This window comes from Candidatus Delongbacteria bacterium (assembly GCA_041675285.1).
Lineage (GTDB): Bacteria > CAIWAD01 > CAIWAD01 > CAIWAD01 > CAIWAD01 > CAIWAD01.
The window spans coordinates 115,343-172,691 of record JBAYTZ010000007.1; the positions used below are offsets into that span (position 1 = coordinate 115,343).

Consider the following 57,349-nt stretch of genomic DNA (forward strand, 5'->3'; position numbering starts at 1 on the left):
TGGTCATCGTGCATCACGGGGATGTCCAGCAGGGCGTCCAGCCGGGCCTCGATCTCGAAGCACTCCGGGGCCTTGATGTCTTCCAGCTTGATGGCGCCGAAGGTGGGGGCGATGGCCTTCACCGCCGCGATGATCTCCTCGGGGTCGCGCGCATCCAGCAGGATGGGGATGCCGCTGATCCCGGCCAGCAAGTGGAAGAGCAGGGCCTTGCCCTCCATCACGGGCATGCCGGCCACCGGCCCGATGTCCCCCAGCCCCAGCACGGCGGTGCCGTTGGTCACGATGGCCACTGTGTTCTGGATCCCCGTGTAGGTCAGGGCCAGCTCGGGGTTCTGGTGGATCTCCAGGCAGATGGAGGCCACGCCGGGCGTGTAGACGATGCCCAGGTCGTCCACCGTCTCCACCTTGACGCGCGGGGTCATCTCCACCTTGCCGCCCAGGTGGCGCTCGCGCACCACGTCCGTGATGCCCAAGAGCTCCACGCCCGCCATGGCGCGGATGGCCTCCAGGGCCTGTTCCAGGGCCGCCGCGCTGGGCAGCAGCACGTCCAGGTCGCGGATGCGGTCGCGTTTGCCGATGTGGACGGTGTGGATCTCGCCGAAGCGCACGCCCAGGTCGCCCAGGCGGGTGGTGAACTGGCCCAGCCAGCCCGGCGCGTCGGGCAGCTTCACGCGCAGTCGCTTGATGAATCGTCGTCCGGTCTCGTGGCGCATGGGGTCTCCTGGCTCTGTGCGGAGGGCAAACTGGCAATTCACGGGCGCACTCGGACCCGTCGCAGGGCGGCCGCGCCCGCCGACCAGACAGCTTCACGCTCACTATTTAGATGCAAGCCTCCAAAGGTGAACCGTTCACGTTGTTAACTTCTTGACTGTTGTCGGGGTCAGCGCTACCTTGGGCGGGCGTGTCGCTCCCTGGGGGCCTCACGTGGCAGAAGGGAATTGTCGCCGTACTCGGGAAGGACCAGCCGTGATGCAAGCGCAGGCCATCCGCGTGCCCGCTGTCTGTTCCCCCCTGGAAGGCGTCTATTTGCTGGCGGTCCTGCTGCATCGGCAGGAGGAGCGGCTGGAGGACCTGCGCTCCGGACCCACCGCCCGATTCCTGAGCGAGCTGGATTCCCTGGCGGCCGACCTGCGCGAGCTGCACTGGCGCGCCCGGGTCATTCTGGGCGCCGCGGAAGGCGGACCGGGGGTGGACGCCGTGCTGCAGGCCCTGCTGCTGAAGACGGGCCTGGAGCTGGAGCCGGCCGCCGGCCCGGGTCGTCCGGCGGAGCGCCGGCCGCGCGCGGAGCAGAACGCGGCCCTGCTGGGGGAGATCGCCCGGCAGTGTCGCCTGCAGTTCGCCGCGAGCCCTTACACGGATGAATTCCGCCTGTGCCAGGAGCTGTCCGAGCAACTGGGCCGACAGCTGGCCCGCCTGCGGAACTAGGAGGAGCGCATGCAATTCGCGTTTGGCGTGGTGCTGGTCTTTCTGCTGATGGGCCTGCTCATCGGCATCGTGGCGATCACCTTCTCCTCGCTGCTGCGGCCGAGCAAGCCCACCGAGCAGAAACTGCAGATCTACGAGTGCGGCGAACTGCCCACGGGCACGCCCTGGATGCAGTTCAACAACCGCTTCTACACGGTGGCCCTGGTCTTCCTGCTCTTCGACGTGGAAGTGGTCTTCCTCTTTCCCTGGGCCGTGGTGTTCAAGAGCCTGGGCCTGTTCGCCTTCGTGGAGATGTTCGTCTTCGTGGGCATCCTGGCGCTGGGACTGGCCTACGCCTGGGCGAAGGGGGATCTGGATTGGGTGCGCAGCCGCCGCTTCCTGAAGCCGGCCGCCGCCGTGGAGAAAGGACAGCCCGCGTGAACCTACCCATCGAGCGTCACGAAGGCGGCAACATCATCCTGACCAGCGCCGAGTGGCTGGTGAACGAGGCCATCGCGCGCAGCCTCTGGCCCATGACCTTCGGCCTGGCCTGCTGCGCCATCGAGATGATGGCCGCCGGCGCCGGGCGCTTCGACATCGCGCGCTTCGGCAGCGAGGTCTTCCGCCCCTCCCCGCGCCAGGCGGACTGCATGATCGTGGCGGGAACGGTGACCATGAAGATGGCCAGCCGCGTCAAGCTGCTCTACGAGCAGATGCCGGAGCCCAAGTTCGTCATCAGCATGGGCAGCTGCTCCAATTGCGGCGGACCCTACTGGCAGCACGGCTACCACGTGCTGAAGGGCGTGGACCGGATCATCCCCGTGGACGTCTACATCCCCGGTTGTCCGCCGCGTCCGGAGGCCCTGCTGGAAGGCATGGAACTGTTGCGCGACATCATTCGGGGCAAGAAGCCGCGCCCGGGCGCGGCCGCCCGGACTGCTTGAGGTACCGATGGAATTCGCCGAACTGCTCGGGCACATCCGTGCCGCCCTGCCGGAGGCCGTGCTGGAGGAACACCCGGAGGCCTTCAGCCCCTGGATCCTCGTGGCGCGCGCCCAATTGCCGGCTCTGGCCCTGCTGCTGCGCGACGACCCCGCCTTGGACTTCGCCCAGCTGATGTGCCTGTCGGGCACCCACCTACCCGCCGGCGCCGGCGAGGGCGACCGGCTGGCCAGCATCTTCCACCTGTTCAGCCCGCGCCACCGGCACAAGCTGGGCGTCAAGGTCGTGCTGGACTCCGTGGACCCCGCCTGCCCCAGCGTGGCCGGCGTCTGGCCCACCGCGGACTGGCACGAGCGCGAGGCCTACGACCTGCTGGGCATCGTCTACGAGGGCCATCCCGACCTGCGGCGCATCCTCTGCCCGGACGACTGGGAAGGGCATCCGCTGCGCAAGGACTACGTCACCCCGGCCACCTACAACGGCATGCCGCTGGACTAGGACATCCATGGAAAACCAAGAGCTCTTCATCCAAGGCAGCCGGGTCCCCGAGCGGGGTCCCGACGGCGACCTGATGACCCTCAACATGGGTCCCCAGCATCCCTCCACCCACGGCGTGCTGCGGCTGGAGCTGCAGACCGACGGCGAGGAGGTGGCCTCCATCCGGCCGCACATCGGCTACCTGCACCGCTGCTTCGAGAAGCACTGCGAGAAGCTCACGCCGCCGCAGATCGTGCCCTACACCGACCGGATGGACTACCTGGCGTCCATGAACAACAACCTGGGCTTCGCCGTGGCCTGCGAGCGCATGCTGGGCCTGCAGGTGCCGGAAAAGGTGGAGTACCTGCGCGTGGTGGTGGCGGAGCTGAACCGCATCGCCAGCCACCTGGTGGCCATCGGGACCTGCGGCCTGGACCTGGGCGCGCTGACGCCCTACTTCTTCTGCTTCCGCGACCGGGAGATGATCCTGGACTTCTTCGAGGAGATCTGCGGCGCGCGCCTGCTCTACAACTACATCTGGGTGGGGGGCTTAAGCCACGACTTCCCGGAGGGCATGGACGACAAGATCCTGCGCTTCTGCGACTACTTCGAGGCGCGCATCGACAACGAACTCAACCCGCTGCTCTCCTTCAACAAGATCTTCATCGGCCGCAACGCCGGGATCGGCGTGGTGACTCCGGAGCAGGCCTGGGCCTTCGGCCTGTCCGGCCCCAGCCTGCGCGGCAGCGGCGTTTCCTTCGACCTGCGCCGGGACGATCCCTATTCGATCTACGACCGCTTCCAGTGGAAGGTCTGCGTGGGCGAGGGCCTGGTGGGCCAGCTGGGGGACAGCTGGGACCGCTACTGGGTGAAGGTGCTGGAGATGAAGGAGTCGCTCTCCATCATCCGCCAGGCCCTGGCGGCGCGCCCCAAGGAGGGCGACGTGCGCGAGGCCGTGCCCAGCCGCGTCAAGCTGCCCGTGGGCGAGATCTACTGCCGCACGGAGACGCCGCGCGGCGAGCTGGGCTACTACATCGTCTCCAATGGGGGCAACCTGCCGGAGCGGGTAAAGGTGCGGGCCCCGGCTTTCAGCAACCTGTGCATCATCGACGAGATCTCCCACGGCGCGTTGATCAGCGACGTGGTGGCGATCCTGGGCTCCCTGGACATCGTGCTGGGCGAGATCGACCGCTAGCCCGCTCGTTGGCGGACAAGGAGAAGAGGGATTCCCGTGACGGAACTCATGCAGACCTTTTGGTTCTGGGCGCCCTTCAGCGCTGTCGTGATCGCCATCGTGATCACCGTGAATGCCCTGTTCTCCGTCTACATGGAGCGCAAGGTCTCGGCCTGGATGCAGGATCGGCTCGGCCCGATGGAGAACGGCCCCCACGGCATCCTGCAGACGCTGATCGACGCCGTCAAGCTCCTGCTCAAAGAGGACATCATCGCCCGGGGCATCGACCGCCCGCTCTTCAAGCTGGCCCCCTACATCGTGTTCGGCGCCAGTTTCGCGGTCTTCGCCGTCACGCCCTTCGCCGACGGCCACGCCGCCGCGGACTTGAACGTGGGCATTTTCTTCGCACTGGCGATCTCGGCCTTTGTGGTGGCGGGGATCATGATGGCCGGCTGGTCCAGCAACAACAAGTGGTCGCTCTACGGCGCCATGCGCAGCGTGGCCCAGGCCGTGAGCTACGAGGTGCCCATCTCGCTGGTCGTGCTCTCCGTGGTGATGGTCTCGGGCTCCATGTCGATGCAGGAGATCTGCGTCTCCCAGGCGGGCGGCTTCTGGAACTGGCACGGCCTCAGCCTGCACCACAATCCCTTCCTGGTGCTGGGCTTCCTGATCTACTTCATCGCCAGTCTGGCGGAAGTCAACCGCACGCCCTTCGACCTGCCCGAGGCCGAGAGCGAGCTGGTGGGCGGCTACCACACCGAGTACTCGGGCATGCGCTTCGCCCTCTTCTTCCTCTCGGAGTACGCCAACATGCTGGCCGTGGGCATGCTGGCCACTGTGCTCTTCCTGGGCGGCTGGCAGCCCCTGCACCCGGCGCTGGGCTTCATTCCGGGACCCCTCTGGCTGTTCGGCAAGGCCTACGGCTTCGTGCTGCTGCAGATGTGGATCCGCATGACCCTGCCGCGGCTGCGCGTGGACCAGTTGATGCATGTGTGCTGGAAGGTGCTGGTGCCGGCGGCCATGGGCGTGCTGGTGCTGGGCGGCCTGTGGGAATTGTTGATCGGCTAAGTGGCGCCGCGCCTGGCGCGGCCGGAAAGGACACGATGGGCTACTTCGGGGACATCGCGGACAGCCTGCTGACGACGGTCAAGGGCATGGCCGTGACCTTCTCCCACCTGGGCGAGAAGGCCAACACCGTGCAGTGGCCGCACGAGCCGGCCACCACCAAGCCCCGCACCCGCGGCGAGCTGTTCAACAACATCGACGACTGCATCGGCTGCGGCAACTGCGCCAAGGCCTGCCCGGTGGACTGCATCGGGATCGACACGATCAAGAGCACCAAGAGCGTGGACCTGGGCCGGACGAGCAACGGCAAAAAGAAGACCCTGCTGCTGGCGCGCTTCGACATCGACATGGCCAAGTGCTGCTACTGCGGGCTGTGCGTGGACGTCTGCCCCACCGAGTGCCTGATCATGACGGAGAAGTTCGACTACAGCACGGCCGCGGTGCAGGACCTCTACTTCCGCTTCGCGCAGATGGACGGCGGGCAGATCGCCGCCGCCCAGGAGGCCCTGGAGGAGGAGAAGCGCCAGGCTGCGGCCGCCGCGCTGGCCAAGGCTGCGGCCGACAAGCTGGCGGCGGAGCAGGCCAAGGCGGAGGCGGAACGGGCCAAGGCGGAGGCCGAGGCGGCGGAGGCGGCCCCCGCTGCCGGAGCGGCTCCGGCCGCGCCCGAGGGCGAGGCCCCGACCCCGGAGACGAACACGGACGCGGGCAGCCAGGCCTGATTCAGGGAGGCGGGATGGACGTGAAAACCCTATTGGAGCTGCTCTTCGGCTTGCTGACCGTGGCGTCGGCGGCCTGGGTGGCCTTCTCACCGAAACTGCTGCACGCCGGCTTCAGCCTGCTCTTCACCTTTTTCGGGGTGGCCGGGCTGTACGTGACGCTGGGGGCGGACTTCCTGGCGGTGACCCAGGTGCTGGTCTACATCGGCGGGATCCTGGTGCTGCTGCTGTTCGGCATCCTGCTGACCACGGCCATGCCCACGGCCGAACTGAGCGTCGGTCCCACCCGCCGCGGCCAGGGCCTGGCGCTGGGCGCCCTGCTGCTGGGCCTGCTGCTGCTGGCGATCTTCCGCGCCGGCTGGCCCCTGTCCTTTCCGCCGTTGCCGGAAAACACGGCCCGCGGCCTGGGCACGGGCTTCATGACCACCTGGATCCTGCCCTTCGAAGTGGTCTCGATCCTGCTGCTGGGCTCCATGCTGGGGGCCCTCCATCTGGCGCGCCACGCCGGGGGGGAGAAATGAGCCTGCATTTCTACCTGGTGGTGGCGGCGCTGCTCTTCGTGCTGGGCCTGGTCTGCATGATCACCCGGCGCAACGCCGTGGCCCTGCTGATGGGCGTGGAGCTGATCCTCAACAGCGCCAACCTGAACTTCGTGGCCTTCTCGCGCTTCACCGAGGCCCGCGCCCTGGACGGCCAGGCGACGGCGATCTTCGTGATCATCCTGGCCGCCTGCGAGGCGGCCGTGGCCATGGCCATCGTGTTGAATCTCTATCGCCAGCAGCGCGGCATCGACGTCGATGCGGCGCGCGAACTGCAGGGTTAGCCCATGACGCCGATTCTCGCCGCGACTCTCATCCTGCTGCTGCCCCTGGCCGCCTTCGCCGTCCAGATCTTTGGGGGACGACGTCTGCCGGGGCAGGGCTGGTACGTGCCCACCGCCGCCATCCTGACGGACCTGGCGCTGGCGCTCTGGCTCTTCCTGGGGCACATGCTGCCCGCCGGGGACCCGGCCTGGAGCGTGACCGCCACGTGGGACTTCATCCGCATCGGCGACTTCGCCATGCCGCTGGGCCTGCGCATCGACAACATCAGCGTGGTCATGCTGCTGGTGGTGACGACGGTCTCCAGCCTGGTGCACATCTTCAGCACGGGCTACATGGCGGACGACCCGCGCAAGGGCCGCTTCTTCGGCTACCTGGGGCTCTTCAGCTTCTCCATGCTCTGGCTGGTGCTGAGCGACAACCTGCTGGGCATCTTCACCGGCTGGGAGCTGGTGGGCCTCTCGAGCTACCTGCTGATCGGCTTCTGGTTCGAGCGCAAGGGCCCGCCCGAGGCCGGCATGAAGGCATTCATCGCCAACCGGGTGGGTGACCTGGGCTTCCTGGGCGCGCTGATGATCCTGATGTGGCAGTTCGGGACCTTCAACCTGAGCGAGCTGGAGGCCATCGTCACGGGCTTCGGCCCGGGCCTGCCCGCCGACCTGGCGCTCTGGATGACCCTGGCGGGGATCGGCCTGTTCTGTGGCGCCGTGGGCAAGAGCGCCCAGTTCCCGCTGCACGTCTGGCTGCCCGACGCCATGGAGGGCCCCACGCCGGTGAGCGCCCTGATCCACGCCGCCACCATGGTCGCGGCGGGCGTCTACCTGCTGGTGCGCGTCTTCTTCCTGCTGACCTTCGACGCCAGCCTGGTGATCGCCTACATCGGCGGCTTCACGGCCCTGATGAGCGCCACCATCGCCCTGACCCAGCACGACATCAAGCGCGTGCTGGCCTACTCCACCATCAGCCAGCTGGGCTACATGGTGCTGGCCGTGGGCGTGGGCGCCTACAGCGCGGGCTTCCTGCACTTGATGACGCACGCCTTCTTCAAGGCCTGCCTCTTCCTCGGGTCGGGCTCGGTGATCCACGCCATGCATCACGTGTATCACCACGTGCACGACCATCACCGTGACCCCCAGGACATGCGCAACATGGGCGGCCTGAAGGGCAAGCTGCCGATCACCTACTGGACCTTCCTGGTGGCCACGCTGGCCCTGGCCGGCGTGCCGCTAACCAGCGGCTTCATCAGCAAGGACGCCATTCTGGCGGGCAGCCTGGCCTTCGCCATGGAGCATCCGGCCCACTGGCCGCTGGCCTTCTTCGGTTTCACGGCGGCCATGCTGACGGCCTTCTACATGTTCCGGCTGGTCTTCGTGACCTTCCACGGCGAGCACAAGGGCAAGCCCGGCGAGCTGGAGCTGTTCCACGAGAACAAGCCCAACATCACCGGCCCGCTGGTGGTGCTCTCCAGCCTGTCGGTCTTCTTCTTCTACACGCCCAACCCGACCAACGCGGCCAGCGGCTGGTTCTACCGGCTGATTCCCAAGCCCGAGCAGGCCATCCTGCACCCCACCCTGGCGCCGGCCCAGGCTGCGCCCACCTGGCTGGGCGTGCAGGAACTGGCCGTGCTGGAGGCCGCGCGCGCCGACAGCCTGCGGCTGGCCATGGCCGCCGACACCCTGGCAACGCCTCACGCAGAGGGCGCGGAGACGGAATCCGCGCTGCCGGCAGAGTCGGAGACGCCGCCGCCCGCCGCAACCCACGAGACTGCGCCGCTGGTGGCCGCGGACGCCGCGCACGGCGCGTCCCACGGCCAGGATCCCGCCGCCCAGGCCGCCCACGAAGAGCACCTGCGGCACGTCGAGCACATCGAGCACCTGGCCCACGTCCGGGCCATGGTCATCAGCGTGATCATCGTGATCCTCTCGATCACAGCGGCCTGGCTGGTCTACCTCAAGCACAAGGTGGATCCCGCCAAGGTGGCGGCGGCCCTGCCGGGCCTGCACCGCTTCCTGTTCCACAAGTGGTACTTCGACGAACTCTACGCCGTCACGGTGATCGCCTTCACGCTGCTGGTGGCGCGGATCTGCGCCTGGTTCGACCGCGTGATCATCGACGGACTGGTGAACGGCGCCGCGGCGGTGACCATCCGCAAGGCGCTGTTCGTGGGCCGCTTCGACAACGTGGTGGTGGACGGCGCCGTCAACGGGACGGGCTGGCTGGCCCGCACCGCGGGTGGCGGCCTGCGCCTGCTGCAGGGCGGCGACATCCAGGGCTACCTGGTGAAGGCCCTGGTGGGGGTGGTGGTGATCTTGATCTGGCAGGTCTTGTAGCACACGGCGGAAACCGGTTCCGACGCCAAGAGGAGAGTGATGATGGAACAGTGGGTGCTGACGCTGATGACTTTCGTGCCGCTGCTGGGTGCGGCGGTCATCACCTTCCTGCCCAAGGATCAACACAACCTGATCCGCTGGACGGCCGCGGCCTTCGCCGCTGTGCCGCTGCTGCTGGCCTTCTGGGTCTGGCAGACCTTCAACCGGGGCATGGCGGGTGTGGATGACCTGGCGGGCTTCCAGTACGTGGTGCGGCTGGACTGGATCCCGGCGTATCACATCCAATACTTCGTGGGGCTGGACGGGCTGTCCGCGCCCATGGTCCTGCTCACCGCCCTGCTTTCCTTCCTCTGCATCTTCGCCAGTTGGGGGATCTCCAAGCAGGTGAAGGGCTACTTCGCCCTCTTCCTGCTACTGGAGACGGGCATGATGGGCACCTTCGTCAGCCTGGACTTCATCCTGTTCTACGTGTTCTGGGAAGTCATGCTGCTGCCCATGTACTTCCTGATCGGAATCTGGGGCGGACCGCGGCGCGAGTACGCGGCCATCAAGTTCTTCCTCTACACGCTGGCCGGCTCCGTGCTGATGCTGGTGGGCATCCTGGCCCTCTACTTCCAGGGAGGGCAGACCTTCAGCCTGCTCGACCTGATGGCCCAGGCCCGCACCTTCGCCGACCCCAACCTGACCATCTTTGGGCTGAACTTCGCCCGGGTGATCTTCGTGGCCTTCTTCATCGGCTTCGCCATCAAGGTGCCGGTCTGGCCCTTCCACACATGGCTGCCCGACGCCCACGTGGAGGCGCCCACGGCCATCTCCGTCATCCTGGCCGGCGTGCTGCTGAAGATGGGCACCTACGGCCTGATGCGGATCAGCCTGCCGATCTTCCCCGGCGCGATGCAGTACTTCGCCTACGCCATCGGCGTGCTGGGCGTGATCAACATCCTCTACGGCGCCTACTGCGCCATGGCCCAGGACGACCTGAAGAAGCTGGTGGCCTACAGCTCCGTCTCCCACATGGGCTACGTGATGCTGGGCATGGCGGCGCTGACGGACCAGGGCATGACGGGCGCGGCGCTGCAGATGTTCAACCACGGCACCATCACGGCCATGATGTTCCTGTTGGTGGGCGTGCTCTACGACCGCGCCCACCATCGCCAGATCAACGGTTTCGGCGGCATCGGCACGGTGATGCCGATCTACACGGGCGTGGCGATGTTCGCCTTCTTCGCCAGCATGGGCCTGCCCGGCCTCTCCGGCTTCATCGCCGAGCTGATGGTCTTCCTGGGCGCCTTCCAGAGCTGGAAGCTGCTCACCTTCCTGGCCGCCCTGGGCATCATCCTCACCGCCGGCTACCTGTTGTGGATGATCAAGCGCGTCTTCCTGGGCCCGCTCAACGAGAAGTACGCCAACCTGCCCGAGATCAACGGCCGCGAGCTGTTCACCCTCGTGCCCATCGGCGTGATCGTGCTCTACCTGGGCGTCCAACCCAATCCGGTCATCGACCTGATGGACGACGCGACCCTGCGCCTGGTCCAACTGGTGACGACTTTCTAAGGGGGTGGAGATGGAATTCTCCCAGGCCACGGCCCAGATCATGGGCAGCCTGAGCGGCTTTCTGCCGGAGCTGCTGGTGGCGGGCACGCTGTTGCTCGTGCTGCTGGCGGACCTGCTGGCGGGTCGCGGGCGGGCCCTCACCGGCGACCACTTCGCCGGACGCATTCCGGGCTGGCTGGCCTTCCTGGGCCTGCTGGCCTCCGCCGCGGCGGCCTGGCTGCAGCTGGGGCTGGAGCCGCGCACGCTCTTCTTCGACATGCTGGCCGCCGACAGCCTGGCGGCCTTCGGCAAGCTTTTCTTCGCCCTCTCCACGGCCCTGATCGTGCTGGTCTCCTTCCGCATGAAGCACCAGGGCGAGCTGCTGGTGCTGCTGCTGGCCGCCGTGCTGGGCATGGACCTGCTGGCCGGCACGCGCAACCTTCTGATGGCCGTGATCGCGCTGGAGCTGGTCTCGGTCCCCAGCTACGTGCTGGCGGGCTTCGAGCGTCGGGACACCCGCTCGGGCGAGGCGGCGCTGAAGTACATGATCTTCGGCAGCATGGCCTCCGGCGCCCTGCTCTTCGGCGCCAGCTGGATTTTCGGCCTGACGGGCAGCCTGGATCTGGTGCTGATCCAGCAGAGCCTGGCCGCGGGCGGGATGGACGGGCTGACCCTGCTGCTGGCCACGCTGCTGGTGCTGGCGGGCGTGGGCTACAAGATCGCCATGGTGCCGATGCACTTCTGGTGTCCGGACGTCTACGACGGCGCCCCCACCCCGGTGACCACCTTCTTCAGCGTGGGACCCAAGGCCGCAGGCCTGCTGCTGCTGGCGCGCGTGCTCTTCCCCAGCCTGGCCGGTGAGACGGCGGCCGTCAATCTGGTGGCGCCCGGCTTCGACCCGCTGTTGCTGGTGGGCATTCTGGCCGCCTTCACCATGAGCCTGGGCAACCTGGCGGCCATCGGCCAGACGCGCGTGAAGCGCCTGCTGGCCTACTCGTCCATCGCCCACGCCGGCTACCTGATGACCGGCCTGGTGCTGGCCACGCCGCTGGGCCTCTCCGCCATGCTCTTCTACCTGTCGGTCTACCTGTTCATGAACTACGGCGCTTTCCTCCTGGTGGACGCCGTGGGCCGGATGACGGGTTCCGAGGGGCTGGAGGCCTTCCGCGGCCTGGGCAAGCGGCATCCGGGCCTGGCCTTCGCCATGACCGTCTTCCTGGTGAGTCTGGTGGGCCTGCCGCCCATGGCGGGCTTCATCGGCAAACTGGTGCTGTTCGGCGAAGTGATCCGCGGCGGCTGGTACTGGCTGGCCACCGTGGCGGTGCTGAACTCGGTGGTGTCGCTCTACTACTATTTCAGCGTGGTCAAGGCCATGTGGTTCGACGCGGGCGACGAGGTGCTGGAGACGGCCCCGCTGCCGCGCGTCCACGCGGCGCTGATCGCCGGATTGTGCGCCTTGACGCTCTTGTTTGGCCTATATTGGCAGCCCCTGGTCAACTTGACGGACGCGTCCATCGCCCGGCTCATCTGAGCGGGCCTGTCTGAACGATGGCGCCGGGACACGGCGCTACCCATAAAAGGAGGATACGGCTGTGGAATGCCGTGATCTGACCCTGGCCATTGTCGGTTCCGGTGGCGACGGCGTGGTGAGCGCCGGCGAAATCATCGTGAAGGCCGCCGCGGCGGAGGGTCTGCATTGTTTCCTGCTGAAGAGCTTCGGTCCGCAGATCCGCGGCGGTGAATCTTCCTGCAAGATCCGCCTGGCCGTGGAGCCCCTCTTGAGCATCGGGGAGGAGACCCAGATCCTGCTCTGCTACAGCTGGGGCGACTACAAGCGCTTCACGGAGGAGATCCGCCTGGCCAAGAACGCAGTGATCATCTCCGACACCGACGACAAGGTGGGCGACGAGGATCTGCCCATCGAGATCCTGGGCAGCCAGACCTGGATCAAGGTCCCGCTGAACCAGCTGGCCTCGGTGGAGGTCGGCAACGCGCTGACCAAGAACATCGTCTCCCTGGGCGTGCTGGAAGGCTTCTTCCGGCTGCCGGAGAAGGGCATCGCCGGGCAGATCGAGAAGCGCTTCTCCAAGAAGAAGGCGGACCTGATCGAGCTCAACCTGGGCGCCATCGCGGTGGGCCGCAAATGGGCCGAGGATTACGAGCGCGATTTCCAGCCCGAGCTGCCGCGCTTCGCCGAGTTCACGCCCTGCGAGCCCAACCTGGTGCTGTCGGGCAACGAAGCCGCGGCCATGGGCGCGCTCTGGAGCGGCCTGAAGTTCTTCTCGGGCTACCCCATCACACCGGCCACGGACATTATGGAGTGGCTGGAGAAGCGCCTGCCGCGCTTCGACGGCACAATGATCCAGGCCGAGGACGAGATCGCCTCGTGCGGCATGGCCATCGGCGCCAGTTTCGCCGGCGTGAAGTCCATGACCGCCACCTCCGGCCCGGGCATCTCGCTGATGAGCGAGATGATCGGCCTGGCCTGCATGGCGGAGATTCCGCTGGTGGTGATCAACGTGCAGCGCGGCGGGCCCTCCACGGGCATGCCCACGCAGACCAGCCAGAGCGACCTGCTGCAGGCCTGCTACTGCACGCACGGCGACGCGCCCCACGTGGTGCTGGCCGCCACGGACGTCAAGGACTGCGCCTTCACCATGACCCAGGCCTTCTACATCAGCGAGAAGTACCAGCTCCCGGTGCTGGTCCTGCTGGACCAGTTCGTCGGGCAGCGCGTGGAGTCGGTGCCCCGGCGCGAGCTGCTGGAGACAGGCATCGAGCAGGGCTGGATCCGGCGCTGCGACCGCCTGACCCCGGACCCCGCCGCCCTGGCCGAGAACCGCTACCACCGCTACCAGCTGACGGAGAACGGCGTCTCGCCCATGAGCTTCCCGGGCATCGAGAACGCCGACTACATCGCCAGCGGTATCGAGCACAACGAGCTGGGCTACCCCGTCTCCCACGTGGGCATCCACCGCACCATGCACGGCAAGCGCTACCGCAAGCTGGACTTCATCAAGGAAGAGATGAAGTTCATGCGCCACTACGGCGACCCCCAGGCGCGGATCGGCATCCTCTGCTGGGGCAGTTCCAAGGGCCCCGCCCGCCAGGCCATGCTGCAGGCGGAGGCGGCCGGCATCGCCACGCGCATGCTGATTCCCAGCTGCCTGATGCCCCTGCACAGCGAGACGGTGCAGGAGTTCATCGACGCCTGCGACAAGGTGATCGTCGCGGATTCCAGTTACAGCGCCCAGTTCCTCACCTATCTGCGGACCCAGGTCGTGCTGCCCCCCGCCAAGCTGGTGGACCTGCACTTCGTGGACGGCATGCCCCTGCCGGTGAAGGAATTGAAAGCCAAGATCGAGGAGGTGCATCATGAGCTTGCCTGAGAGCAGCGAGCCCAGGCCCGCCCTGACGCCCAAGGACTACAAGCGTGACCTCAAGCCGGTCTGGTGCCCGGGCTGCGGGGACTTCGGCGTGGTGAACGCCCTCTACAAGACCCTGGCCGACCTGAACCTGGAGCGCCACAACACGGCCGTGATCTCGGGCATCGGCTGCAGCAGCCGCCTGCCGGGCTATGTGGCGGCCTACGGTTTCAACGCCCTGCACGGCCGCGCCCTGACCCTGGCCACGGGCGTGAAGCTGGCCAACCCCCAGGTCACCACCATCGTGGCCGGCGGCGACGGCGACGGCTTCGCCATCGGGATGGGGCACTTCCCCCACGCCGCCCGGCGCAACCTGGACATGACCTACATCCTGATGGACAACCGGATCTACGGCCTGACCAAGGGCCAGTTGTCCCCCACCAGCGAGCCGGACCTGGTGACCAAGACCAGCAGCCTGGGCAACATCGAGCGGCCCATCGACCCGGTGACCCTGGCCCTGGCCACGGGCGTGACCTTCATCGCCCGAACGGTCTCCACCAACATCAAGCACATGACGGAGATCTTCTCCCGGGCCATCAAGCACTCGGGCTTCAGCTTCGTCCAGGTGCTCTCCCCCTGCGTGACCTTCCGGGGCAAGACCCAGTACAAGGACTACCAGGGCGACGGCGTGACCTACCTGGAGCAGACGGGCCACGACCACCACGACTTCAACGCGGCGCTGAGCGTGGCCAACAACGGCGACGCCTATCAGCTGGGCGTGATCTACCACGTGCACACGGAATCGTTCGGGGTCCGCTACTCGCGGCTGCGCGAGGCCTTCAAGCAGGACAAGAACCCGGCGGTGCTGGACGTGGTCAACGATTTCCTGCCCTGATCATCTGCTGCGGGTCCCGGGCGCCGCTGCGTCCGGGACCCTGTTTGCCTCCTTTCCCCCGCCCCTATCCTGACCCCAACCCGCGCCCAGCGATCCAGTGAACCCGGCCGAGCTTCGTCCCAAAGCTGGCTCTGCTTTCCACTCGGGGCATTTTCCGCTTGACGGCCGGGGGGGCATGCTCCATATTCCCGCACCAACCAACCAACCAAGTGTGACAGCAGTCGAAATTTGAGCCAACGCAAGAGCATAGCGAGGCTGCCCTCCGTGGTGGCCCTGCGCGAACGGCGCTTCCCCGCGGCCCTGGAGAATTTTCCCCGGGACCTGGAGCGGCTGTCCGATCCGGGCGACCGCCTGCAGCTGCGGCTGCTGTGGGGCAACGCCCTGCTGCGCTGCGGGCAGGCCCGGCAGGCCCGGGATCTCTACTTCGACCTGTACCGCGAGGTTCGTCAGCACCGGAACCGGCCGGAGTGGCGGGCCATCGGCTTCAAGGCGCTGTTCAACGCCGGTCTGGCCACCAAGGACCTGGGCGAGACGGGCACGGCCATCCAGTTCTACCGGGCCGTGCTGGCGGGCAACGGGCTGCGCCAGCCGGCCGAAGAGATGCAGATCCGCAACCTGCTGGGTTCGCTGCACACCCGCCGCGGCGAGTTGGAGCCGGCCAAGGAGCAGTTGGACCAGGCCCTGGCGCTGGCCGTGCAGTACGGGGAGAGCCTGCTGGAGGGCGACATTCGGCTGAACCTGGCCGTGCACGCCTACACCACCGGGCAGCCCGTGGAAGCCACGGGCCACTTGGAGCGTGCGCGCCACCTGGCGGGCCAGGACAGCGAACGCCTGCTGCGCGTGGACATCAACATGGGCACGCTGCTGGCGGAGCTGGACCGCCCCGACCAGGCCTGGATCTTCTTTGACAAGGCCCAGGACACGGCCCGCCGGCACGGGCTGGCCCGCTACCTGCCCAAGATCCTGGTCAAGCAGGCCTGCCTGCGCCGGGCGGAGAACCTGAACCTGGAGGCCCGGCGCCTGGCGACGGAGGCTCTGGAACTCAGCCGCCAACTGGAGATCCGGGACGACTGGCTGCAGGAGACCTGTCAGGATATCCTGCAGCTGCCGGAGGAGCGCGGGCCGGACGATTTCGAGTTGATGGAGGCCCTGATCACCCAGCACGGGATCGTGGCCGTCTCGGAAGCCATGCGCGCCATCCTGCACGACGTGCAGGCGCTGGCGCCCTCGGATCTGCCCGTGCTGGTGCTGGGCGAGACGGGGACGGGCAAGGAACTGGTGGCGCGGGCCCTGCACGAGTCCGGACCGCGCCGGGCGGCGCCCTTCATGCCCGTCAACTGCCCGGCCATCCCGGAGACCCTGTTCGAGAGCACGTTGTTCGGCCACGTGCGCGGCGCCTTCACCGGGGCCGACCAGGATCGCAAGGGCCTGGTGGAGCTGGCCGGCGAGGGCAGCATCTTCCTGGACGAGATCGGCGACCTGCCGCTCTCCATCCAGCCCAAGCTGCTGCGCTTCCTGGAGAGCGGCGAATTCCAGCGGATGGGGAGCGGCCAGGTCCACTTCTCCAACGCGCGGATCATCGCGGCCACCAACCGCGACCTGGGGGAGCTGATCGCCCAGCGCCAGTTCCGCGAGGATCTGATCATGCGGATCAGCGCCTTCCGGCTGGAACTGCCGCCCCTGCGCGAGCGGCGGGAGGACGTGTACTTCATCGCCAGCAGTCTGCTGGAGAAGTTGAACCGGCAACACGGACAGGCCAAGTCCTTTGCCACCGGGGCCATTCAAGCGCTGAATCTCTACGCCTTCCCGGGCAACGTGCGGGAACTGCGCAACGCCGTGCTGCGCGGCTTCCAGATCGCCCAGCGCGAGATCGAGGCCCGGGATCTGGGTCTGCCCCAGGCGGCGGCCCGGCCGGCGGAGGGCGAGGGGGGCGCGTCCCACGAGGAGTGGCTGGACTCGCTGCTGGGGCGGATCAAGAACGACGCCTCCATCAACCTGGAGGATGCGCTGCAGCAGTTGGAACGGCGCTTGATCCGCCAGGTGCTGGAGTTCCGGCAGGGTGACCGGGACCGCACGGCCGAGGATCTGGGGCTGAGCGCCCGGGCCCTGAAGTACAAGCTTGCCAAATACGGGATCCGTTCACGCAAGGGCCGCAACCTCTCCGAGGACGACCCGCCGACGGATCCGGGAAGGACCGCATGAGAATCCGCCCCCGCCTGCTCACGACGGGAGTCGTGCTGGCCTCGGCCGGCAGCCTGTTCGCCCAGGACGCCTGGGTGGCGCGCATCGATTCCCCCGCGGACCGCAGCCTGACCAGCGGACCCGTCGCTGTGACCGTCGAGGTGCACGGCCCGCAGCCCGGCACCTGGCGCCTGCTGGACGAACAGGCCGGGACGACGCCCGTCCTGTTGGCGGCGGGCAGCGGCGCGGTGACGGCGGACCAGCCCGTCTACCAGGGTTCGTTGCCGGCGGGGCCGCACCGGCTGGTGCTGGAACTGCTGGGCGGCCCGGCCCCGCTGACGGACGAGCAGTTGCTGGTGGTCTGCGCGCCCACCTTGCCCGGCTGGCCCTATCAGCAGAATCCGGCGGCCATCCCCTTCGATCAGGAACTGATGGCGGAGAGCGTGAACGGCGAAGTGCTGCTGGTCCGCCCGCTGGAGAGCGAGCGCCAGGGCGTGGCCGCCGGCCAGCTGGTCTGGCTGGACGGCCAGGGCGCCGCGCTGCCCGGCTGGCCCCTCAGCCTGACGGACCTGCTGCAGTCCCTTTCGCCCCACTCGGATCCCCTGCACGTGCGGCGCGGCGCGGCGGAACACATGCTGCTGGTGAGCAAGACCGCCGTGCTGGAGCTGGACCGCTCCGGAGGCCTGGTGGCCCAGAGCGCCGTGGACGGCCTGATCCTGGGCGAACCCGTCCTGCTGCCCGTGCCCGGCGCGGGGTATCACACCCTGCTCTGGGTCCAGCAGGAGACCTTGCGGCTCTGCCGCTTCGACGAACAACTCACGCTGGTGGAGAATCTGCCGCTGGAGGGCAGCCCCTGCTGGCCGCGGCCGCTGCTGGCGGACCTGAGCGGCGACGGGCGCCTGGATGTCGTGCTGCCCCTGCGGCTGAACGGCTTCCTGCGTCTGCAGGTGCTGGATGCCCAGAGCGGGGCGCTCAGCCTCTTCCATCAAATGCTGGACCCGGGTCTGACGGGCCTGCAGGCCGGCGACCTGAACGGCGACGGCCGGCCGGAACTGGTGCTGGCCGGCGGACAGGGCCTGGTGCTGGCGCTGGACGCCGACGGCCTGCGCTGGACGCACAATCTGGGTGAGGGCCTGCCGGGCGCCCTGGCCCTGGCCGACGGCGACGGCGACGGCCGCCAGGAAGTGTCGCTGCTGGCCCGCGACGCGGCCGGCGTGCGCTTCGTGCAGCTGGACGCCGCGGGCCTGGAGACGGCGGCCTCGGGCACCCTCGTGGCCGAGGCCGGCGAGGCGAGCCTCGCCCCGCTGCTGCTGGAAGGCGGTCCGGCCGGTTCGCGCTGGCTTGTGACCGTGCAACCCCGGGAGCCCGCCAGCTGGGCTGCGCGCCTGCTGCTGGTCTCCCCGGACGGGAGCCTGGAGCAGCCGGACTGGTGGCTGCCCACCCTGGTCAGCGGCCCGCCGCGCCTGGTGGATCTGGACGGCGACGGCGCCGTGGAGCTGCTGGCGGGGGACGCCTTCGGCCGCTGGGTGGCCTGGCCCACCGCCTTCCACGACCCCGCGCCGGATCATCCCCTGGGCAGCGCGCGCCACGACGGCCTGACTCTGCAACCCGTTCCCGCCGGCTCCCATCCCGGGCATCTGGGCGGCGCCGTGGCCCTGCCCGACGACTTCCTGCTGCCCTTCGGCACGGAGGTGGCGGACCTAGAGCTGGTCAGCGGCCGCCTGACTGTGACGGACCCCTGGCAGCCGCTCTCCCTGCGCGTGGCGCCCGGGGCCGAGCTGCATCTGCTGGCCGGCGCGGCCTGGGGCGGAGACAGCCCCGTGCCGCTGCGGCTGGAGGGTCGCCTGACGGTGTCGGGCAACCCGGACCAGCTGGATTCCGACCTGCGCACCTTGTCCACCAGCAACGGGATCCTGGGCGGTATGGCGCTGGACGCCGGCCCCGGTTCGCTCCTGCGGCTGGAGAGCGTCGAGCTGAGCGACCTGGCCCAGATGCTGGAAGTGGGCGCCGCCTGCACGCTGGAGGTGGAGTCGAGCCACCTGTTGGCGGGCAGCCGGGGCCTGCGGGTGGACGGCGGGGTCCTGCGGATCCACAATTCGCTGCTGCAGCCGGGCAGCGCCGGGCTGACGCTGAACCAGGGCCGGGCCGAGATCCGCGGCAGCGTGATCACCGCCGCCGCCGCGGGCGTGGCGCTGGACTGCCAGTCCTCGCTCCTGGAGCTGCGCGACTGCTCCATTCTGACCTGCGGCGACGGCGTGCGCGTGGGCGGCAGCTCCAGCGCGCTGCTGGATTCGGTGCACTTCCAGGGCAACCAGCGCGACCTCAGGATCACGGACAACGCCAGCCTGTCCCTCAACCACTGCGATTTCGTGGAAACCCACCAACTGGGCCTGGAAAACTCCACGGGCCTGCCGCTGACGGCGCGCGGCTGCTTCTGGAACCTGCGGACGCCCGCCCACGGGCCGGTTCTCTACGTGGACAACAAGTCGGAGCCCATCAAGCCGCTGGTGATTCCCCGGCCCGTGTTCCGCGTGGACACGGGGCCCATGGTGGACGGCGACGATCCGCTGGAGTGGGAGCCCGTGGAATTCAGCGTGGACGGCCTGCCCATCAAGGTCCAGTACCGGGTCTACCGCAGCAGCAAGCCCTATCAGCTGGTGGAGCCGGGGAACCTGGTGGCCGAGACCGCGCTGACCTCCTGGCAGGATCCGGATCCGCTGCCTGCCTCCTTCTATTGCGTGACCGCCAGCATCGGCAAGCCCGCGGCGGAGTGATCCACCCCTACAGCCACAAAAAAAAGCGGCCGCATGCGGCCGCTTTTCATTTGGTTCCGGGTGCTTCAACCCTTGGGACGGGGCGGCAGGTTGCGGTTGGTGAGCAGGCCCAGTTCGTGCAATTGCGTGGCCAGCTCGGCCTGGGGCCAGGACTCGGGCATGCGCCAGCCCCAGTTGCCCTCGGTGGTGCCGGGCACGTTCATGCGCGCCTCGGCGCCCAGGTTCAGCAGGTCCTGCATGGGCGCCAGCACCCAGTTGGCCGAGCTGCGCCAGAGCAGCTCCAGCGCCCGCGGGACCAGCTGGGCCTCGTCCGCCAACCCCAGGTAGCGCCGCAGCCAGGCCTGCTGCTCGGGCGTGGCCTCCTGCTGATAGAACCCCCGCAGCGTGTTGTTGTCGTGCGTGCCCGTGTAGGCCACGCAGGCCTGTTCGTAGTTGTGGGGCAGGAAGGGATCGCGCGAGTCCGTGAAGAAGCCGAACTGGAGGACTTTCATGCCCGGCATGTCGAAGTCCAGCCGCAGGGCCTCCACCTGGGGCGTGATCAGTCCCAGGTCCTCGGCGATCAGCGCCAGCTGCGGCAGATGCTGGCGCAGCGCGGCGAACAACTCGCGGCCGGGGGTGGTCACCCACTCGCCGCGCACGGCGGTGGGCTGGTCGCCCGGGATCTCCCAGCAGGCCTCGAAGCCGCGGAAGTGGTCCACGCGCACCACGTCGCTCTGGCGCATCTGCATGTAGAAACGGCTGCGCCACCACCACCAGTCGTCCATGCGCATGGCCGCCCAGTTGTAGAGCGGATTGCCCCAGCGCTGGCCCGTGGCGCTGAAATAGTCCGGCGGAACGCCTGCCACCACCACCGGCCGGCCCAGCTCGTCGATGCGGAAGTAGTGCCGCCAGGCCCAGGCGTCGGCGCTGTCGAAGGCCACGAAGATCGGCATGTCGCCCACCAGCAGGATGCCGCGCTGGGCGGCCTTGCGCCGCAGCTCTTCCAGCTGTTTGAAGAACAGGAACTGCTGGAATTTGTGGCGCAGGATCTGGTCCTGGTACTGCTGGTTGAGCTGCTGGATGGCCTCCGGCTTGCGGTGGGCGTGGCCCTCCGGCCACTGGTTCCAGCTGGCCTGGTCGTGCAGGTCGCGCAGGGTCATGAACAGCGCGAAATCGTGCAGCCACCAGCCTTCCCGCGTGTAGAAGTCCTCGAACTCGGCGCGCAGCGGGTGGAGCGGCTGGGCCTGCAGCGAGACGTAGGCGCGTTCCAGCGCCACCTGCTTGAAGGCCCGGACCTCGGCGTAGGGAATGCTCCCGGCGGGCATGTCCGGCGCGCGCAGGTCGCCCTGGTGCAACAGGCCGGCCTGTCGCAGGGGATCCAGGCTGATCAGCAGCGGGCTGCCCGCCATGGAGGACAGGCACTGGTAGGGGGAATCGCCGTAGCCCGTGGGCCCCAGCGGCAGCATCTGCCAGAGGGACTGGCCACCGGCGGCCAGGAAATCCAGGAAGGCCTCGGAGGAGGCGCCGAAATCCCCGCACCCGGCCGGGCCGGGCAGGGAGAGCGGATGCAGCAGGACGCCCGAACGACGATGTTTCATGCCATGTCCCTGTTTTGCTGAGCCGGAGCGGCCGAGTCATACGACGCGGATCCCTCCGCATATCGGCCGGCGGGGCCCGCGGCTTGACCGGGCCAAGGTGGGGCCGGTCGGGGGAAGAATCCAGCCCGGGCGGGGAGTCTCAATCGTGGGCAAAAGGACAAAACACGGCCCCAAAAATGGACAATCCTTGGCCGTTTAAAATTGAACAAGCACTCAGTCAACCCGCCTACTCATGCGAATCAAACAGATCGGCGGCTCCGCCGGGTTGGCCCGCGGATTGCCTTGGGGGAGAGGGAGAATTCGACTGTTCTCGCACTTTCTCCTTCAATGGTTGGGCTGGGTGTCTGAAGGGCCGCTTCCCCTTGGTCTTCTCCAGGCACTCACAATGTCGGCACCCCAACGCCGGCAGCGAATCGTTCCGGACTTCGCCCCGACTCGGTCGGGGCTCTTTTTTTGGGTCCGCCCAGCTTCCACCGGCTCAGTTCACCCCGCCCGCGGACTCCACCGCGCGCAGCCGGAACAGGCCCAGCCCGACGGGATCCACCGGCTGGCGGGTCTGGGCAGTCGCGGCCGTGGCCTGGAAGGTCGTCAGCAGGCCCCAGCTGCGGCCGTCCGTGCTGTGTTCCACCGTGTAGTCTGCGCCGGTCCGCAGGCCGCTCCAATCGATCAGCACCTCCGTTCCGTCCAGCTGGATGGTGGCCTGAGGGGGCGTCGCAGGATCCCAGCCGCTCAGGCGGGCCAGCAGCCACCAGACAGCCCGACCCTTCAGGATGCAGTTGAGTTCGGCCAGCGCCGGGCTGTCCGAGTGCGCGCAGCCCGGACAGCCGCTGTAGCCGGGCACATCCGCGCCGGTGGTGAGCCGGCTCAGTTCGTGCTGGGGGTTGGCCGTGATCCACTCCACCGCCCAATTGCCCGCCTCCGCCCCGCTGCCGTAGTCCAGGTTGTCCCACATGGGTCGATCCAGGTAGAACACGCCGTCGGGATCATAGGCCTCGATGTCCGCGAAGTCGTAGAGCACACGCTGGTAGGCCAGACAGTGGGCGCGGATCTGCTCGTTGGCCAGGTGGATGAAGCCGTCCATGGGCTGGCCCTCCGCGTGGCCGGTCATGAAAACGAAGCTGACCGGGTGGGTGGCGGCGCGCGGCCGGCTGCCGCCCGGGCCGAACTCGGCGACCAGGATCTCCATGTTTTCCAGGTAGCGCGGGATGTCGTGTCCGTTGATCGAGCACCAACTCCAGAGCACGGTGTTGATGTGCAAGTTGGCCGGATCGTCCAGGTAGGCGCGCGTGCTGGTGACCCAGGGCGTCACGCCGTTGCCGTCGAGCCAGTCGCCCTGGCTCAAGTCCGGCACGCCGGGAATTCCACCGTCGCGCAGCTCCAATTCCGTGGCCGAGCCGGACCAGGAGAAGTCGTAGCGGCCGGCGAAGTCCGGAAAGGCGCGGAGGGCCTCCATGCCGCTCACCAGCTGGCTGCCATGTGAGGTGTGGTTGTAGACAAGGTGCCGGTCCGCGCGGATGGTCGGAAAGAGCTCCGCCGGGATCAGGCCCGGATCCGTGCAGGTGTGATCGATGACCAGCCCCTGGGCCGATCCGCCGGCACAGAGGAGCAGCAGGACGCCGAAGCGCTGCAGCAGGGACATGGGAATCTCCTTGGGCTGTGAGTGTGTGGTGAGGGCCCGGCGAGCGGCCCACTGCATTCAGGTTGCAGATCAGTCAATCGTTTAACAAGGTTCAGGCGAGTGACGCATCGCACAGCAGGGAGGAGAAGTCCATGACGGCGCGAATCCACTGGATGTTGACCGGGCTGCTGGGAGCCGGACTGCTGCTGGAGGCCGCGGTCGCGGGCATCGATGCCGGGCAGGCCCAGCGCGTGGCCGAGCGCTTCCTGGCCCGCCAGGGTCGCGAGTTCCGGCCCGCGGCGGCCGTCCAACCCGTGGGCGGGCTCTTCCACCTGATCCGGCTGGAGACAGGCTACGTGGTGGTGTCCGCGGACACGCGCCTGCCGCCGGTGCCCGCCTGGTCCGCCACGGCCGGGTTCGGCGCGCTGGACGCGGCGAGCAATCCCCTGCTGGCGCTGCTGGAGGCCGATCTGGCCGGGCGGTTGGAGCACCAGGCCGCGCTCAGCGCGGAGCAGCGCGCGGCCCGCCACCAGGCCTGGGAGGAGTGGCTGGGCTCCGCGCCCGTGCGGAGCGGCTCGCGCGAGGAAGTCTTTCCGCCGGAGGGCAGCACGTCCACGGGCGGCTGGGTGGAGACCCAGTGGGGCCAGGGCCCGCCCTGGAACGACGACTGTCCGCGCTCGGGCACGGGCCAGCGCGGCCTGGCGGGCTGTCCGGCGGTGACCATGGGGCAGATCCTGGCCTACCACCGCAATCCGGGCGAGGGCGGGTTCGGCGCCGCCGACCGCTACCACCACAGCTACGCGGGCAACAGCTACTGGATCGACGACGACTGGGAGGCCCGGGGCTTTCCCTCCTTCCCGCAGCTCAACGAGCGGCTGGACAGCCTGGCGGCCCACTGGGCGGCGGGCGCGGAGGCGGACGCCGGGGAGCAGGCGGCGCTGATCTTCGCCTGCGGCACGGCGGCGCGCCAGGTCTACCACCACCAGGGCTCCGGCACCTTCGGGGTGGACCAGGCCTACAGCGGCTGGCAGCGGCTGGGCTGCAGCGGCGCGCGCCTGCTGGACGCCGACGACCACGATCCCTACGGCGCCCTCAGCGAGAACATGCGCAGCGGCCTGCCCGCGCACCTGGCCGTGGTCACGCCGGCCTGGGACGCCGGACACAACCTGGTGGTGGACGGCTGGAACGGCGACGGCTACTTCCACCTGAACTTCGGCTGGGAGGGCGCCTACGACGGCTGGTACCTGCTGCCCCAGGAACTGCCCTTCAGCCTGACCGTGCTGGAGGGGATGATCGTGGACATCCAGCCGCCCCTGAGCGCCCTGGCCCCGCGCGAGCGGCCCGGCGCCGGGCTGGAGCTGGCGGCCTGGCCCAACCCGGGCAACCCGCGGATCCGGCTGGCCTGCCGGCTGGAGACGGCGGCCCGGGCCCGGCTGGAAGTGTTCGATCTGGGCGGCCGTCGCGTGGCGCTGCTGCACGACGGTCCGCTGCCGGCGGGGGCCAGCCAGCTGGACTGGATTCCCACGGCGGCCTCGGGACTCTACCTCGCGCGCCTGAGCCTGCCGGGGAGCGGCGCGGCCGTCAGCACGCGCCTGTTGCTGCTGCGCTAGGGCGGAAAGCCTTGCCTTGCCGGGGGCAAATTCGTGGCCCCGTGGCGACCGTTGTCGCAACAGGTTCAGGAAAGACGTTGCGGGACAACGGGAAAGCTGCCACAAAAACGCGCCGGGCATCGTTCCAGCTTGGCATGAAGCTTGCCCAAGGCCGTCGCATGAACACTCTGCGCTTCCTCCTCCCCGTGCTGCTGCTCTGGCTGGCGCGGCCCGCCATGGCCGTCAACGAGACCATCTGGCTGACGGACGCCGCCTACGAGGACACAGTGACCGTGCGCGTGGGGGAGGTCCTCGAGATCTTTGTTCGCGTCAACAGCAACGGCACGGCCATCTCGGGCTTCCAGAGCTTTGTGCACGTCGCTGAGAGCTTCGCCACCCCGGTCCGCTACAATGAGACTCCCACGGGCTGGTTTCTGGACCGGGGCATCTTCGGCGTGTACGGACAGGTCATCTTCGCCGACGATCACGACTTCCGCTTCCCGGACAATCCGCTGCCCGGCCATCAATTGGATTGGTGCGTCCAGACCGGGGTCAGCAATCCGCGTCCGGCCTTCACGGTCAACGGCACGGCCTGCAGCTTCAAGCTGCGCTTCCTGCAGCCCGCCCAGGGCATTGTGCTGGGCTTCGACCACGACAACAACCACTTCCGCAACACACTGTTCTGGGAAGGCCAGTCGGCCATCGAGTACCCCTTCTTCCGGGAGTATCCGCTGGTCATCAACGTGATCGGAATGGAGTTCGGACCGCTGCCCGACGTCTACCTCACCAGCGAGGCGCCGCGCGACAGCCTGAATCTGGTCAGCTATCTGGACGAGATGCTCAACGTCAACCCGGACAGCGTCTGGTACTCCGTCAGCCCGCTGGGGCCGAACCAGGTCTGCGCCCTGGACACCCTGCGCCTGCCCGGCGCCTACTGGCTGGGCTTCACGGGCACCGGGCCGGGCACCATGGTGGATTTGGAGGTGACGGCCCACTACCAGCACCTCACCGCCCTGGACACCCTGCGCGTCTACCGCGGCGACCCGCCGATCATCGACGATGGGATGGCCGCGGGCGAGCCTTTCGTCACCTGGGCCGAGGACGGCGAGACCTGGCTGGACTTCGACGACTGGGTGACGGACCTGGACGACCCGGTGGAGAACCTGAGCTGGAGCCTGCTGGGCGGCAACTACACCGTGACCCTGACCCTGGACGCGGCCCTGCGGCGCGGCCATTTCACGGCGCCGCCGGACTGGTTCGGCGGGGACACGCTGCTGGTCCGCGTGGCGGACCCCGGCGGGATGGCGGACACCTCGCGGCTGGTGACCCTGGTGACGCCGGTCAACGATCCGCCCGAATTGGACCTGCCGGAGCTGGTGGAGGTCCATCCCGGCCAGGTGCTGGTGCTGGACCTGGAGGAGCTGACCCACGACATCGACGACGCCTACGACATGCTGTTCTGGGAGGTGCTGGGCGACACCAGCCAGGTGGCCGCGCGCGTCAACCACCAGAACCACACGCTGAGCTTGGAGGTGCGGGAGGGCGTGCCCCTCTGGACCTTCGTGGACATCGACCTGAAAGTGACGGACTCGGGCCTGCTGACGGACGTGGAGCCGCTGCACCTGCAGGTCTCGAGCTACCCGCCGATCTGGGAGCCGCTGGGCGAGCTGCTGATCCCCGCCGGGAGCAGCGCGCAGCTGGACCTGAACGCCTTCGTCTCCGACCTGGACAACCCCGACGGGCAGCTGACCATCTGGCTGGAGGGCCTGCAGCAGGTCTCGGTGGTGGTGGACGCCCTGAGCCACCTGGCCACCTTCAACGCGCCGGGCAACTGGTCGGGCGTGGAGTGGGCCGTGGCCCACGTGCGGGATCCCAACGACAACACGGACGTGGACTCGCTCTTGGTGGTGACCCTGCAGGGCGGCAATCCCGTGGTGGCGCTGGTGCCCGACCTGGTCTTCCTGCCGGGCACGCGGGACACCCTGGAGCTGGACCCGCACGTCTGGGACCTGGACACGCCGGACGAGCAGATGGATTGGGCCGTGAACAACGCCGGCATCTTCTACACCCAGTTGGACACGCTGGCCCGGCGCGTGATCTACACGGCGCCCATGCTGCCCGGCACCACGGACCTCTCCTACTACCGCGCGGAGGATCCCCAGGGCCACTGGGCCGAGGACATCGGCAGCCTGGCGGTGATCGATCCCTCCGGCCGGCCCGTGATCTTTCCCCAGGCGGAGATTTGGATGCGGGTCAACGAGCTGGACTCCAGCCTCTCCCTGGACAACGCGGCCTATGACTACGACGATCCGCCGGAGGCCCTGACCTGGAGCGTGGGGGCGGGCAGCCTGGTGACCGGCACGGTGCGTGCCTCCGACCGGCGCCTGCTGCTGCAGAGCGGGTTCACGCCAGGCACGGAGACTCTGCAGCTACACGTGGAGGATCCCGACGGCCAGGTGGCCGACGGCCCGCTGGTCGTGCACGTCTCCGAGGGCAACCTGCCCATCGTCAGCGCCTTCGCCCCGCGTTTCGTGATCGCCGGGCAGACGGACACGCTGGCCTCCCTTTCCAGCTGGGTCTACGATGAGGATGCGAACGAGCAGATCAGCTGGTCCTTCGTCGATCCGCCGGGCGGCGCCGTGCACACGGTCTGGGATCCCGTCCACGACCGGGCGCTGATCGGCACGGAGCCCGCCCACCGGGGCACGGACCCCATCGGCGCCGTGGCCACGGACCAGGCCCGCAACAGCGACATGGAGTGGATCACCCTGACCACGCTGGAGAACGAGCCGCCCCTGCTGGAACTGGCCGTGCTGCCCAACCCGGCGGAACCCCGCCTGCTGGACGTGGTGGCGGTGAGCAATGAGGCCCTGCGCAGCCTGACGGGCACGCGCCTGGCCGACAGCGCGGCGCTGAGCTTCACGGAGATGGTGGTGTCCAATCCCGCGGTGCGCATCCACCGGGCGGACCTCGTCGCCCCCGACGGCGTGGAGACCTGGCGGATCCGCGCGGTGGACCTGCCGGGCTATCCGCAGGTGGCGGGCAACAGCAGCACAGATTCCCTGGTGCTGGGCTCGGCCCTGCTGGCCCGACCCGGCGACGGGCTGCCCGCGCCGGACGGCGGCCTGCGCCTGGACTGGCTGTCCGGGCTGAGCAACGGCCGCTGGGTGGTGCGCGAACTGGGGGATGAAGAGACGCGCAGCTGGCGCGTGAGCGGGCCCACGGGCGGCCGGGTCCGGCTGGCGGGCGTGGGTCAGGCGCTGGAGGTGCTGGACGAAAGCGGCTGGCGGCTTGTGACGGCGGAAGACGACGCGGTGGGCGCCTGTCTGGTGCGGCCGCTGCGCGCTGGGGATCCGGACGGCGGCGACCAGCCCGCGGGCTTCGCGCTGCATCCCGCCTGGCCCAATCCCTTCAATCCGGAGACTGTCCTGAGCCTCGAACTGCCCCGGGACGGCGTGGCGCGGCTGGAGATCCACGACCTGGCCGGCCGGCGCATCTGCACGCTGCTGGAGGGTCCGCAGCCGGCAGGCAGCCGGCAGCTGCGCTGGAACGGGCGGGACGAGGCCGGCGTGCCGGTGGCCAGCGGCGTCTACTTCGCCCGCCTGCGCCAGGATGGTCGCCAGGCCGTGCAGAAGCTGCTGCTGCTGAAGTAGCCGGCGACAAAGCGATTCGATCACCGGGCGCCGGGCGTCCGCGGAAGGATGAGGTGGGAAACATGCGCAAGCAGTGGATCCGGCGGTTGGGCCGTGGACGCGCGGCGGGACTGCGCTGGGGACTGGCGACCGGCCTGCTGCTGCCGGCCTTCTCCTGCGGGGTGAGCGGCGGCGGCGGCGACTCCAGCTCCTCCGACCAGCTGGACGAGGCCTGGCGCCGCTATCGGCTGGGCCAGTACGAGAGCGCGGCCACGCTCTTCGAGGAACTGGCGCTGGACGACGTGGAGCTGGCGGAGAGTTACGGCGGGCTGGGCTGGTCGCGCCTGCACCTGCTGAATCCCGCCGGGGCGCGGCAGGCCTTCCAGAGCAGCCTGGTGGGCGACGCCGACTGGCTGGACTCGCGCGCCGGCGAACTCTTCGCCCTGCGCGACGCCGGGGCCGCGGCCGACGTGCTGCTGAACCGGGCGCGCTCCATGCTGCAGGCCGGGCCCGCCTGGCGCTTCCAGCACGAGCAAAGCGTTGACTGGCAGGACGTCCGCGTGCTGACGGCCCAGGTCTTCTACTACACCCAGCGCTTCGATTCCTGCTTGACCCAGTGCCTGGCTGTGGACAACTCCATCGCCCTGACCCGGGGCGACACCTTAAGCTGGCAGGGGGCTCCCACCTTCGAGACGGCCCTGCTGCGCGAAGTGGAGCGCCTGGGTGAATGGGTGGCGAACTGAGCCCGGCGGTTTTTCGGGTTTGAATTGGAATGACTTTTGCAAACTTGCCGCCGATCAGCCCAGGCTGATGGGTATTTCACGATTTCCCGGCAAAAGGCGCTGGACGGCTGTCTGAAGGTTCAGACCTTCCGTAAACATTTCGGCCCCACAGACCCGGGCACCTCAGACTTGGCCTGGACCATAACCGGAGGATGGCATGAGGAATCTGCTGCTAGGATTGGTCTGTGCGAGCAGTCTCCTGGGTGGGACGGCGCAAGCGGCGACAAACGACATCATTGAGCTCGGCGTGGGGATCCGCTATTTGTTCGACAGCGGGTTCTACAAGGCCGACAACAAGGATGTGGACTACGATACGGACGTGTTCCCCCTGGTCGGGGACCAGGCCATGGGCTTTGGACTGAACACGGCCCTGGGGCACCGCTTCGATTCCCGCAAGGGGCCCTTCGAAGTGCTGATCAAGTACAACTACAGCACCAGCCCGGCGGACGACAAGTCCGTCGACTTCACCACCAGCGCGGGCAGCTTCACGGCCAACGTGGAAGGGTCGCTGGACCAGCACGACCTGCTGCTGGCCTTCCGCCTGCCCGCCACGCTGATGCCCCTGCCGGTGCTGAACTCCAAGTACCTCTACTACGACCTGGGCATGGGCGTCAGCACCCTGTCCTACGACTATGAGCTGAAGAGCCTGGGCGTGACCCTGGCCGAAGGCACCACGACCCGCAGCGGGCTGGCTTTCAACCTGGGCGTGGGTGCCCGCATCCCCCTGAGCGAGACCTGGACCTTCAAGGCGGGCGCGGACGTGGTCCTGAGCAAGATCCAGGACATCGAGGACAACACGGGCGCCGTGATCCACTACGCCCCCAAAGCCCATGGCATGCGTCTGCAGGTGGGACTCGTTCACTACTTTGAGTCCCTGTTCTAGACGCCTCGCATGCGCCGATTCCAGGGCCGGCATCCGGGGATGTCGGCCCTTTTTCATTCCAATCCCGGGAGCGGCAGATGATCCTCTCCGCGCGCTGGCTGCGGTTCCGCGCTGGCGCTTTCCGGCGCCTGTCCCTTGTGCTGGCCCTGGTTCTGCTGACGGCGGGCTGCGGGAAGCCCAAGGCCCCGGCGGGCGACTGGCCGCTGGGCTTCCACCTGGACATGCCGGCCGCCTTCCAGGCCACCAGCCTGGTGCGGCCCAACGGGGAGGCCACGCTCTACCTGCTGAGCGGCGACGAACCCGATCTGGCCCGCCTGACCGTGCGCAAGCGCTTGCGGCGGCTGGAACTGCTGGATCATCTGGCCGAGGAACTGGATCTGGGCGGCACGCCGCTTCTGCTGGAGGAGGGCGAGACCTTCGACGTGAAGGCCGTGAATGCCGAGGGCTTGGGCCGCACGCTGCTGATCCAGCCCTTTCCATTGATGGACAGCACGCTCGTGCTGCTCTACGACGTGCGCGTCTTCAACCGCGGCGCTTTCGCCTGGACCTTCATCTGGCAGCAGGAGCCGGCGGACAGCGCGGGCTACCGGGACTATCAGACCCGGCTGCAGGGCCTGATCTTCCAGGAGGACTCCGCCGAACTGCCGGAGGCCGAGCCAGCCGAGGAGTCGGACAGCCTGGACGCGCCCGCGGGAGCCACGCCCTGATGGCTCGCGTGCTGGGACTGGATTACGGGACCGTGCGGGTGGGCGTGGCCGTGGGCGACGAGCAGGTCGGGCTGGCCCGGCCGCTGGTGACCCTGGAGGCGCGCGCGGGTCTGCTGCAGCGGCTGCGTGAACTCGTGCAGCGCGAGGGCGTGAGCCGCATCGTGTTGGGCCGGCCGCTGCGGGCCCGGGGCGAACCCGGCACGCTGGACGGGGAGATCCTGCACCTGGCGGACGTGCTGCGTCGCGAGGGTCTGGAGGTCGTCTTCCAGGACGAAGGCGGCAGCAGCCAGCGGGCCGCCGAACTGCTGCGCGTCAACCAGTCCCGGCGCGGCGTGCGCGGCGCCCGGGACACTCGGCGCAGCCGCCAGGACGGCGAACTCGACCGCACGGCCGCGGCCCTGCTGCTGCAGGAATACCTGGATTCCCTGGCGGATCCGGCCGGGCTGCCGGAAGGCGGCGCCGCGTGAACCTCCGCAATCTGTGGCTTCGGCACTGGCCTTCCCTGGCCTGCGGCCTGCTGGCGGCCCTGGCCTTTCCCCCCTCGCCCGCCTGGATCCTGGCTTTCCTGGCGCTGCCCCTCCTGTTCCGACGCTTCGAAGAGGGCGGCGGCTTCGGCGCGGCCTTCCTGGCGGGGCTGGTGTATCACAGCCTGGTGGTCCACTGGATCGGTCTGAACTCCGACCCGCCACCCCTCTTGGCCCGGCTGAGCGCCGCGGGGGCCGTGGTCTGGCTCTCCCTGCTCTGGGGCCTCTGCGGCTGGATCCTGCTCCGCCTGCTGCGGCGGCTGGGCCCCGCGGCCCTCTGGGTCTTCGGTCCGCTGCTGGTCAGCGTGGACTGGCTGGTGGAAGGCACGGAGATGGGCTTTCCCTGGACCCTGCTGGGCGCCACCCAGGTGGACAATCCGCTGCTCCGGCCGCTGGCGGCGCTGGGTGGCATGCACGCCATGACCCTGGCTCTCGTGCTGGGGGCCACGCTGCTCTACCGGCTGCTGGGATCCCACGGGCGCGCGCGCGGCGCCTGGCTGGGGCTGGCGCTCTGGCTGGCGCTGGTGCCGCTGCTGGGCCGGCTGTCCCAACTGGGGACCCAGGAGCGCGGCGGCGAGCTGGCCGTGCTGCTCGTGCAGGGCGACGTGGACCCGGAGGAGAAATGGGAACTCCCCTGGGTGGACACGGTGCTCAAGCACCTGGACCTGACCCGCCAGGCCCTGGAGGCCGGCGCGCGGCCGGAACTGGTGATCTGGCCGGAGACGGCCGTGCCCACCAAGCTGCGGCGGCGTCCGCAACTGGTGGAGCTGCTGGCCGAGTTCTGCCGCGAGAACCACCTGGCCCTGCTGACCGGCGCCAACGACGACGAGCCCGGGCTGGCCGCCGATCGTCGGCCCTACAACGGCAGCTTCCTGATCACGGAGGCCGGCATCGTGGACCAGTACCACAAGGTGCGGCTGGTGCCCTTCGGCGAGCGGGTGCCCGGCCAGCGCTTCCTGCCCGGCCTGGGCGAAATCAACATGGGTCAGGCCGAGTTCGCCCCGGGCCTGCGCCAAGAGGCCGGCCGCCTGCCGCGCGCCGGCGGGGACAGCCTGCGCTTCGGCTGGAGCATCTGCTTCGAGGGCAACTTCGCCTCCCTGGCCCGCCGGATGGTGCGGGACGGCGCGCAGCTGCTCACCAACCAGACCAACGACGCCTGGTTCGGCACCAGCCTCGAGTTGGACCAGCACCTGGCCATCGCCCGCCTGCGCGCCGTGGAGACCGGCCGCTGGCTGGTGCGGGCCTGCAACAACGGCTACAGCGCCGCCGTGGACCCGACCGGCCGCGTGGTGCGCCAGCTGCCCAAGGGCGAGCTGGGCACGCTGTCAGTGCGCATTCCGCTGATTACGGGGGAGACCTTCTTCACCCGCGCCGGCGACCTGCTGCCCCGACTCTGTCTGCTGCTGGCCTCGTGGGCCGTGCTGCTGGCGCTGTTCATCCGGCCCGGACGCTCCCGGTGAAGGCCGCGCTGTTCACAGCGGGCCTGCTGTTTACAGCGGGCCTGCTGCTGGCCGTGGGCTTGGCGCACGCGGAGGACCGCTGGCTGCCGGCCGCGCCCGCCCGGGTGCGCGCCCTGGGCGGCTGTTTCGCCGCGCTCAGCACGCCGGACGACGCCCACCTCTTCAATCCCGCCGGACTGGCCCAGCTGGGACGACGCCCGGGCTTCAAGCTGGCCCTGGACGGTTCCGCCGCCTGGATCCGGCCGCGGGCGCAGGCGGACGACTGGGACTGGGCACCGCTGCTGCCCGCCCTGCTGCCCGTGCGCCGGCTGGAGTGGCGGGGCCGGCACCTGAGCCTGGCCCTGACTCCGGCGGAGTGGCATCCCGGCGCGACGGATTCCCTGGCCCGGAGCTACGACGTGGCCCGGCCGCCCTCGGGCGAATTGACCCCCTCCCTCACGGTGGCGCTGGCCCTGGATCAGCGCGTGCGGCTGGGCGTCGCGGCCACGGGCCTGCTGGACGCCGGGCACGACCGGCGCCGGGTGGGCGTGGCCTACGGCGCGGTCATCCGCGCCAATCGGATCATGGACGTGGGGGCCCAGGCCCTCTATCAGCCCGTGGGCGCCCTGGAGACCCGCAGCGCCCTGGACCAGCTGGGCGACGGCAGCATCAACGTGGGCCTGGCCTGCTATCCCTGGGGTCGCGACGAGGGCGGGCGCCGGGGTCCGGCGCTGCTGGCCCTGGACGTGCGCAACGTCACCCAGGAGAGCAGCCTGGCCGGCCGGCAGGAGCTGCATCTGGGCGTGGAAGGCCGCCTGCCCGCGGGGCTGGACCTGCGGGGCGGCGTCTACTGGCCCAACCGCGGCACGGACAGCCAGGGCTTCCCCTGCGTGGGCGGCGGACTGGGCTGGGCGCTGGACCTGCCGCTGGGCGGCCTCCAGGTCGACGTGGCCTGGCTGCAGGATCCCGCCCGGCGCGCGGACCACATCTGGACGGGCGGGCTGCGATGGCCGCGCTGAATCCCCAGCATCGGGCCGCGGGTTGGATTGCTACCTTCGCTGCAGGTTTGCGGGCGGCTGTGCCCGCCTGGGAAGCGGACAGCCTGCTGCGCGCGCCCCTGCCGACGACGGACAGTCTGGCGGTCGCCGACAGCCTGTCCCGGGGCGCCGCCGGTCTGGCGCTGGATCTGCTGCTGATCCTGGCCGGCGCCCTGCTGCTGGCCCTGCTGTTTCACCGACGATCTTCGTGAGGAGTGTTTGATGTTCAAATCCTGCCGCCTCCTGCTGCTGCCGGGCTTCCTGCTGGTCTTCATCGCCTGCAGCCAGCAGCCCCGCGAGCTGGATCCCGTGGACCAGGTCATGGCGCGGGCCATGCGCTCCTTCGAGAAGGGCCGCTTCGTGGACGCGCTGGACCGCTTCACGCGGATGAGCCTGAACTACGCCGGCAGCTCGCTGATGGACTCCGTGCGCTACATGGAGGCCGAGTGCCAGTACCAGTTGAACGAGTACCTGCTGGCGGCGGACCTCTACCAGGAGCTGATCACGCGCTATCCCACCAGCCCGCTGGTGGACGAGGCCCGGCTGCGCACGGCGGACTGCTGGTTCGAGCTCTCCCCGCACTACGCCCTGGACCAGACCTACACCATCCGCGCCATCGACGAGTACCAGGGTCTGCTGGACGACTACGCCGACAGCCCCCACCGCGCCTTGGCCGAGGAGCGCATCTCGGCCTGCCGCCACAAGCTGGCGCTCAAGGATCTGCGCAGCGCCGAGCTCTACGTGCGGATGGAGCAGTGGCCGGCCGCGCTGCTCTACCTCAACGACGTGCTGGAGACCTGGTATGACCAGCCCGACGTGATGGAGCGCGCGCTCTACTTCAAGGGGATCACCCAGCTGCGCATGAAGCGGCTGGCCGACGCCCGCGCCTCGCTGGAGGAATACCTGGCGACCTGGCCCGACGGCGAGCACGCCGCGGCGGTCCGCCAGGAACTGTCCAACCTGCAGTAGCCGGAGCGGCTGTGTCACGGATCATCGTCTTCGGCGGGACCTTCGACCCCGTGCACGCGGGGCACCTGGCCCTGGCCGAATTCGCCCAGGAGGAGACCGGGGCGCCCTGCGTCCTGCTGCTGCCCGCCGCCCGCAGTCCGCTGCGGGATGAGGCCGGCGCCAGCTTCGGGCAGCGCGTGGCCATGCTGCGGCTGGCCACGGCGGACACGGACTTCGTGGTGGACGAGCGCGAGGGCCTGCGGCCCGCGCCCAGCTACACGGTGGACACGCTGGAAGAGCTGCACGCGGAGCTGGCCCGACCGCTGGCCCTGCTCATCGGCGGCGACCAGCTGGCCCGCTTCCGCGAGTGGCGGAACTGGGAGCGCATCCTGGAGCTGGCCGAACTGCTGGTGGTGAACCGGCCGGGCTGGACCTGCCCGCCGGACGCCGTGCCCCACCGGGCGCTGAGCTGGCCGGGGATGGAGCTGTCCGCCAGCTGGCTGCGCCAGCGCCTGGCCGCCGGCCGGCGCTGCCGTCACCTGTTGCCGCCCGGCGTGGGCGAATACATCGAACGGGAAGGATGCTACCGGTGAAGCGACCCCTGGCCCTGTGTGCGACGATCCTCCTGGCCCTGGCCCTCTCCCTGGGGGCGGCGGAGCCGTGGAGCGGCCGGCCGCTGGAGCCGGGCGCCGGGCGGCCGGGCACCCCGTCGCGGCAGACCGACGAGGGCCCCTTCCTGCAGGTGGGGCTGGACGGCCCGCCGGCCTGGTACTGGCCCGATCTGCCCGGCACGGAGGTGACCTACCGCGTGGCCCTGGAAGTCCCGGACGGCCGGGCGCTGCACGGGCTGCTGGTGGGTCTGGCGGGCTCGCGCCACGACTCGCTGACCATGACCATGCTGCAGCTGATCGTGCGCAACCCGGCGGGGCAGGCCCTGCTGGACAGCGCGCAGATCTTCCTGCGCGGCTCGGAGGATCTGGACACCCTGCTGCTGGGCGCCGACCTGTCCCTTGACGGCCTGGACACGGTGCTGGTGGATCTGGTGCGCGCCCAGCCCTGGAGTCCCGTCTGGGTCACGGCGGACGACGACTGCCTGCCGGGCAACCGCTCCTGGATCCGGGTGCCCGCCCTCTCCGCCGACTTCCAGCCCCTGGAGCGCGACCTCAACGTCCGGCTGCTCTTCCAGCGGCCGGAGGCGGACCTGAACCCACCGGCCCTGCACGCGCCGCGCGAGCTGAGCTGCCATCCCTCCCGGAACAGCCTGCCGCTGCGCGTGCGCGTCCGCGAGGAGAGCGGCGTGGACACCGTCCGGGTGCTGTCCCCGCTCCTGCCCGGCGGTGAGCTGGGCCTGAGCCGGCTGGGCCGCTCCGGCATCGACGCGGATTGGGAGGAGTGGGGCGCCGGGCTGCCCGCCTCCCTCCTGCTGGCCGACGGCCTGGCCCAGGAACTGCAGCTGCGGGCGCGGGATCTGGCGGGCAACGAGACGCTGCAATCCCTGTGGTTGCGGCCGGACGAGGCCTGGACCTGGGATGCCGGAACCGGCCGCGCGGACCAGAGCTGGCAACCGGGCTGGCCCATCGCCCCGGGCAGCGTGCTGGCCGTGCCCGTGGAGCTGGGCGCCGCCGCCCAGGCCCACGGTCTCACCGCCATGGTGGTCACGGGCGCGCGCGTGCACGTGCGCGGCTTCGATCACGAGCCGCCCGCGGCGGATTCCCTGCGCCTGCGGCTGGTGGTGGCGGAGGGCGCGGCGCCGCCCCTGCCCGGCAGCGGCGGGTGGGACGAGTTGGCTCCACTGCAGACGGTGGGCTGGACAGGCGCCTGCCCGGGCGGGCTGGAGGCCCGTTTCCAGCTGAACGAGATCGGCGTCGGCCAGGGCCAGCGGGTCTGGCTGCTGCTGGACTACTCCCACGTCTCACAAGTGCTGCTGCCCACGGCCCCGCTGTTGGAGTGGTTCGCCCCCGGCGAGACGGCCGCGGAGCTGGACGTGGGCGCCTGTTCCTGGACCTACCGGCCGCTGGAGAACAGCTGGGCCCGGATCCCCGCCGGCCGCCTGCGCGTGGACGCGCTGCTGGAGCCGCTGGACTGCGACCGCGGCCTGCCCTTCGTGGCGGACTTCGACGCCACCTTCCCGGACCTCGAGTGCTGGACGCGCACGGACCTGGGCACGGCCACGGATCCGGGCTGGCAGAGCTCGGCCGTGGCGGAAGCCAACGGCAGCTCGGTGGGCAGCCACTGCTTCTTTCCCGATCCGGCGGGGACCTTCGTTCCGCCCGGCCTGCAGACGGACCCCGCCGGCCTGACCCGCGGCGAGTTCCTGTTCGTCAACTCGGATCTGCAGGGCGATGCCCAGATCCAGACGGACAGCCTGTTCACACCCTGGCTGATCTATTCCAGCGGCGCCGTCCTGGGATTCTCCACGCTGGCGGGCGGCGCGGGCGGCGACATGTGCCGCGTGCTGCTGCAGACGCGCAGCGGGGACCAGGAGGAACCGTGGTCCGAACTGCTGTCGGATGACGTGGCGACGGACTCGCTCTACGTGCCCGGCACGGTCAGTTTCTGCGGGGTGCCCCACGGCCTGTGGACCCGGGTGGAGCGCGAACTGGCGCCGACGGGCACGGGCGGCGAACTGCGCCTCTGCTTCGCGTATCACGGCAACTACGGCAACGGCTGGTCCCTGGACAGCATCCGCGTGGACCCGGCACCGCCCGCGTCCGGCCCCTTCGACGGGCCACCCATGAAATCGGCGGAGCTGGGGCGGATCCATCCCAACCCCTTCAACCCCGAGACCGTGATTCCCTACCGCCTGCGCGAACCCGGCGCCGTGCGGCTGGAGGTCTACAACATCCGCGGCCAGCGCGTGGCCGTGCTGCTGGACGAAGCCTTCCGCCGCGCCGGCGAGTACCGCGCCGTCTTCCGTCCCGGCCAGCTGGCCAGCGGCGTCTACCTGGCGCGCCTGGAGGCGGCGGGAGTGGTGGACGTGCGCCGGCTGGTCTATCTGAAATGAGCGACAGCGTGCCCATCCTGCATCTGAAACGGGACATGGAACGCCGCGTGCGCGGCGGCCATCCGTGGATCTTCTCCAATGAAATCGCCCAATTGCCCGCGGGCCTCGTCCCCGGTGACCTGGTGGAAGTGCGCGACCAGAAGGAACGCCCGCTGGGGCAGGGCTTCTGGAGCCGCGGCAGCCTGATCGCCGTGCGCATGACGGGCCCCGGCGGCGGCGAGCCCGGCAGCGTGGACTGGTTCCGCGAGCGCATCCGGCGCGCCGCGGCCCGCCGCGCGCACCTGGATCGAGACACCTGCCGCATCGTGTTCGCGGAATCCGACGACCTGCCCGGGCTGATCGTGGACCGCTATGGCGACGTGCTGAGCGTGCAGTGTCTCACGCAGGGCCTGGAGCGCCGCCGGGGCGAGCTGGCCGCGGCGCTGGGCGAATTGTTCGCGCCACGCGCCCTGCACTTCGACGGGAGCTCGGCCTTCCGCGAGCTGGAAGGATTGCCGCGCAGCCGCGAGTGGTGGACGCCCGCCGGCACGGGCTGGAACGTCACGCCCGCCGAGGAGCTGGACGCGAGCGCCCTGCAACCGGTGGAGCTGGACGGCCTGCGCCTGGAGCTGGATTTCCGCTCCGTGCAGAAGGGCGGGCTCTTCCTGGATCAGGTGGAGAACTGGAGCCGCGCCGCGGCGCTGGGCCGGGGCGGAGCCGTGCTGGACATCTGCTGCTACCACGGCGGCTGGGGCCTGCAGGCCGCCCGCGCCGGGGCCACACGCGTGGACTTCATCGACCGCAGCGCGAGCGCGCTGGACCGCGTGACCCGCAACCTGGAGCTGAACGAGCTGGCCGATCTGCCCGGCGAGCGCATTTGCGCCCCGGCCCTGGACGGCATCCGCAGCCTCTTGCGCCACAGCCGGCGCTACCGGCTGGTGGTGGTGGATCCGCCGGCCTTCATCAAGAGCAAGCGTCACTTCGCCGAGGGTCGGCAGGGCTATATCGACCTGAACCGGATGGCCATGGCCCTGGTGGAGGACGGCGGCTTCCTGGCCTCCTGCTCCTGCAGCCACCAGATGGGCGTGGACAATTTCCGCGAGGTGCTGCGCCTGGCGGCCGGGCGGGCGGGCTGCCGCCTGCGCATCCTGGGCCAGCTGGGCCAGGGCCAGGATCATCCGCAACTGCCCCAGGTGCTGGAGACCGGCTATCTGAAGGGCTTCCTCCTGCAGGTGGAGCGGGAGGCCCATGCCTGAGCTGCCCGGCGCGACCCTGTTCACCGACGGCGCCTGCTCGGGCAACCCCGGCCCCGGCGGCTGGGCCTGCCTGATCCGCTCGGCGGAGGGCGAGCTGGAGCTGAGCGGCGGCGAGACCGCCACCACCAACAACCGGATGGAGATGCTGGCCGCGCTGCGCGGCCTGGAGGAGTTGTCGGAGCCCAGCCGCGTGGAGCTGTGGACGGACAGCCAGTATCTGCGCAACGGCATTACCAGCTGGATCCACGGCTGGATGCGCAAGGGCTGGCGGACCTCGTCCGGCGAGCCGGTGAAGAACGAGGATCTCTGGCGCGCCCTCTGGGATCAAACCCAGTTTCACGAAGTCGACTGGCGCTGGGTGCGGGGGCATGCTGGAAATGCCGATAACGAGCGCTGCGACCGCCTGGCCGTGGCCGCCGTGGCCCGGGCCCGGCGGGGTGTGACGGCCCTGCAGCGTGGAACTGGAACGGGAAACCCGCCCATGAAGAACGATGCACCGAGCATGACGGCAGTGGCCCCCGTGGCCCGGACCCGGAAAAGTGCGCCTACCAAAGGCGCGACCCCTGTCCCGGCACCCGTCCCCGATCTGTTCGATGGGGAGCGCACGGCCGAGAAGGGTCGCAACCTGGAACTCAAGCTGCCCTGCCAGGCCCTGGACGAGGTCAAACGCCGGGCCGGCACCCTGGGCGGCAAGCTGGACGGGCGTCTCACCCAGGACGACCAGTTCTACACCTGCGCCGACGGCACGCGGCTCAAGTTGCGCCGGGAGATCCGCCACCTGCCGGACGGCCAGGCCCTGCCCCATGCGGAGCTGATCCGCTACTTGCGCGAGGACACCGGTGACGCCCGCGTCTCCGATTACGAGCGCACGCCCGTGGCCGATCCCGACGCCCTGCACGCGGAGCTGAGCCGCGTCCACGGGCTGGGTCCGCACGTGCGCAAGGGTCGCGAACTGGTGCTGCTGGGCCGCACGCGCCTGCACCTGGACGCCGTGGCCGGTCTGGGCACCTTCGTGGAATTGGAATTGGTGCTGCGCGAGGGCGAAGAGCCCGCCGCGGCCCGGGCGGAGTTGGAGCGGATCATCCGCGGCCTGGGCCTCTACGGTGTGCCGGCCGAGCCGCGCGCCTACGCCGACCTGCTGCGGGACAAACTGGGGCGGTAGCTCCCCTCAGATCATCAACACAGAGACACAGAGACGCAGAGACACGGAGTTGTGGGGTTTTCTGCCGCCGTTGTGTCCCCGCGTTCAACAAGTGTCCACCTCAATTCCCTTGTCCATACCAGTCGACCCGCCGGGTGAAGTACATGGCCGCGGCCAGCACGGCCAGCAGACCCAGGCTCCCCATCAGCAGCGCGTAGTCCTCCAGCTGCAGCACGAGGTAGAGGTAGCCGTGCAGCGTGGCCAGCAGGGCGCCCACGATCCACATGAAGCCCGTGCCGCCCACGGCAGCGCGCGAGTAGCCGGCCACCAGGACCGTGATACAACCCGCCGCGAGCAGGTAGGCCAGACCGAACGCGAGGTGTTCGCCCAGCGCCAGCAGCAGCAGGTAGAAGAGCAGCGTGGCCAGGCCCACCAGCAGGTACTGGATGGGATGGACGCTGCGCCGGCTGGTGGTCTCCGTCAGGAAGAAGGCGGCGAAGGTGAACACCAGGAAGAGCACGGCGTACTTGGCCACGCGCGTCGCCTGCTGGTAGACGTCCTTGGCGTCGTAGAGGCGCACGCCGAAGGCCGCGTTGGCCAGTTCCGCGTTGGGGGCCTGTAGCACCTGGGGAAAGTTGCGGTTCAGGTCCAGCACCTGCCAGCGGGCCGTGAAGCCGGCCTTGTCGATCTGCGACTCGGCGGGCAGGAAGCCGCCGCTGAAACTGGGATCGGGCCACGGCGCGCCCAGCGTCAGGCGCGTGGTGCGGCCAACGGGGCTGACCAGCAGCTCTTCGCTGCCGTTGAGTTCGAGCTTGAGCAAGAAGCTGTCCTGGCCCGCGCCGCCCGGCGGCAGCAGGGCCCGCACGCCGGAGGCCGCCAGGCCCGGACCGCTGAGTCCAGGATCCACGCGACAGTCCTGGCCGTTGTAGCGGGCCTCGATCCGCTCGGCCACGCCGCCCAGATCCGAGATTCCCAGCTCCAGCACGGCTTCCTTCCACAGCACGTCTTCGGGTGCCACGCCGGGCAGCACCAGCTCGGCGGGATCGAAGCGGCCCGCCAGCTCCAAACTGGCCCGGTAGAAGACGGCCTCGAACAAGCCGCGCCGCCGGCGCTCGGGGGCCAGCTGGCCCTGCACGTTCAGCTCGCTGGGCAGCAGGTGGACGATCCGCCGCGTGACCGCGGTCTGCCCCGGCACCCGCTGCAGCACGGGGATGGCCAGCGCGGGCCCGATGATGGTCTGGCGGTCGCCCCACTTGGCCCGCATCTCCAGCAGCGCCTCGTCCCGGCGCTGGCTGCGCTCGCGGACCAGTTCGCCCAACATAGTGGCGGGAATCAGCAGGAGCAGGATGAGCGCGCCGATGCCCAGCAGGCGGAAGGTCGCGGATTGACGGAGACTCTGGCCCAGCCGGGCCAGCGGATCGGTTGGCAGCATGTGTCACCTCGGCAGGATGAGAACTGGGAAGGCGTGTCCGCCCCCGGGCCTTCCAGCGGCTCAGCGGACGAAACACGGGCCCTTCAAGCAGCGGACGGGCGACTTTGTTCCGCCGGAGCGGAGCTTCCTTCAGCGGGTGGGATGTCTGGAACAAGTCGCGCAGCACGTCCGGGCGCGGATTGGCGTACCAACCCGCGCTTCGCTCAGATCAGGTCGCGCATCACTTCCGGGCGCGGATTGGCGATGACCACCTTGTTCACCAGCAGGCCCTTGGCGCCCACCTTGGCGGCACCGGCCTCCACGGCGGCGCGCACGGCGGCCACCTGGCCGGTCATGGTCACGAAGGCCTTGCCGCCGATGGCCATGGCCAGGCGGATCTCCAGCAGCTTGACCTGGGCGGTTTTGGCGGCCTGATCGGCGGCCTCGATCAGGCTGGCCACGGAGAAGCTCTCGATGATGCCCAGCGCCTCCATCTGGCCGTACATGACCGTGCCCTCCACGGCCGGGATCACGTCCGGGTGCAGGTTGGGGATCATGAAGGTGTCCACCACCTCGCGCTCGCCCAGCTCGGCGGCGGCGTCGATGGCGCTGCGCACGGCCGCCGTGTCCCCGGCGATCATGCTCATGTGCTTGCCCGGGCAGATCGTCCGTGAGACCAGCAGGCGGATCTCGGCGGTCTTCAGCATGTGGTCCGCCGCCTCGATGCCGCGGGCGATGCTGCTGAACTCGATGATTCCGACGGCGTTGTCGGGGCGTTCGCTGGTGAATTGGCTGCTCTGGTTGCGCATCATTGGATCACGATCTCCGCTTGGGTGACGCTGACCGCCTGGCCGGCGCGCGGGCTGTGGACGGGGACGCCCAGTTTGCCCTCCGGTGGCGCGGCCACGACCTGCCCGGCCTGGACGGGCTCGCCCTCGCGCACCAGCGGCAGGGCCGGCGCGCCGATGTGCTGCTGCAGCCGGAGCCGCAGCGGCGTGGACGTGCCTGGCCAGACCGTCCAGGGCGCGTCGTGCTCGAAGCGCGACAAGCCGAGGCGTGCCAGCAGCTTCTTGGTGGGGATGCGGCGGTGCTCGTACATGGGGTGCGGGGTGACCACTTTCGGCCCGTTGTAGCGCTCGCCCAGGGCGGCCAGGCTGCGCTTGCTGTCCTGGCAGGCCTCGCGGGGGAAGAGGCCCTCCGGGCAGGCGAAGAGCGTGCAGAGTCCGCATTCGCAGCAGATCTGGCCCCAGCGGCTGTGGGCCGGGTACTCGGTGACGAATTGCTGGCGCATGGCCTGGTGCGGCTCCAGCGGATGCCCCAGCAGGTAGCGCGGGCAGAGCTGCGTGCAGAGGCTGCACTGGTCGCAGACGGATTTGCCGATGCGGTGCTTGGCCTCGCGGCTGCGCAGCTCTTGTGTCACGTAGGGGTGGTCGCGGGGCAGCACGATGACGCCCGAACTGGTCTTGACCACGGGCGTGGCCGGATCTTCCACGATGCGGCCCATCATCGGCCCGCCGTCGAGGATCACCCAGTCCTTGAGCTTCGTGCCGCCGGCAGCCTCCACCAGGTCGCGGAAGGGCGTGCCCAGCGGGGCGCGTACGGTCATGGGCTGGCGCACCGCGCCAGAGACCGTGAGGAAGGAGTGGGTCACGGGTTTGCCCTGCAGGGCCTCGTGCAGGGTGAGGGCGGTCTCGTTGTTCAGCACCACCACGCCCACGTCCAGGGGCAGCCCGGCGGGCGGCACCACGCGGCCGGTGAGTTCGTAGACCAGCGTGACCTCGTCCCCGGCGGGATAGAAGTCCCCCAGGATGCCCACCTCGTAGAGCCCGCTGCCCGCCGGACCCAGGCTGGTGGCGCGCATGGCCGCGATGGAGGCCGTGTTCTTGCCCTTGATGCCGACGATCACGCGGCCGGCGCCGGTGAATTCCGCGGCGGCCCGGATGCCCTGGGCCACGCCCTCGGCGAAGTGCTGCATCACCACGTTGTCCTTGCGCAGCAGGGGCTCGCACTCGGCGGCGTTGATGAGCAGCGTGTCCACCCGGGCGGCCAGCTTGACGTGGGTGGGGAAGCCCGCGCCGCCCATGCCCACGCAGCCGGCGCGTTGTATGAGAGAGAGGTCCATGGGGCCCTTCCTGTGTTCGGCGGGCAAGGTAGCATTCGAGGTCGCCCGCCCCAGCCGCCCGGCGGGGGAGGCCGGAGGCGGAGCGGAATGCGATATTGGGTGGCCTTCTGCACAGGACCCAAGCGAGGACCTCATGAGCGACGAACTCACCCCGACCCCGACCCCGGACGAATTCCACGAACCCGAAGCCTTCGAATCCGGCGCCGAGCCGCTGCCGGAGCCGATGGAGGAGCCGACGGAAACGGATCCGGCCGCCGAGCCGCAAGCGGCGGACCTGCCGGTGGCGGAGGCGGAAGAGCCCGGACAGGCGGGGGACGGCCCGGCTCCCGCGCCGGAGCGACCCGCGGCCCCCGTGCGCCGCTCCTTCGGACGCATCCGGCGCATCGAGGAGGACGGCACGGCCTGGGTGGCGGACTTCCATCCGCTGGGCCGCGACGTGCTGGTCCGGCTGCGCAGCGCCTTCGTGGCCAATCCCGGCCACATCCTGGAATACGAGCTGAAATCCGGCGGTCCCGGCCGCTGGTCGGGTGTGGACGTGGTCTTCAACCGGCCGCCGGAGCTGGCCGCCGTGCTGGCCCTGGACGAGGGACGCGGGCTGTCGCCGGAAGGCCTGGAGTGGGTGAAGCGCGCCATCGTCCAGGACCCCGCGCTGCTGAAGACCGTGTTCGGCGGCACGCGCCAGGTGGGGCGTCAACTGATCGAGGACATGAGCTTCCCGCTGCCTCGCGCGCTGTTGACGGCCGCCCTGAAGGTTCCGGCCCTGGCCGCCGCCGCCGCCCGGCGCCTGCAGGGCGGACCGCTGAGGGACGCCGCCGAGTGGACGGCCCTGATCCTGGCGGCACCGCCGCGCGACGAGGAGGCCTGGCTGCGCCGCCTGTCCGGCCAGCACGCCGCGTGGCTGCTGGAGGACCTGCCCCTGCCCGCCGAGGGTCGGCGCGAGCGCGTGCTGCGCTGGTGGCGCCGCACGGGCGATCCGCGCTGGCTGTTGCAGTTGGCCGGGGACGAGCTGCCCGCCGAAGCGGCGCTGCCGCTGCTGGCGCGCGGCGTGCTGGGCGGAAACGAGGCGCTGGAGCCAGCCGAGCAGGCTGCCTGGGCCCGCCTGTTGGATGCCCCGACCCGCCTGCGCCTGCTGGCCGCGGCCTTCCGCGATCCGGCCCGGCGCGGCGACACGGCTTGCTTCGCCGCCGCGGGTCCGGAGTTCCGCGGCGTCCTGACCGGGCTGGCCACGGATCCGATCCTGGGCGCCGAGGCCCGGGCCCTGCTGCTGGAGCGGGGGGAATTGTCGCCTGCCGCCGCGCTGGACCTGCTGCGCAAAGATGCCCGCGGCGAGGCCCGCGAGCGCCTGCTGGCCATTCTGCTGGCCGCCGCCCCCGGCGAGCGTCCGGAGCCCGGCCCCGAGTTGGCGCTGGAGTGGTTCCGCGCCGGCGCCGTCGCGGCGGATCCGGCCCTGCTGGAGTGGTTGGGTGCGCATCCGGCCGTGCAGGAGCAGGTGGAGGGCTGGCTGGCGGACGAGGCCACGCGCGAGCTGGGCCTGCTGGCGTTGTGTCACGGCCGGGAGTTCAGCCGGGCCCGCGTGCAGAAGCTGCTGGGCTTAAGCATGAGCGAGTCCACGCGCCGCCGGCTGGTGGAGGCCATCGGCCGGGTCAGCCCGGAGCGCTGGCAGGAGCGCTACCTGCTGAACGACGAGGAGAAGGCGTCTTGGCTGGCGGCGGGCGCCCCGCTGCACTGAGGCCTCAGGCGCCCAGACTGAGCAGACCGGCCCAGGCCTGTCCCAACGCGATGCCTTCGTCGTTGGGGGAGACCTGGGCCTGTCCGAGGACACGGAAGCCGTCCGCTTCCAGCCGCGCGGCGCTCAATTCCGTCAGCAGGCGGCTCTGGAAGACCCCCCCTGACAGCAGCACCGTCTCCAGGCCGTGCCGGTCCCGGGCCGCCCGCGCAACCTGGCGGATCAGCTCCGCCAGCCCGACGTGCAGGCGCGCCGCGCAGCAGGTTGCCGAAACTCCCTGTGATACGTCGGCCAGCAGCGCGGCCAACAGCGGGCGGGTATCCAGCACGCCCGCCTGCTCCGTCGGGGATTCCCCGGCCAGACCCGCTTCCCAGCGGAAGGGATAGCCCCCGTCACCCGACGCGCCCGTGGCGGCATCTTCAAGCCGGGCGGCGGCCTGACCCTCGAAACTCATGTGCTGGCAGAGACCCAGCAGGGCGGCGGCGGCGTCCAGCAGGCGTCCGGCGCTGCTGCACTGCGGGAGATCCGCCGGTTGGGCCAGTTCCACCAGCACGCCCTTGAGCAGCGCGGGCCGGGCGGCCTGGAAGCAGGGTAGTCCGCGCCAGGGGGCCAGCGCCGTGGCCTCCGAGCTCCCCAGCACGGCCGTCAGGGCGGCCAGACCCATGCGCCAGGGCTCGCGCGCAGCCCGGTCCCCGCCGGGCAGGGGCAGGGGGCGCAGGTGAGCCAGCCGCCGCCAGCGCAGTCCCTCCACCAGCAGGAACTCGCCCCCCCAGACCGTGCCGTCCGGCCCATAGCCTGTGCCGTCCAGACAGACCGCCAGCGCCGGCGGCTCCGGCCGGCCCTGCTCGGCCAGCACGGAGAGCGCGTGAGCGTGGTGGTGTTGCACGGCCAGTAGCGGGACCCCCAGCTCCGCGGCCAGCCGCTGGGCCAGCCGCGTGCTGTGGTAGTCCGGATGCAGGTCGTGGGCCACCAGGGCCGGCCGCGCGTCCAGTAGGCGCAGCAGGTGGCGGACGGAATCCTCCAGGGCGCGGAGGTTCTCCGGTTGGGCCAGATCGCCCAGGCAAGCGCCGGGAAAGGCCTGGTCGCCGCGCGTGACACAGCCGGCGCCCTTCAAGTCCGCGCCCAGCGCCAGCACCGACGGACCCGGGCGGGCCAGCAGCACGGGCTGCGGCACCCAGCCGCGACCCCGCCGGAGCAGCACGGGCCGGCCCCGCATTACCCGGGCGACGGAGTCATCCAGCGGGGCCACGATCTCCCGGTCGTGGACCAGGAAGACGTCGGCCACCCCCGCCAGACGGTCCACGGCCTCGGCGTTCCCGTGGGCCAGGGCCTCCCCCGCGCGGTTGCCGCTGGTCATCACCAGCGCGTCATGCGGACCCGCCAGCAGCAGGTGGTGAAGGGGACTGTAGGGCAGGAAGAGGCCCAGCCAGGCGCTGCCGGCCCGCACGCCGGCCGCCAGCGGCGAGGGGTGGCGCGGCTGGCAGAGCAGGATGGGGCTGCGCCAGGAGGCCAGCAGCTCGCGCTCGCGCTCTGTCAGCAGGGCCAGCTCCGCGGCACAGACCAGGTTGCGGACCATCACGGCCAGGGGTTTGTGGGGCCGGTTTTTGCGCTGGCGCAGGCGCTCCACGACGGTCTCGGAGCGGGCATCGCAGGCCAACTGGAAGCCGCCCACCCCCTTGAGCGCCAGGATGGCGCCCTGGCCCAGGCGCGCCAGGGCTTCGCCCAGCGGGTCTTCCCCGGGCCACTCGCGGCCGTCGGCCTCCAGCAGGCGCAGGCGAGGTCCGCAGGCCGGGCAGGCGGTGGGCTGCGCGTGGAAGCGGCGGTCGGTGGGCTCCTCGTACTCCCGGCGGCAATCCGAGCACAGATCGAAGTCGCGCATGCTGGTCCCCGGCCGGTCGTAGGGCAGGGATTCCACCAGCGTGTAGCGCGGGCCGCAGTTCGTGCAATTGAGGAAGGGGTAGTCGTGGCGGCGGTCGGCGGGGTCGCGCAGCTCGGCCAGACAGGCCGGGCAGGTAGCCACGTCGGGTGGGATCAGCGCCGTCGGACCGGTGCCGCCGTGCCGGGAGGGCAGGATGCGGAAGCCCTGCAGCCCGGCAGCTTCCTCCTGCTCCCGGCTGAGGGTGGAGATCACGGCCAGGGGCGGAGCCAGCGGGCGCAGTTCCTGCTCGAAGGCGGTCAGTGCCGCGACCGGCCCCTCCAGCACGATGCCGACGCCCTCGGGGCCGTTGTCCACCGTGCCGGCCAGGCCGTGCCGGGCGGCGAGCCGCGCCACGAAGGGCCGGAAGCCCACTCCCTGCACCAGGCCGCGCACGGTGAGCCGCCAGCGCGCGGGCGGATGGCCGGCCGGGTCCATCAGCAGATCCGCGGCAGCGGATCGGCGCTGGGCCGCAGCAGGGCGCGCCGTCCGCCCAGCGCGTTGCGCAGCACCACCTGGCCGGGATGCTCCGTCGTCAGCCGGCCGACGCATTCCGCGCCGGCCCCCGCCGGCAGGGCGCGCCAGGCCGCCAGGGCCCGCGGGATGTCGGCGGCCTCCACCACGACCACCACTCGGCCCTCGCAGGCCAGCAGCAGCGGGTCCACCCCCGTGATCTCGCAGATGGCCGCAGTGGCGGCGTGCAACGGGATCCGCGCCTCCTCCACCTCCACGCCATAGGCCGGCCGGGCCTGTTCCTCACCCGCCAGGTCGCTGAGCACGCCTCCCAGGCCGCCCCGGGTGGGGTCCCGCAGGAAGAGCGGCGCCACGCCGGCGGCGAACAGGGCGTCCACCAGCGGCGTGACGGGCGCGCAATCGCTGTGCAGGGGACTCTCCAACTCAATCCCGCGCCTTAGGGAGAGGATCACGGCGCCGTGGTCGCCCACCGGCCCGCTCACCAGAATGGCGTCTCCGGCTGCGGGACCGCGATCGGCCCGCGGATGGTTCGGACGCAGCCGGCCGATGCCGCTGCTCACCAGATAGAGTCCGTCGCCCTGGCCGTGCTCCACCACCTTTGTGTCACCGGTGACCACGGTCACGCCCGCCCGTCGCGCGGCCACGCCCACGGACGCCGCGACCCGGCGCAGCTCGTCCAGGGGCAGGCCCTCCTCGAGGATCAAGGCCAGGCTGAGGTAGAGCGGCGTGGCGCCGGCCACGGCCAGATCGTTGACCGTGCCGTTGACTGCCAGGCTGCCGATGTCCCCGCCTGGGAAGAAGCGCGGCGTGACCACGTAGCCGTCGCTGGTGAAGGCCAGCCGGCCGACCGGCTCGAGCAGGGCCGAGTCCCCCAGCGGGGCCAGCCAGGGATTGCCGTAGGCCGGCAGCAGGATCTCCTCCACCAGCCGCCGGGTCAGCCGACCGCCGGCGCCGTGGCCCAGCGTGACACACTCACTCTCCGACATGGATCCTCCCCGCAACTCAGACCTCGCGCCAGGTGTGACGGACGCGGCAGGCGCCCTCGGAACCCATCATGCAGGCGCCGCGCGGAGCGTCAGGCGTGCACGCCCCGCCGAAGAGCGGACAGTCCGGCGGGTCGCAGGCGCCCACCATCACCTCAGCGCAGCGACAGCCGGGCAGCTCCGCGTCCAGGCTGGGGAAGCGCCCGGCCAGATTCTCCAGCAGGGGCCGGAAGCGTTCGCGCGCGTTCCAGGCGGCGAACTCGGCGCGCAGCTCCAGCCCCGAGACGGGGATCGGGCCCAGTCCGCGCCAGTCCGCGTCCACCGGCTGGAAGACCCGCGTCAGGGCGGCCCGGGCCCGAGGATTTCCCACGCGTCGCACGGCCCGCGGGTAGAGGTTGTCCAGCCGGGGAGCCCGCTCCAGCGCCTGGAGCGCCAGGCTGTGCAGGCCCAGCAGCAGGTCCAGGGGTTCGAAGCCCGCCACGGCGGCGGGCAGGCCGGCCAGGCAGGTTTCGTAGTCCTCCCAGCCCGTCACGGCCAACACGTGGCCCGGGAGCAGGAAACCGTCCACATTGAGCTCCGGCCGGGCGCGCAGGGCGCCGAGCGCGGGCGGAATCAGGCGCTGGGCGCAGAGCACGCTGAAATTGTCCGGAGGCGAGTCCAGCAGCGCGGCGGCCGTGGTGCAGGCGGTGGTCTCGAAGCCCACGGCGAAAAAGACCACGGGCGTGGCGGGCTCCCGGCGCGCCAGCTCCAGGGCCTGACTCACGCCCAGCACGGTCTGGACGCGGCCACCCCGCGCCCGGGCCTCTTCCAGCGTGCCCGCGCCCGGGACGCGCAGCATGTCGCCGAAACTGGCCAGCCAGGCGCCCCCCTCCAGGCAGAGCCGGGCCGCGGCGGCGATCTCCAGCGCGGGACAGACGCAGACCGGACAGCCGGGACCGGCCACCAGCCGCAGCCAGTCCGGCAGCAGGCGGCGCAGACCCCAACGGCCCAGCGCTTGCTCGTGGGTGCCGCAGACGTGCATGAAACTCAGCTGGCGCGGGGGGGCGGGCAGCGCGTGCAGCGCCCGCAGGACGGTCTGGACGGCGTGTGGATCACGAAAGGGCCCGGCGGGCGCGCTCATGGGGCGGCTGGGTCGGGCTGTCCGGCGCCGGATTCCAGTTCACGCAGCAGGGCCCAGGTCTCCGCGGCGGCGGCCTCGTCCAGCACCTGGATGGCGTAGCCCGCGTGCACCAGCACCCAGTCGCCCTCCCGGGCCTCCACCAGGTCCAGTCGCAGCTCGCGGGTCACGCCGTTCAGCGCGGCGATCCCCAGCAGTCCGTTGCAGCGTTCCAGCCGCATGGGCACGGCGAGGCACATCCTACAGCTCCGCGTGGGAATGGGCGTGGCCGTTCCAGTGTTCGAGGCTGTGCCGATGGCGCCGCTCCAGCCAGTCCAGCCAGTCGTCCAGCCCCCGGCCGTCCCGGCAGCTGATCTCCAGCGTCTCCAGGCCCGGGTTGAGGGCCATGGCCGCCCGGCGGGCCTCGGCGGGATCGAAGTCCGTCATGGGAAGCAGGTCCCACTTGTTGAGCAGCAGCAGATCGGCGGTGGAGAACATCAGCGGGTACTTGGCCGGTTTGTCGTGGCCCTCGGGCACGGAGAGCAGCATCACGCGATCCTCCTCTCCCAGGTCGAACTCGGCGGGGCAGACCAGATTGCCCACGTTCTCGATGAACAGGATGTCGAGCTCCGCCAGGTTCAAGGTGGTGGCCGCCACGGCCACCTGGTCGGGATCCAGGTGGCAGGCGCCGTGGGTGTGGATCTGGCGCACGGGCACGCCGAACCGGGCCAGCCGGTCGGCATCGGCGTCGCCCTGGATATCCCCCTCGATCACGGCCAGGCGCCAGCGACCAGCGGCGCGCTCCAGCGTGCGTTCGAGCAGGCTGGTCTTGCCCGCCCCCGGCGCGCTCATCAGGTTGATGACGTGCAGGCGCGCGGCCCGGAATTCCTCCCGGTTGCGGCCGCCGGCCTCGTCCACGTGCTCGCGCAGCTTGTGTTCCACGTGCACCAGGTGCATGGCTACTCCACATCCATTGAGACGACCCGCAGGTCGCGGCCGCCCAGCAGCGTCAGCGGGCCCTGTCCGCAGATCGCGCAGGCCAGCTCGTCCAGGCTCTCCAGTTCACCGTTCCAGCCGCAAGCCGGGCAGCGCACCGGCGCGGGCGGACGCTGGAACTCCAACCGGCAGCCCGCGGCCGCCGTTCCCGCCGCCAGGGCCTCGAAGCCGAAAGCCAGCGAGTCCGGCGCCAGGCAGCTGGCCACACCCACGCGCAGGCGGATCACCCGCACGTGCCGAGCGCCTTCACGGTCCAGCACGCGCTGGGCCAGCTCCAGCACTTCCGCCGCCACGGCCAGCTCATGCATGGCCGGACTCTGACCGCTGGGCTGCCGGGCAGTCGGCCGGATCTGTCTCCGCCTCCAGCAGACGGCGGACCTCCGCCAGCACCTCGCGCTGCAGCCCGGGCCAGGCCTGTTCCAGGAGTGGCGAGAATTCCTGACCGAACTCGTCGTTGGCCAGAATTTCCACGGCCAGGATGTGGATCTCCCCGTCGGGCGGGAGGACCATGCCCAGCCGGCGTCCCAGTTCCAGGGCCGTGGCGAAGTTGACGTCGTGCACGCTGTCCAGATGGCGGGTTTCCCGCAGCTCCCGGGCCGTGAAGCGGTACCAGTCGCCGGGCCGGCCGCCCCGGGTGCGGATGGCGTCGAAGACCAGCAGGCGGTCGTAGCCCTCCAGCAGTGGTAGCAGATCCAGGCCCCCGGTGGAGCATTCGGGCCGCCAGTCCAGCTCCGGCCGGTCGCCCAGCTCGCGGCGGGCCGCCCGGGCCAGCCGGATGCCCACGGCGTCGTCGCGCACGAAGGGATTGCCCAGGCCCAGCAGCAGGGTCTTCACGGCCGACCGCCTTTCAGTCCACGTTGCGACGGAACTCCCGCAGCACGCTGCCGCCCTGCCAGACCGTCACCTCCAGCGGCATCTGGCCGGGCAGGGTGTGCGTGGCGCAGCTGTAACACGGGTCGAAGGCCCGGAAGCCCATCTCCAGCCGGTTGAGGATCCCCTGGGTCGGCTCCTGGCCGGGCTGGATGAAGGCCTCGGCGGCCTTCTTCACGGTCATCTGGATCGCCGCGTTGTTGTTGGTGGTGCCGACGATCAGGTTGGCCGAGGTGCAGATGCCCTGCTCGTCGCACGTGTAGTGGTGGGTCAGCGTGCCCCGCATGGCCTCCACGATGCCCACGCCCTCGCCCGTGATCCGCTGCGGGATCACGCGGAACTCCGGGCTGGTGATCTCCGGGTCGTCGCAGTGGCGCTGGAGCATCTCGGCGTTCTGGACCATCTCCACCAGCCGCGCCCAGTGCTGGGCCATCAGCGCCAGACAGGGCTTGGCGCCCAGCACGGAGAACATCTCCTCGTAGGCCTCCTGCGCGCCGGGCGTGGCCATGCGTTCGGCCACGTTGAGGCGTGAGAGGGGGGTGGCGCAGTAGATGCTGCTGTCCACGCCCTCCACGAAACCCTGCCAGCCGCGCTGTTTGAGGTAGGGGAACTTGAGGTAGCTCCAGGACTCCACGTGCTCGGCCACGTGCCGGGCGTAGTCCTCCGGCGCGTAGCGGCAGATCTCCGCGCCTTCGCAGTCCACCACCCGCACGTGGCCCTGGTAGAAAGTGACGGCGTCGTGCTCGTCCACCAGTCCCATCTGCTGCACGCGCAGGTTGTAGGGGCCGTTGAGGATCAAGTCGACGTAGGCCGGGTTGCCCAGCACCACGTCGCGGAAGAGCTGCAGGGAGAACGCCGCGAACTCGCGCAGCTCGCGCACCAGCGGCCGGATTTCCTCCAGTTCAGGCGCGCTCAGGCCCTTGGAGACGCCGCCAGGCAGACACCAGACCAGATGCGTGGAGCGGCCGCCCAGGATGGTCTGGATGCGCTGGGCCATGGCCCGGGCTTTGATCACCGCTCCGCCGATCTCCAGCCCCACTTTCGCCACCACGCCCAGGATGTTGCGCGTGGCCGGGTCGCTGTCCGGCCCGCAGACGAAGTCCGGCGCCGCCAGGGCGTAGAAGTGGGCGATGTGGCTGTGCATGAAGTGGGCGTGGTAGTACATGTCGCGGAGCTTGTGGGCCAGCGGGGCGATCTCCCCGCCGAAGCAGCCGTCCACGGCCTTGGCGCTGGCCATGTGGTGGCTGGCCGGGCAGACGCCGCAGATCCGGGTGACGATGCGCGGCAGCTCCTCGATGGGCCGGCCCACCACGAAGCGCTCGAAGCCGCGCAACTCGGGGATCTGGAAGTAGCTGTCGCGCACCCGGCCCTCGTCGTCGAGGAAGATGGCCACCTTGCCGTGGCCTTCCAGGCGCGTGATGGGATCGATGGTGATGGTCCTAGGCATGCGCGTGGCTCCTCTGCAGGGTCGAACCGGGCAGGCCGAAGCGGTAGGCGTAGCCCATGATGTCCGGCACGCCGTCCAGGATGCGCTCGATCTCCTCGGGGTCGCGGCTGTCGATGATCGAGGCCAGCGCGCTGACCAGTTTCGCTCCCTGGTCGCTGACGTTGGGGGCCGGGCCGTAGCAGCCCCGGCAGGGCATGCCGCTGTTGGGGCAGCGCACGCCGCAGCCTGAGCGCGTGGCCGAGCCGGCGCAGAGGATGCCCTGCTCCAGCAGGCACAACTCCTGGTCCTGGAGGATCTGCCAGGGCCGGTGGAAGGCCCGCACTTTCTTCTCCTTCTTCACCCGCGGACAGTCATCGCAGACGCAGCGCTCGCTGGCCCCCACCACGGCGCCGCGCGGCGGCAGCGCGCCCTGGGCCACGGCCAGCAGGACGGCCTTGATCTGGTCCGGCGCAGGCGGGCAGCCGGGCACGGTGTAGTCCACCTCGACGATGTCGGCGAGGCGATAGACCCGCTGGTAGAAAACGGGGATCTCCAGCTCGCCGGCCGCCACCTGGCTGCGGGGTTGGGGTTGGGCCGTGCTGCCCGCCTCGATGCTCGGGTTGTCCAGGTAGGCGCGCTCGAAGATCTCGCGCTTGCTGGAGAGGTTGGCCAGGCCCGGGATGCCGCCCAGGTGCGCGCAGGAGCCGAAGGCCACCATGAGCTGGCTCTTGGCGCGCAGCAGGCGGGCCACGTGCTCGTTCTCGCTGTTGCGCACGGCGCCGTTGAACAGCGTGAGATCCAGCTCGCCGTCCGCCAGGGCCTCGATGTCGGCGTACTTGCCGTCCGTGGCGATGGGCCAGAGCCGGATATCCGCCAGGGCCGCCACGTCGAGGATGAACTCGTTCGTGTCCAGGATGGCCACGTCACAGCCGCCGCAACCCGCGCCCCAGTAGATGGCGATCTGCAGTTTCCGCTCCGCCATGCCGTACCTCCCCTCGCCGCTTCCGTCCGCGTTCAGCGCTCCGCCAGGTCCGTCTCGAGGTTGTGCTTGATCCGGCAGGGTCCCAACCGGCGCACGGCCTCGGTGATCTCGCCCACCACCTCCGCGAAACGCTGGCCCTCGCTGGCGCTGACCCACTCCAACCGCACGCGCTCCGGCTCGATGCCGTAGTCCGCCAGCAGGCGCTTGAGCAGCGGGACGCGGCGCATGGTCTTGTAGTTGCCCTCGCTGTAATGGCAGTCGCCGGGGTGGCAGCCGCAGATCAGCACGCCGTCGGCGCCCTCGCGAAAGGCCTTCACCACGAAGGTTGGATCCACGCGGGCCGAGCACATCACGCGGATGGCCCGCACGTTGGGCGGGTACTTCACCCGGCTGGTGCCCGCCAGATCGGCCCCCGTGTAGGAGCACCAGTTGCAGAGGAAACCGACGATCTTCGGTTCAAAGGCCATCAGAGCACCCCCTCGATCTGGGCGCAGATCTGCGCGTCGGTGAAATGCCGGCCCTTGATGGCGCCGGACGGGCAGGCCGCCACGCAGGTGCCGCAGGCCTTGCAGAGGGCGCTGATCACGTGGCTGCGCCGGCGCTCCTCGTCGTACTCGATGGCCGCGTAGGGACAGAGTTCGTTGCAGACCCGGCAGCCCGAGCAGTGGCCGTCGTCCACCTCGGCGAAGACCGCGTCCACCTCGATCTGTCCGCGGCTGATCTTGGCCAGGATGCGCGCCACGGCGGCGCGGGCCTGGGCCACGCTGTCCGGGATGTCCTTGGGCGACGAGCAGGTGCCGGCGATGAACACGCCGTCGGTGGTGGTGGCCACGGGATCCAGTTTCGGGTGGCTCTCGATGAACCAGCCGTCCTTGTCCTGGCTGATGTTGACCACGTGGGCCACCCGGCCGGCGTCCCGGCGGGCCTCCATGCCCACCATCAAGACCACCAAGTCGGCGGGAATCTCGACGAGCTCACCACAAAGCAGGTCCTTGGCCTGGATGCGCATGCCGAAGTCCTGACCGGGCTCCGCCGGCAGGATCTCGGGCACGGAGTTTTTCTCGTGCAAGAGGAAGATGGTCTTGAGTTCCGCGCTGCGGCGGTAGAAGTCCTCCATGCCCTTGCCGAAGGCGTGCATGTCGATGTAGAGGTCGTAGATGAAGCAGTCCGGGTTGGTGGCGCGGATCTCGTGGCCGTACTTGAGCGCCGTCATGCAACAGACCCGCGAGCAGTAGGGGTGCCAGGTCTCGGAGCGGCTGCCCACGCAGTGGATGATGGCCGCGTAGCGCGGGGGCCGGCCCGCCTTGGTCAGCACGCGGCCCTCCTTGAGCATGTGCTCCAGGTCGAAGGACGTGATCACGTCCGGCAGGCGTCCGTAGCCGAAGGAGGCGATGCGCGCGGCGTCGAAGGGCTGGTAGCCCGTGCAGACCACGACGCTGCCCACGGGATAGCTGCGGCCGGCACCCGGGCTGTCGTCGCCCCGCGCGGCCACCCGGGCGATGAAATTGCCCACGAAGCCCTGCAGCTCCATCAGCTCCGAGTCGAGCAGGACGGTCACGTGGGGATTGCCGGTCACGCGGCTGATGCGGTCCTGCAGGAGGTCGCGCGCGGAGTCGAGAAAGGGCGCGGTCAGGTCCGTGCGGGCCATGTTGCCGCCCAGTTGCCCCTCGCGCTCCACCAGGATGACGGGCTGCCCGGCCATGGCCAACTCCAGGGCGGCGGTGAGCCCGGCGATCCCGCCGCCCAGCACGAGGGTGGAGGGGTTCATGTCCACGTAGCGCTTCTCCAGCGGCTCGTGCAGGGCCACGCGCAGCACGGCGGCCCGGGTGAGGGCGATGGCCTTGTCCGTGGCCAGGCGCGGGTCGTCGTGGACCCAGCTGCACTGCTCGCGGATGTTGGCCATCTCCAGGAAGTAGGGATTGAGGCCCGCCGTGGAGAGGGCCCGGCGGAAGGTGGGCTCGTGCATGCGCGGGCTGCAGGCCGCCACCACCACGCGGTCCAGGCCGAGGTCGCGGATGTCCTGGACGATCATCTCCTGGCCCGGGTTGGAGCAGTTGTACTTGTAGGAGCGCACCACGGCCACGTTGGGCAGCGCGCCCACGGCCCGGGCGACCTCTTCGCAGTCCACCACCTTGGCGATGTTCGTGCCGCAATTGCAGACGTAGACCCCGATCCGGCAGCTCATCGGCGCCTCCTCACACGTTGTGCGCAACCGGTTGGCCCGCCCCGGCGGGCGCGCGGGCGCGCAGCGCCTCGGCCTGCAGGCAGGAGAAGTACATGCCCAGTGGCCGGTAGGCCAGGTGGGCCCACTTGCTGAAGGGCACCTCCAGCACCAGCATGGGCACCACGCCCATCAGGTGGGCCAGGTAGAGCAGATTCGCCTCCAGCGGCAACCCCAGCCGGTGCAGGACGTGCTGGGCCACGCCGGTCAGGGCCACGTAGAGCAGCAGGATCAGGAAGATCCAGTCCGTCTCGTGCGAGTACTTGTAGTGCGTCTCCCGGCGCAGCAGGCGGCCGCGCAGCGCATAGACGGCGGTGGCCACCAGCCCCAGGGAGGCCAGGTAGCCCAGGACGTGCACGCTCCAGGAAATGCCCGGGCCGCGCTGCATGTCCTCGAGGAAGAACATGATCAGCACGAGCATGGTCAGGTAGCTGAGCATCAGGGCCAGGTGGATGGCCCAGGGCCGCTTGCGTTCGCACTCGCGGTAGCGCTTCTGCGTCAGGAAGTGCACGGGCAGTAGCCAGAGGTGCCGCAGGTAGGCGCCCAGGGGCACGCGCATTCCCTGTTCCCGGCCCAGGGTGAACCACCACATGCGCGCGCAGTTCACGGCCAGCAGTCCGGCCAGCAACCCGGCCATGGCCCAGTCGAAGACGTGGACGGCGGAGGCGGGCAGGAAGGCTCCCGGTCCGTCGTAGATGGCCAGGCTGCCGTGGGTCGTGCCGTAGAGCCAGAAGCCCAGCCCGGTGAGCGCGGCCACCAGCAGCAGGGCCAGCACCTCCAGCTGCCAGGACTGGTAGAAGAGCCGCGAGATGCCGGTGAAATCGTACTGGGCGGTCAGCCAGCGGCGCATGCTCATCATGGTCTCGCCGGGCTCGGCCTCGCGCGGGCACTGCTCGCTGCACTCGCCGCAGTAGTAGCAGAGCCAGGGCTCCAGGTTGCCCTTGAGCTTCTCCTCCAGGCCCATCTGCAGGTAGCGCATGGATTTTCGCGGAAAGAGGAAGGGCTCGCGGGAGAAAGGACAGGTGGCGCTGCAATTGCCGCAGTGGTAGCACTTCACCACGTGTTCAGCGCCGTACTTCTCCAGTTCGCCGATCAACCGGGGATTCGACAGGACCGCCATTCGCCCTCCCGTCGTGCCTGAGTCTAGCTGACGCCGGCCAGGGCGCGGGCCCGGGCCTCGATCTCTGCCAGCGGCAGTGTGTCACGGCTTTCCCGCCCGCAGCCGCTGACGATGCTGCGCAACACGCGCGCCGCCACGGCGGAGGCCTGGGCCACGGTGTCGGGAATGTCCTTGGGTCCCTGGCAGGCGCCCGCCATGTAGACGCCGCCGCGCT

50 protein-coding genes and 1 pseudogene (2 of these 51 cut by a window edge) are annotated in these 57,349 nt (G+C 70.0%); 32 read left to right on the plus strand and 19 right to left on the minus strand.

What is annotated here, in order from left to right; all coding sequences use genetic code 11:
* Nucleotides 1–713, minus strand: the 5' portion of a protein-coding gene (locus WC326_09020) for an NAD-dependent malic enzyme (GenBank protein MFA7331202.1). Its footprint begins 664 nt before the window's first position; the window shows 713 of its 1,377 coding nt (coding positions 1–713); it begins with the start codon at nt 711–713; the stop codon falls past the left edge of the window.
* A 256-nt stretch (nt 714–969) separates the two neighbouring features.
* Between WC326_09020 and WC326_09025 the strand changes: the two genes are divergently transcribed.
* From WC326_09025 to WC326_09100, 16 genes are all read left to right on the plus strand, one after another.
* Nucleotides 970–1,425 carry a hypothetical protein gene (locus WC326_09025; protein MFA7331203.1) on the plus strand — a complete coding sequence of 152 codons (456 nt, stop codon included), beginning with the start codon at nt 970–972 and terminating at the stop codon, nt 1,423–1,425.
* Between the two features lie 9 nt (nt 1,426–1,434).
* Nucleotides 1,435–1,845, plus strand: coding sequence for an NADH-quinone oxidoreductase subunit A (locus WC326_09030; protein ID MFA7331204.1), 411 nt, complete (start codon nt 1,435–1,437; stop codon nt 1,843–1,845).
* On the plus strand, nt 1,842–2,348 hold the full coding sequence (locus WC326_09035) for an NADH-quinone oxidoreductase subunit B family protein (GenBank protein ID MFA7331205.1): 507 nt from the start codon (nt 1,842–1,844) through the stop codon (nt 2,346–2,348). Before WC326_09030 ends, WC326_09035 begins: the two co-directional genes overlap by 4 nt.
* Nucleotides 2,349–2,355: 7 nt before the next feature.
* Nucleotides 2,356–2,844 (plus strand): NADH-quinone oxidoreductase subunit C, encoded by a 489-nt coding sequence (locus WC326_09040; protein ID MFA7331206.1) that lies wholly within the window; start codon nt 2,356–2,358, stop codon nt 2,842–2,844.
* A gap of 7 nt (nt 2,845–2,851) precedes the next feature.
* On the plus strand, nt 2,852–4,018 hold the full coding sequence (locus WC326_09045; protein ID MFA7331207.1) for an NADH-quinone oxidoreductase subunit D: 1,167 nt from the start codon (nt 2,852–2,854) through the stop codon (nt 4,016–4,018).
* A gap of 36 nt (nt 4,019–4,054) precedes the next feature.
* Complete coding sequence (nuoH, locus tag WC326_09050; protein ID MFA7331208.1) at nt 4,055–5,065, plus strand: NADH-quinone oxidoreductase subunit NuoH; 1,011 nt, start codon at nt 4,055–4,057, stop codon at nt 5,063–5,065.
* 35 nt (nt 5,066–5,100) lie between these two features.
* Complete coding sequence (locus tag WC326_09055; GenBank protein ID MFA7331209.1) at nt 5,101–5,781, plus strand: NADH-quinone oxidoreductase subunit I; 681 nt, start codon at nt 5,101–5,103, stop codon at nt 5,779–5,781.
* A 14-nt stretch (nt 5,782–5,795) separates the two neighbouring features.
* Nucleotides 5,796–6,299, plus strand: a complete 504-nt coding sequence (locus tag WC326_09060) for an NADH-quinone oxidoreductase subunit J (GenBank protein MFA7331210.1) — start codon at nt 5,796–5,798, stop codon at nt 6,297–6,299.
* Nucleotides 6,296–6,601 (plus strand): NADH-quinone oxidoreductase subunit NuoK, encoded by a 306-nt coding sequence (gene nuoK / locus WC326_09065; protein ID MFA7331211.1) that lies wholly within the window; start codon nt 6,296–6,298, stop codon nt 6,599–6,601. Before WC326_09060 ends, nuoK begins: the two co-directional genes overlap by 4 nt.
* A gap of 3 nt (nt 6,602–6,604) precedes the next feature.
* Nucleotides 6,605–8,929, plus strand: a complete 2,325-nt coding sequence (gene nuoL / locus WC326_09070; protein ID MFA7331212.1) for an NADH-quinone oxidoreductase subunit L — start codon at nt 6,605–6,607, stop codon at nt 8,927–8,929.
* Between the two features lie 42 nt (nt 8,930–8,971).
* The gene (locus tag WC326_09075) at nt 8,972–10,483 is read left to right on the plus strand and encodes an NADH-quinone oxidoreductase subunit M (protein MFA7331213.1); all 1,512 of its coding nucleotides are present in this window, start codon (nt 8,972–8,974) and stop codon (nt 10,481–10,483) included.
* Between the two features lie 10 nt (nt 10,484–10,493).
* A complete protein-coding gene (locus WC326_09080) occupies nt 10,494–11,993 on the plus strand; it encodes an NADH-quinone oxidoreductase subunit N (protein MFA7331214.1) in 1,500 nt (499 codons plus the stop codon).
* A gap of 61 nt (nt 11,994–12,054) precedes the next feature.
* A complete protein-coding gene (locus WC326_09085; GenBank protein MFA7331215.1) occupies nt 12,055–13,851 on the plus strand; it encodes a 2-oxoacid:acceptor oxidoreductase subunit alpha in 1,797 nt (598 codons plus the stop codon).
* The gene (locus tag WC326_09090; protein ID MFA7331216.1) at nt 13,838–14,722 is read left to right on the plus strand and encodes a 2-oxoacid:ferredoxin oxidoreductase subunit beta; all 885 of its coding nucleotides are present in this window, start codon (nt 13,838–13,840) and stop codon (nt 14,720–14,722) included. The genes WC326_09085 and WC326_09090 overlap by 14 nt, the downstream gene beginning before the upstream one ends.
* A 228-nt stretch (nt 14,723–14,950) precedes the next feature.
* A complete protein-coding gene (locus WC326_09095) occupies nt 14,951–16,924 on the plus strand; it encodes a sigma-54 dependent transcriptional regulator (GenBank protein MFA7331217.1) in 1,974 nt (657 codons plus the stop codon).
* The gene (locus WC326_09100) at nt 16,921–19,677 is read left to right on the plus strand and encodes a VCBS repeat-containing protein (protein MFA7331218.1); all 2,757 of its coding nucleotides are present in this window, start codon (nt 16,921–16,923) and stop codon (nt 19,675–19,677) included. The genes WC326_09095 and WC326_09100 overlap by 4 nt, the downstream gene beginning before the upstream one ends.
* 65 nt (nt 19,678–19,742) lie before the next feature.
* Here the strand turns inward: WC326_09100 and malQ are convergent, their stop codons facing one another.
* Together malQ and WC326_09110 are read right to left on the minus strand one after the other, a co-directional pair.
* The gene (gene malQ / locus WC326_09105) at nt 19,743–21,254 is read right to left on the minus strand and encodes a 4-alpha-glucanotransferase (protein ID MFA7331219.1); all 1,512 of its coding nucleotides are present in this window, start codon (nt 21,252–21,254) and stop codon (nt 19,743–19,745) included.
* A 478-nt stretch (nt 21,255–21,732) separates the two neighbouring features.
* Nucleotides 21,733–22,893, minus strand: a complete 1,161-nt coding sequence (locus WC326_09110) for a hypothetical protein (protein MFA7331220.1) — start codon at nt 22,891–22,893, stop codon at nt 21,733–21,735.
* A gap of 131 nt (nt 22,894–23,024) precedes the next feature.
* On the opposite strand from WC326_09110, the gene WC326_09115 reads away from it, so the two are divergent.
* The 15 genes and pseudogenes from WC326_09115 to WC326_09185 all read left to right on the plus strand — a co-directional run bounded on the left by WC326_09115 (nt 23,025) and on the right by WC326_09185 (nt 39,814).
* The gene (locus tag WC326_09115) at nt 23,025–24,482 is read left to right on the plus strand and encodes a C10 family peptidase (GenBank protein ID MFA7331221.1); all 1,458 of its coding nucleotides are present in this window, start codon (nt 23,025–23,027) and stop codon (nt 24,480–24,482) included.
* A gap of 158 nt (nt 24,483–24,640) precedes the next feature.
* Nucleotides 24,641–28,114, plus strand: a complete 3,474-nt coding sequence (locus WC326_09120; protein MFA7331222.1) for a FlgD immunoglobulin-like domain containing protein — start codon at nt 24,641–24,643, stop codon at nt 28,112–28,114.
* A gap of 62 nt (nt 28,115–28,176) precedes the next feature.
* On the plus strand, nt 28,177–28,836 hold the full coding sequence (locus WC326_09125) for a hypothetical protein (GenBank protein MFA7331223.1): 660 nt from the start codon (nt 28,177–28,179) through the stop codon (nt 28,834–28,836).
* 196 nt (nt 28,837–29,032) lie between these two features.
* Complete coding sequence (locus WC326_09130; protein MFA7331224.1) at nt 29,033–29,758, plus strand: outer membrane beta-barrel protein; 726 nt, start codon at nt 29,033–29,035, stop codon at nt 29,756–29,758.
* A 77-nt stretch (nt 29,759–29,835) separates the two neighbouring features.
* Nucleotides 29,836–30,465 carry a hypothetical protein gene (locus WC326_09135; GenBank protein ID MFA7331225.1) on the plus strand — a complete coding sequence of 210 codons (630 nt, stop codon included), beginning with the start codon at nt 29,836–29,838 and terminating at the stop codon, nt 30,463–30,465.
* Nucleotides 30,465–30,932 (plus strand): Holliday junction resolvase RuvX, encoded by a 468-nt coding sequence (gene ruvX, locus WC326_09140; GenBank protein ID MFA7331226.1) that lies wholly within the window; start codon nt 30,465–30,467, stop codon nt 30,930–30,932. Before WC326_09135 ends, ruvX begins: the two co-directional genes overlap by 1 nt.
* Nucleotides 30,929–32,449, plus strand: a complete 1,521-nt coding sequence (lnt, locus tag WC326_09145; protein MFA7331227.1) for an apolipoprotein N-acyltransferase — start codon at nt 30,929–30,931, stop codon at nt 32,447–32,449. The genes ruvX and lnt overlap by 4 nt, the downstream gene beginning before the upstream one ends.
* The gene (locus tag WC326_09150) at nt 32,446–33,447 is read left to right on the plus strand and encodes a hypothetical protein (GenBank protein MFA7331228.1); all 1,002 of its coding nucleotides are present in this window, start codon (nt 32,446–32,448) and stop codon (nt 33,445–33,447) included. The genes lnt and WC326_09150 overlap by 4 nt, the downstream gene beginning before the upstream one ends.
* Nucleotides 33,435–33,677, plus strand: coding sequence for a hypothetical protein (locus WC326_09155; protein MFA7331229.1), 243 nt, complete (start codon nt 33,435–33,437; stop codon nt 33,675–33,677). Before WC326_09150 ends, WC326_09155 begins: the two co-directional genes overlap by 13 nt.
* A 10-nt stretch (nt 33,678–33,687) precedes the next feature.
* Nucleotides 33,688–34,434 carry an outer membrane protein assembly factor BamD gene (gene bamD / locus WC326_09160; GenBank protein MFA7331230.1) on the plus strand — a complete coding sequence of 249 codons (747 nt, stop codon included), beginning with the start codon at nt 33,688–33,690 and terminating at the stop codon, nt 34,432–34,434.
* Nucleotides 34,435–34,445: 11 nt separating this feature from the next.
* Nucleotides 34,446–35,006 (plus strand): nicotinate (nicotinamide) nucleotide adenylyltransferase, encoded by a 561-nt coding sequence (gene nadD, locus WC326_09165; GenBank protein ID MFA7331231.1) that lies wholly within the window; start codon nt 34,446–34,448, stop codon nt 35,004–35,006.
* Complete coding sequence (locus WC326_09170; protein MFA7331232.1) at nt 35,003–37,417, plus strand: T9SS type A sorting domain-containing protein; 2,415 nt, start codon at nt 35,003–35,005, stop codon at nt 37,415–37,417. Before nadD ends, WC326_09170 begins: the two co-directional genes overlap by 4 nt.
* Before the next feature lie 8 nt (nt 37,418–37,425).
* Complete coding sequence (locus WC326_09175) at nt 37,426–38,652, plus strand: class I SAM-dependent rRNA methyltransferase (GenBank protein MFA7331233.1); 1,227 nt, start codon at nt 37,426–37,428, stop codon at nt 38,650–38,652.
* Nucleotides 38,645–39,100 (plus strand): annotated as a pseudogene (gene rnhA / locus WC326_09180) (ribonuclease HI). The gene WC326_09175 and the pseudogene rnhA overlap by 8 nt, the downstream one beginning before the upstream one ends.
* A 54-nt stretch (nt 39,101–39,154) precedes the next feature.
* Entirely contained in the window at nt 39,155–39,814 is a 660-nt protein-coding gene (locus WC326_09185) for a class IV adenylate cyclase (GenBank protein ID MFA7331234.1), read from the plus strand.
* 100 nt (nt 39,815–39,914) lie between these two features.
* Here the strand turns inward: WC326_09185 and creD are convergent, their stop codons facing one another.
* The 3 genes from creD to WC326_09200 all read right to left on the minus strand — a co-directional run bounded on the left by creD (nt 39,915) and on the right by WC326_09200 (nt 43,326).
* Nucleotides 39,915–41,225 (minus strand): cell envelope integrity protein CreD, encoded by a 1,311-nt coding sequence (gene creD / locus WC326_09190; protein MFA7331235.1) that lies wholly within the window; start codon nt 41,223–41,225, stop codon nt 39,915–39,917.
* 203 nt (nt 41,226–41,428) lie between these two features.
* Entirely contained in the window at nt 41,429–42,016 is a 588-nt protein-coding gene (locus WC326_09195; GenBank protein MFA7331236.1) for a BMC domain-containing protein, read from the minus strand.
* Nucleotides 42,013–43,326: a 4Fe-4S dicluster domain-containing protein gene (locus tag WC326_09200; GenBank protein MFA7331237.1), complete on the minus strand. Its 1,314-nt coding sequence runs from the start codon at nt 43,324–43,326 to the stop codon at nt 42,013–42,015. The genes WC326_09195 and WC326_09200 overlap by 4 nt, the downstream gene beginning before the upstream one ends.
* 133 nt (nt 43,327–43,459) lie before the next feature.
* Between WC326_09200 and WC326_09205 the strand changes: the two genes are divergently transcribed.
* Nucleotides 43,460–45,055 carry a hypothetical protein gene (locus WC326_09205; GenBank protein ID MFA7331238.1) on the plus strand — a complete coding sequence of 532 codons (1,596 nt, stop codon included), beginning with the start codon at nt 43,460–43,462 and terminating at the stop codon, nt 45,053–45,055.
* Nucleotides 45,056–45,059: 4 nt separating this feature from the next.
* On the opposite strand, the gene hypF is transcribed toward WC326_09205, so the two are convergent.
* The 13 genes in view from hypF to WC326_09270 are tightly spaced (at most 32 nt apart) and all read right to left on the minus strand, a layout consistent with a single transcriptional unit that may run on beyond the window.
* Nucleotides 45,060–47,405: a carbamoyltransferase HypF gene (gene hypF, locus WC326_09210; protein MFA7331239.1), complete on the minus strand. Its 2,346-nt coding sequence runs from the start codon at nt 47,403–47,405 to the stop codon at nt 45,060–45,062.
* Nucleotides 47,405–48,427, minus strand: a complete 1,023-nt coding sequence (gene hypE / locus WC326_09215) for a hydrogenase expression/formation protein HypE (GenBank protein ID MFA7331240.1) — start codon at nt 48,425–48,427, stop codon at nt 47,405–47,407. The genes hypF and hypE overlap by 1 nt, the downstream gene beginning before the upstream one ends.
* Nucleotides 48,428–48,443: 16 nt before the next feature.
* Nucleotides 48,444–49,544, minus strand: coding sequence for a hydrogenase formation protein HypD (gene hypD / locus WC326_09220; protein MFA7331241.1), 1,101 nt, complete (start codon nt 49,542–49,544; stop codon nt 48,444–48,446).
* Entirely contained in the window at nt 49,541–49,780 is a 240-nt protein-coding gene (locus WC326_09225; GenBank protein ID MFA7331242.1) for a HypC/HybG/HupF family hydrogenase formation chaperone, read from the minus strand. The genes hypD and WC326_09225 overlap by 4 nt, the downstream gene beginning before the upstream one ends.
* Nucleotide 49,781: 1 nt before the next feature.
* The gene (gene hypB / locus WC326_09230) at nt 49,782–50,477 is read right to left on the minus strand and encodes a hydrogenase nickel incorporation protein HypB (GenBank protein ID MFA7331243.1); all 696 of its coding nucleotides are present in this window, start codon (nt 50,475–50,477) and stop codon (nt 49,782–49,784) included.
* A 2-nt stretch (nt 50,478–50,479) separates the two neighbouring features.
* Nucleotides 50,480–50,824: a hydrogenase maturation nickel metallochaperone HypA gene (locus WC326_09235; GenBank protein MFA7331244.1), complete on the minus strand. Its 345-nt coding sequence runs from the start codon at nt 50,822–50,824 to the stop codon at nt 50,480–50,482.
* Nucleotides 50,817–51,350: a hydrogenase maturation protease gene (locus tag WC326_09240; GenBank protein ID MFA7331245.1), complete on the minus strand. Its 534-nt coding sequence runs from the start codon at nt 51,348–51,350 to the stop codon at nt 50,817–50,819. Before WC326_09240 ends, WC326_09235 begins: the two co-directional genes overlap by 8 nt.
* Nucleotides 51,351–51,363: 13 nt before the next feature.
* The gene (locus WC326_09245) at nt 51,364–52,833 is read right to left on the minus strand and encodes a Ni/Fe hydrogenase subunit alpha (protein MFA7331246.1); all 1,470 of its coding nucleotides are present in this window, start codon (nt 52,831–52,833) and stop codon (nt 51,364–51,366) included.
* A complete protein-coding gene (locus WC326_09250) occupies nt 52,826–53,794 on the minus strand; it encodes an oxidoreductase (GenBank protein ID MFA7331247.1) in 969 nt (322 codons plus the stop codon). The genes WC326_09245 and WC326_09250 overlap by 8 nt, the downstream gene beginning before the upstream one ends.
* 32 nt (nt 53,795–53,826) lie before the next feature.
* Nucleotides 53,827–54,261 carry a hydrogenase iron-sulfur subunit gene (locus tag WC326_09255; protein ID MFA7331248.1) on the minus strand — a complete coding sequence of 145 codons (435 nt, stop codon included), beginning with the start codon at nt 54,259–54,261 and terminating at the stop codon, nt 53,827–53,829.
* On the minus strand, nt 54,261–55,979 hold the full coding sequence (locus tag WC326_09260) for a CoB--CoM heterodisulfide reductase iron-sulfur subunit A family protein (GenBank protein MFA7331249.1): 1,719 nt from the start codon (nt 55,977–55,979) through the stop codon (nt 54,261–54,263). The genes WC326_09255 and WC326_09260 overlap by 1 nt, the downstream gene beginning before the upstream one ends.
* Nucleotides 55,980–55,989: 10 nt before the next feature.
* On the minus strand, nt 55,990–57,135 hold the full coding sequence (locus tag WC326_09265; protein MFA7331250.1) for a 4Fe-4S dicluster domain-containing protein: 1,146 nt from the start codon (nt 57,133–57,135) through the stop codon (nt 55,990–55,992).
* 23 nt (nt 57,136–57,158) lie between these two features.
* A protein-coding gene (locus tag WC326_09270) for a CoB--CoM heterodisulfide reductase iron-sulfur subunit A family protein (protein MFA7331251.1) crosses the window boundary here: on the minus strand, nt 57,159–57,349 show its end. It continues 1,633 nt past the right edge of the window; only the last 191 of its 1,824 coding nucleotides appear in the window; the start codon falls outside the window, past its right edge; its stop codon occupies nt 57,159–57,161.

Excerpts from the sequence above, each read along its gene's own strand:
- WC326_09025 (MFA7331203.1), top strand. The coding sequence starts at position 970 with ATGCAAGCGCAGGCCATCCGCGTGCCCGCTGTCTGTTCCCCCCTGGAA.
- WC326_09030 (MFA7331204.1), top strand. The coding sequence starts at position 1,435 with ATGCAATTCGCGTTTGGCGTGGTGCTGGTCTTTCTGCTGATGGGCCTG.
- WC326_09040 (MFA7331206.1), top strand. The coding sequence starts at position 2,356 with ATGGAATTCGCCGAACTGCTCGGGCACATCCGTGCCGCCCTGCCGGAG.
- WC326_09045 (MFA7331207.1), top strand. The coding sequence starts at position 2,852 with ATGGAAAACCAAGAGCTCTTCATCCAAGGCAGCCGGGTCCCCGAGCGG.
- WC326_09055 (MFA7331209.1), top strand. The coding sequence starts at position 5,101 with ATGGGCTACTTCGGGGACATCGCGGACAGCCTGCTGACGACGGTCAAG.
- WC326_09060 (MFA7331210.1), top strand. The coding sequence starts at position 5,796 with ATGGACGTGAAAACCCTATTGGAGCTGCTCTTCGGCTTGCTGACCGTG.
- nuoK (MFA7331211.1), top strand. The coding sequence starts at position 6,296 with ATGAGCCTGCATTTCTACCTGGTGGTGGCGGCGCTGCTCTTCGTGCTG.
- nuoL (MFA7331212.1), top strand. The coding sequence starts at position 6,605 with ATGACGCCGATTCTCGCCGCGACTCTCATCCTGCTGCTGCCCCTGGCC.
- WC326_09075 (MFA7331213.1), top strand. The coding sequence starts at position 8,972 with ATGGAACAGTGGGTGCTGACGCTGATGACTTTCGTGCCGCTGCTGGGT.
- WC326_09080 (MFA7331214.1), top strand. The coding sequence starts at position 10,494 with ATGGAATTCTCCCAGGCCACGGCCCAGATCATGGGCAGCCTGAGCGGC.
- WC326_09090 (MFA7331216.1), top strand. The coding sequence starts at position 13,838 with ATGAGCTTGCCTGAGAGCAGCGAGCCCAGGCCCGCCCTGACGCCCAAG.
- WC326_09100 (MFA7331218.1), top strand. The coding sequence starts at position 16,921 with ATGAGAATCCGCCCCCGCCTGCTCACGACGGGAGTCGTGCTGGCCTCG.
- malQ (MFA7331219.1), bottom strand. The coding sequence starts at position 21,254 with ATGAAACATCGTCGTTCGGGCGTCCTGCTGCATCCGCTCTCCCTGCCC.
- WC326_09110 (MFA7331220.1), bottom strand. The coding sequence starts at position 22,893 with ATGTCCCTGCTGCAGCGCTTCGGCGTCCTGCTGCTCCTCTGTGCCGGC.
- WC326_09115 (MFA7331221.1), top strand. The coding sequence starts at position 23,025 with ATGACGGCGCGAATCCACTGGATGTTGACCGGGCTGCTGGGAGCCGGA.
- WC326_09120 (MFA7331222.1), top strand. The coding sequence starts at position 24,641 with ATGAACACTCTGCGCTTCCTCCTCCCCGTGCTGCTGCTCTGGCTGGCG.
- WC326_09125 (MFA7331223.1), top strand. The coding sequence starts at position 28,177 with ATGCGCAAGCAGTGGATCCGGCGGTTGGGCCGTGGACGCGCGGCGGGA.
- WC326_09130 (MFA7331224.1), top strand. The coding sequence starts at position 29,033 with ATGAGGAATCTGCTGCTAGGATTGGTCTGTGCGAGCAGTCTCCTGGGT.
- WC326_09135 (MFA7331225.1), top strand. The coding sequence starts at position 29,836 with ATGATCCTCTCCGCGCGCTGGCTGCGGTTCCGCGCTGGCGCTTTCCGG.
- ruvX (MFA7331226.1), top strand. The coding sequence starts at position 30,465 with ATGGCTCGCGTGCTGGGACTGGATTACGGGACCGTGCGGGTGGGCGTG.
- WC326_09155 (MFA7331229.1), top strand. The coding sequence starts at position 33,435 with ATGGCCGCGCTGAATCCCCAGCATCGGGCCGCGGGTTGGATTGCTACC.
- bamD (MFA7331230.1), top strand. The coding sequence starts at position 33,688 with ATGTTCAAATCCTGCCGCCTCCTGCTGCTGCCGGGCTTCCTGCTGGTC.
- WC326_09185 (MFA7331234.1), top strand. The coding sequence starts at position 39,155 with ATGACGGCAGTGGCCCCCGTGGCCCGGACCCGGAAAAGTGCGCCTACC.
- creD (MFA7331235.1), bottom strand. The coding sequence starts at position 41,225 with ATGCTGCCAACCGATCCGCTGGCCCGGCTGGGCCAGAGTCTCCGTCAA.
- WC326_09195 (MFA7331236.1), bottom strand. The coding sequence starts at position 42,016 with ATGATGCGCAACCAGAGCAGCCAATTCACCAGCGAACGCCCCGACAAC.
- WC326_09200 (MFA7331237.1), bottom strand. The coding sequence starts at position 43,326 with ATGGACCTCTCTCTCATACAACGCGCCGGCTGCGTGGGCATGGGCGGC.
- WC326_09205 (MFA7331238.1), top strand. The coding sequence starts at position 43,460 with ATGAGCGACGAACTCACCCCGACCCCGACCCCGGACGAATTCCACGAA.
- hypF (MFA7331239.1), bottom strand. The coding sequence starts at position 47,405 with ATGGACCCGGCCGGCCATCCGCCCGCGCGCTGGCGGCTCACCGTGCGC.
- hypE (MFA7331240.1), bottom strand. The coding sequence starts at position 48,427 with ATGTCGGAGAGTGAGTGTGTCACGCTGGGCCACGGCGCCGGCGGTCGG.
- hypD (MFA7331241.1), bottom strand. The coding sequence starts at position 49,544 with ATGAGCGCGCCCGCCGGGCCCTTTCGTGATCCACACGCCGTCCAGACC.
- WC326_09225 (MFA7331242.1), bottom strand. The coding sequence starts at position 49,780 with ATGTGCCTCGCCGTGCCCATGCGGCTGGAACGCTGCAACGGACTGCTG.
- hypB (MFA7331243.1), bottom strand. The coding sequence starts at position 50,477 with ATGCACCTGGTGCACGTGGAACACAAGCTGCGCGAGCACGTGGACGAG.
- WC326_09235 (MFA7331244.1), bottom strand. The coding sequence starts at position 50,824 with ATGCATGAGCTGGCCGTGGCGGCGGAAGTGCTGGAGCTGGCCCAGCGC.
- WC326_09245 (MFA7331246.1), bottom strand. The coding sequence starts at position 52,833 with ATGCCTAGGACCATCACCATCGATCCCATCACGCGCCTGGAAGGCCAC.
- WC326_09250 (MFA7331247.1), bottom strand. The coding sequence starts at position 53,794 with ATGGCGGAGCGGAAACTGCAGATCGCCATCTACTGGGGCGCGGGTTGC.
- WC326_09255 (MFA7331248.1), bottom strand. The coding sequence starts at position 54,261 with ATGGCCTTTGAACCGAAGATCGTCGGTTTCCTCTGCAACTGGTGCTCC.
- WC326_09260 (MFA7331249.1), bottom strand. The coding sequence starts at position 55,979 with ATGAGCTGCCGGATCGGGGTCTACGTCTGCAATTGCGGCACGAACATC.
- WC326_09265 (MFA7331250.1), bottom strand. The coding sequence starts at position 57,135 with ATGGCGGTCCTGTCGAATCCCCGGTTGATCGGCGAACTGGAGAAGTAC.